This window comes from Candidatus Eisenbacteria bacterium (assembly GCA_016235265.1).
In the GTDB taxonomy this organism is placed as follows: Bacteria; Eisenbacteria; RBG-16-71-46; order RBG-16-71-46; family JACRLI01; genus JACRLI01.
The window spans coordinates 1-46496 of the sequence record JACRLI010000014.1 but is presented as its reverse complement, the minus strand read 5'-3'; the positions used below and the strand labels follow the sequence as shown (position 1 = coordinate 46496).

38 protein-coding genes are annotated in these 46496 nt (G+C 70.8%); 27 read left to right on the top strand and 11 right to left on the bottom strand.

All coding sequences use genetic code 11. The annotated features are described in order from the left end of the window. Positions 1–80 precede the first annotated feature (80 nt). Positions 81–839, top strand: coding sequence for an SRPBCC domain-containing protein (locus HZB25_06755; protein MBI5836924.1), 759 nt, complete (start codon positions 81–83; stop codon positions 837–839). A 146-nt stretch (positions 840–985) separates the two neighbouring features. On the opposite strand, the gene HZB25_06750 is transcribed toward HZB25_06755, so the two are convergent. After that, positions 986–3613, bottom strand: a complete 2628-nt coding sequence (locus HZB25_06750) for a SpoIIE family protein phosphatase (GenBank protein MBI5836923.1) — start codon at positions 3611–3613, stop codon at positions 986–988. Between the two features lie 301 nt (positions 3614–3914). Here HZB25_06750 and HZB25_06745 point away from each other — a divergent pair, with 301 nt between their 5' ends. From HZB25_06745 to HZB25_06730, 4 genes are all read left to right on the top strand, one after another. Beyond that, positions 3915–4424 (top strand): DUF4149 domain-containing protein, encoded by a 510-nt coding sequence (locus HZB25_06745; protein MBI5836922.1) that lies wholly within the window; start codon positions 3915–3917, stop codon positions 4422–4424. Positions 4425–4436: 12 nt separating this feature from the next. Further along, the gene (locus tag HZB25_06740; protein ID MBI5836921.1) at positions 4437–5381 is read left to right on the top strand and encodes a hypothetical protein; all 945 of its coding nucleotides are present in this window, start codon (positions 4437–4439) and stop codon (positions 5379–5381) included. Then, positions 5366–6274, top strand: coding sequence for a hypothetical protein (locus HZB25_06735; protein MBI5836920.1), 909 nt, complete (start codon positions 5366–5368; stop codon positions 6272–6274). Before HZB25_06740 ends, HZB25_06735 begins: the two co-directional genes overlap by 16 nt. 98 nt (positions 6275–6372) lie before the next feature. Beyond that, positions 6373–7185, top strand: coding sequence for an arylamine N-acetyltransferase (locus HZB25_06730; GenBank protein MBI5836919.1), 813 nt, complete (start codon positions 6373–6375; stop codon positions 7183–7185). Positions 7186–7244: 59 nt separating this feature from the next. Here HZB25_06730 and HZB25_06725 read toward each other — a convergent pair whose 3' ends face one another. Then, the gene (locus tag HZB25_06725) at positions 7245–8111 is read right to left on the bottom strand and encodes a hydroxymethylbilane synthase (GenBank protein MBI5836918.1); all 867 of its coding nucleotides are present in this window, start codon (positions 8109–8111) and stop codon (positions 7245–7247) included. A 10-nt stretch (positions 8112–8121) separates the two neighbouring features. Further along, the gene (locus HZB25_06720) at positions 8122–8784 is read right to left on the bottom strand and encodes a hypothetical protein (protein ID MBI5836917.1); all 663 of its coding nucleotides are present in this window, start codon (positions 8782–8784) and stop codon (positions 8122–8124) included. 236 nt (positions 8785–9020) lie between these two features. On the opposite strand from HZB25_06720, the gene HZB25_06715 reads away from it, so the two are divergent. From HZB25_06715 to HZB25_06675, 9 genes are all read left to right on the top strand, one after another. Further along, positions 9021–10952: a hypothetical protein gene (locus tag HZB25_06715; GenBank protein MBI5836916.1), complete on the top strand. Its 1932-nt coding sequence runs from the start codon at positions 9021–9023 to the stop codon at positions 10950–10952. A 112-nt stretch (positions 10953–11064) separates the two neighbouring features. Next, positions 11065–12024: an ATP-binding cassette domain-containing protein gene (locus HZB25_06710; GenBank protein MBI5836915.1), complete on the top strand. Its 960-nt coding sequence runs from the start codon at positions 11065–11067 to the stop codon at positions 12022–12024. Next, a complete protein-coding gene (locus tag HZB25_06705; protein MBI5836914.1) occupies positions 12021–13304 on the top strand; it encodes an ABC transporter permease in 1284 nt (427 codons plus the stop codon). The genes HZB25_06710 and HZB25_06705 overlap by 4 nt, the downstream gene beginning before the upstream one ends. 76 nt (positions 13305–13380) lie before the next feature. Beyond that, the gene (locus HZB25_06700) at positions 13381–14766 is read left to right on the top strand and encodes a tryptophanase (GenBank protein MBI5836913.1); all 1386 of its coding nucleotides are present in this window, start codon (positions 13381–13383) and stop codon (positions 14764–14766) included. A gap of 93 nt (positions 14767–14859) precedes the next feature. Beyond that, a complete protein-coding gene (locus HZB25_06695) occupies positions 14860–15351 on the top strand; it encodes a DinB family protein (protein MBI5836912.1) in 492 nt (163 codons plus the stop codon). 52 nt (positions 15352–15403) lie between these two features. Beyond that, a complete protein-coding gene (locus tag HZB25_06690) occupies positions 15404–15919 on the top strand; it encodes a hypothetical protein (protein MBI5836911.1) in 516 nt (171 codons plus the stop codon). Between the two features lie 114 nt (positions 15920–16033). Further along, positions 16034–16639, top strand: coding sequence for a DUF1579 domain-containing protein (locus HZB25_06685; protein MBI5836910.1), 606 nt, complete (start codon positions 16034–16036; stop codon positions 16637–16639). Between the two features lie 169 nt (positions 16640–16808). Beyond that, entirely contained in the window at positions 16809–18110 is a 1302-nt protein-coding gene (locus tag HZB25_06680; GenBank protein ID MBI5836909.1) for an outer membrane protein transport protein, read from the top strand. Then, complete coding sequence (locus HZB25_06675; protein MBI5836908.1) at positions 18107–19432, top strand: hypothetical protein; 1326 nt, start codon at positions 18107–18109, stop codon at positions 19430–19432. Before HZB25_06680 ends, HZB25_06675 begins: the two co-directional genes overlap by 4 nt. An 83-nt stretch (positions 19433–19515) precedes the next feature. Here the strand turns inward: HZB25_06675 and pcm are convergent, their stop codons facing one another. Next, positions 19516–20124: a protein-L-isoaspartate O-methyltransferase gene (gene pcm / locus HZB25_06670; GenBank protein MBI5836907.1), complete on the bottom strand. Its 609-nt coding sequence runs from the start codon at positions 20122–20124 to the stop codon at positions 19516–19518. 141 nt (positions 20125–20265) lie between these two features. Here pcm and HZB25_06665 point away from each other — a divergent pair, with 141 nt between their 5' ends. The 3 genes from HZB25_06665 (at position 20266) to HZB25_06655 (ending at position 23331) form a co-directional block, all read left to right on the top strand. Beyond that, the gene (locus tag HZB25_06665) at positions 20266–21579 is read left to right on the top strand and encodes a nodulation protein NfeD (GenBank protein ID MBI5836906.1); all 1314 of its coding nucleotides are present in this window, start codon (positions 20266–20268) and stop codon (positions 21577–21579) included. A gap of 214 nt (positions 21580–21793) precedes the next feature. Next, a complete protein-coding gene (locus HZB25_06660; GenBank protein MBI5836905.1) occupies positions 21794–22576 on the top strand; it encodes a slipin family protein in 783 nt (260 codons plus the stop codon). 26 nt (positions 22577–22602) lie between these two features. Beyond that, positions 22603–23331 carry an SRPBCC family protein gene (locus HZB25_06655; GenBank protein ID MBI5836904.1) on the top strand — a complete coding sequence of 243 codons (729 nt, stop codon included), beginning with the start codon at positions 22603–22605 and terminating at the stop codon, positions 23329–23331. 92 nt (positions 23332–23423) lie between these two features. Here HZB25_06655 and HZB25_06650 read toward each other — a convergent pair whose 3' ends face one another. The 3 genes from HZB25_06650 to HZB25_06640 all read right to left on the bottom strand — a co-directional run bounded on the left by HZB25_06650 (position 23424) and on the right by HZB25_06640 (position 27140). Next, positions 23424–24323: a hypothetical protein gene (locus HZB25_06650; protein MBI5836903.1), complete on the bottom strand. Its 900-nt coding sequence runs from the start codon at positions 24321–24323 to the stop codon at positions 23424–23426. Between the two features lie 46 nt (positions 24324–24369). Further along, on the bottom strand, positions 24370–25845 hold the full coding sequence (locus tag HZB25_06645) for an MBOAT family protein (GenBank protein MBI5836902.1): 1476 nt from the start codon (positions 25843–25845) through the stop codon (positions 24370–24372). Between the two features lie 260 nt (positions 25846–26105). Further along, the gene (locus HZB25_06640) at positions 26106–27140 is read right to left on the bottom strand and encodes a zinc-binding dehydrogenase (GenBank protein ID MBI5836901.1); all 1035 of its coding nucleotides are present in this window, start codon (positions 27138–27140) and stop codon (positions 26106–26108) included. Between the two features lie 195 nt (positions 27141–27335). On the opposite strand from HZB25_06640, the gene HZB25_06635 reads away from it, so the two are divergent. The 8 genes from HZB25_06635 (at position 27336) to HZB25_06600 (ending at position 37831) form a co-directional block, all read left to right on the top strand. Then, positions 27336–28181: a hypothetical protein gene (locus HZB25_06635; protein ID MBI5836900.1), complete on the top strand. Its 846-nt coding sequence runs from the start codon at positions 27336–27338 to the stop codon at positions 28179–28181. A 656-nt stretch (positions 28182–28837) separates the two neighbouring features. Next, entirely contained in the window at positions 28838–30106 is a 1269-nt protein-coding gene (locus HZB25_06630) for an MFS transporter (protein MBI5836899.1), read from the top strand. 2 nt (positions 30107–30108) lie between these two features. Then, a complete protein-coding gene (locus HZB25_06625; protein MBI5836898.1) occupies positions 30109–31791 on the top strand; it encodes an electron transfer flavoprotein-ubiquinone oxidoreductase in 1683 nt (560 codons plus the stop codon). A 114-nt stretch (positions 31792–31905) separates the two neighbouring features. Further along, a complete protein-coding gene (locus tag HZB25_06620) occupies positions 31906–32709 on the top strand; it encodes a prohibitin family protein (protein MBI5836897.1) in 804 nt (267 codons plus the stop codon). 208 nt (positions 32710–32917) lie between these two features. Continuing rightward, entirely contained in the window at positions 32918–34033 is a 1116-nt protein-coding gene (locus tag HZB25_06615) for a sensor histidine kinase (protein ID MBI5836896.1), read from the top strand. Positions 34034–34038: 5 nt separating this feature from the next. Beyond that, the gene (locus HZB25_06610) at positions 34039–34839 is read left to right on the top strand and encodes a hypothetical protein (protein MBI5836895.1); all 801 of its coding nucleotides are present in this window, start codon (positions 34039–34041) and stop codon (positions 34837–34839) included. After that, complete coding sequence (locus HZB25_06605) at positions 34836–37055, top strand: TonB-dependent receptor (GenBank protein ID MBI5836894.1); 2220 nt, start codon at positions 34836–34838, stop codon at positions 37053–37055. Before HZB25_06610 ends, HZB25_06605 begins: the two co-directional genes overlap by 4 nt. 8 nt (positions 37056–37063) lie before the next feature. After that, positions 37064–37831, top strand: a complete 768-nt coding sequence (locus HZB25_06600) for a response regulator transcription factor (GenBank protein MBI5836893.1) — start codon at positions 37064–37066, stop codon at positions 37829–37831. A 147-nt stretch (positions 37832–37978) separates the two neighbouring features. Here the strand turns inward: HZB25_06600 and HZB25_06595 are convergent, their stop codons facing one another. Further along, entirely contained in the window at positions 37979–38533 is a 555-nt protein-coding gene (locus HZB25_06595) for an HDIG domain-containing protein (GenBank protein MBI5836892.1), read from the bottom strand. A 78-nt stretch (positions 38534–38611) separates the two neighbouring features. Further along, on the bottom strand, positions 38612–39394 hold the full coding sequence (locus tag HZB25_06590) for a methyltransferase domain-containing protein (GenBank protein MBI5836891.1): 783 nt from the start codon (positions 39392–39394) through the stop codon (positions 38612–38614). A 117-nt stretch (positions 39395–39511) separates the two neighbouring features. On the opposite strand from HZB25_06590, the gene moeB reads away from it, so the two are divergent. Next, a complete protein-coding gene (gene moeB / locus HZB25_06585) occupies positions 39512–40732 on the top strand; it encodes a molybdopterin-synthase adenylyltransferase MoeB (GenBank protein MBI5836890.1) in 1221 nt (406 codons plus the stop codon). A gap of 94 nt (positions 40733–40826) precedes the next feature. After that, a complete protein-coding gene (locus HZB25_06580) occupies positions 40827–41318 on the top strand; it encodes a hypothetical protein (protein MBI5836889.1) in 492 nt (163 codons plus the stop codon). Between the two features lie 96 nt (positions 41319–41414). Here HZB25_06580 and HZB25_06575 read toward each other — a convergent pair whose 3' ends face one another. Both HZB25_06575 and HZB25_06570 read right to left on the bottom strand, forming a co-directional pair. Then, positions 41415–46052, bottom strand: a complete 4638-nt coding sequence (locus HZB25_06575) for a T9SS type A sorting domain-containing protein (GenBank protein MBI5836888.1) — start codon at positions 46050–46052, stop codon at positions 41415–41417. Positions 46053–46295: 243 nt separating this feature from the next. Continuing rightward, positions 46296–46496 (bottom strand): transposase (locus HZB25_06570; GenBank protein MBI5836887.1); only part of this gene is annotated, 201 nt, incomplete at its 5' end.

The following is a 46496-nucleotide window of genomic DNA, read 5'->3' as shown; positions in this document are numbered from 1 at the left end:
TTTGCTCCTCTCCCCTCACCCGATTTTCCTGACATAGCGGGTTTGCATCCTGCCTGACAACTTCGGGCGGAGTTGAGAGCGTGGCCTTCGAGCCGGATGCGGAGGGCACCAGTGTGCACCTGGTGCATTCGGGCTGGGGCGATTCGGAGGATTGGGAGCAGGCCCGCTCCTGGCACGACATCGCCTGGTCCGAGGTGCTCGAAGCCCTCAAGCGGGTGCTCGAGCAGCAGACCGAGGCGCAGCTGGCGCTGGAGGCGGCGGCCGAGGGGGACCTCGAGGAGGGCATGGACCTCGAGCTGGACCTGGGCTTTGACGACATGCGCCTGCCGCCGCCGTCCCGACCCGATCCCCGGCCGCCCGCGAGGCCCGCGGCGCCGAGGGCCGCCGCGCCCGCCGTGGCGCGCCCCGAGCCCCCCGTCGTGAAGCCGGTGGCGACCCCGAAGCCCGCGCCCGCGAAGGCCGCCGGGCCCGCCCGCAAGCCCGCATCGAAGCCGGCACCGAAGCCCGCCCGGAAGCCTGTGAAGAGGTCCGCGGCCAGCGCCGCCAGACCCGGGCCCGCCACCGGGGCGTCCCGGAAGAAGAAACCCTCCGCGAAGAAGTCTTCCCCGAAGAAGTCCGCGCCGAAGAAGAAGGCCACCGCGAAGCAGGCCGTGCCCAAGCCGAAGCATCGTGCGAAGGCCGCGCCTCGATTGACCTCAAGGAAGGGGGCTACACAGATGGCGAAGAAGAAGGCTGCCAAGAAGAAGGTCGCGAAGAAGAAGGTCGCCAAGAAGAAGGTCGCGAAGAAGGCTGCCAAGAAGAAGGTCGCCAAGAAAAAAGCCCGCAAGGCCAAGAAGTAGGCGAACCACTCTTCGGCGCGACTTCTTCTCTGAGAGCGCGGGGGCGGCCAGGCGGCCGTCCCCGCTGCTTTTCCGCGGCGCGGTCCGGCGCCGGCACCGCTCGATCCGGCCGCCGCGCGCCCCCCGACAGGCCGGCCCCCGGCGCCCTACTTCACCCGCAGCACCATGGCGGTCAGGTCGTCGCTCGGGCCGCGCGCGCCCTCGAAGGCGCGCACGTCGGCCACCAGGCTCGAGAGGATGTCGGCGGCGGAACCGCCCTTGCCGCGCCTCAGCACCGCTTCGGCCCGCTCGTCGCCGTACAGTTCCTCCCCCTCGCCCTGGGCCTCGTTGACGCCGTCGGTGTAGAGCGCCAGCACGTCGCCCGGGGCCAGCGCCACGCGGCCCTCCTCGTAGACGGCGTCCCCCATCACTCCCAGCACGAATCCGCCGGTCTCGAGGCGCTCCACGCTCCCATCGCCCCGCAGCAGGATCGGCGCCGGGTGGCCGGCATTCACGTACTCCAGCGTGAGCGAGGCGGGATCCAGCACGCCCAGGAACAGGGTCACGAACTTCCCGGTCTCCACGCTGCTCTCCAGCAGGCGGTTCACGCCGCCCACGATCTCGGCCGACGAGGCGTGCGCGGCCGCGTGCGCCTGCAGCGCGGCCTTCACGTTGCTCATCAGGAGGGCGGCGCCCACCCCCTTGCCGGACACGTCGGCCACGCAGAAGCCGATCCGGCCCTCCGCCACCTCCAGGAAGTCGAAGTAGTCGCCGCCCACCTGGAGGCTCATGGCGTTGGCGGCGGCCACGTCCAGTCGCGGCCACGCCGGAGGACCGGCGGGCAGCAGCCGGGCCTGGATGCGCCGTGCCAGCTCCAGCTCGCGGCGGAGGTGCTCGCGCTCCACCACCGCGCGCTGGCCCTCCTCCAGGCCCGCTGCCATGCGGTTGAACGCTCCCGCCAGCTCCCCCAGCTCATCCTCCGAGGGCACCGTGACCCGGGCGGTGAAGTCACCCTGCTGCACGCGGGCCGTGGCGGCTCCCAGGTTGGCCACCCCCCGGGTGATGAAGCCGGCGGTGCGTGAGCCGTACATCATCGCCACCAGCATCACGATCAGGAACAGGGCGCCCACCACCCACAGCGCGATGAGGAACGCGAAGGACACCGTGCTGGTGCCCCCGCCCTTGAGGCCGGCCGTCTCCCAGAAGTCCACCCGCGCCAGCAGCACCGCCGAACCCCGTCGCCAGGAGTGCCGGTCCCAGTTGTCGCACGGCAGGTCCGAGCCGGGAACGGGCTCCTTCGAGAGCAGCAGGCGATTGCCCAGGCCGGCGAAGCGCCCGCCCCCCACCGAGATGACTCCCAGGCTGCGGGTGAGCGAATCGGTGAGCGCGGCCGCCCGCCGGCGCTCCAGGGAGTCCGCCCAGGCGGCCGGCGGGATCGCCGCCCGCGTGCCGGGGCGCCGCTGCGCCCGCACATCCCGGCGTGAATCGCGGGCGGCGTCCACGCCCGCCTTGAATCCCTCCTGGGCGGATTGTGCGACCCCCACGCGCGTGCCGCGGTCGGAGACACTCACGCGGGTGCTGCCTGAAGTCATCGAGGGCGCGCCCCACAGGATTGGATCGCAGCGCATCTGCCGCCCGAACGCGGTGAGCCTCGCGGTGTCCACGGGTTCGTAGGTGACCAGCGCCAGCGAGTCCCCGCCGCGCGGCCACACCGCGGTTTCGGCCCAGTGGAACCCGCCGGCCCGCAGCACCAGGCCGCGCACCACCTGCCCGCTGTCGTTCACCGGCGCCGACGCGGGAGTGAACAGGGAATCGGGGCCGCCCACGGCGCCCGCCACCCACCACCCGGCGGGGCCGCGCTCCAACGCCATCGCGGACACTCCCTGCCCGCGGAACAGTGCGGCCCTGCCCCGCAGGCGGGCCGCCAGTTCCGTCCCGGATGCCGGAACCGCGCCCGCCTGCTGCGCGCGCATCCACGCCCCCGTCGCGGAATGGGCCTGCAGCTCCTCGGCGAGCGCCCGCGCCCGGAACTCCCCGGAGCGCACCCAGGCGGAGATGCCCACGAAGATCACCGCCAGCACCGCCGGGGTGATGGCGAACAACCCGAAGGCCACCACCAGCTTGGTGCGGATGGAAGAGCGCCGGATCCAGCGGCGCAGCAGCTCGGCCGCGCCGCGCACCGCGGCCAGCAACAGCCAGGCCTGCATCAGGCTGTAGAGCGCTCCCGTCACCACGCGCACCGCCCCGGCGGGAGACCCCGCGGGCGGGCGCGTCACCAGGCCGCCGTCATCCCCGGTGCTCATCACCAGCAGGCCGGGACCGGACATCTGCGTGCCCACCCCCAGCAGCGCCGGAACGGCATAGGCGGCCACGCACGTCAGCAGCAGCAGGCCCAGCGCGGCGGAGCGCCGCGCGCGCACCCAGGGGGTGAGCGAGCCGCGCGCGAAGAAGCCCAGGAGCAGACCCGTCCACGCTCCCGCGCCCGGGTTGGCGAATCCCACGAGACCGGTGAACAACATCCAGAAGGGCCGGTAGAAGCCCGCGAGGCGTCCGCCGAGGAGCTGGCCCGCGGGCCGCCGGCGCGCGCGGAAGAGCGCCCACACCGCTGCCGCGGAGAGGGCTGCCCGCAGCAGTCCCAGCAGGGGGAACGCGGGCAACGCCACGGTGAGCGCGGTGCCCGCGAGCGAGAGCAGCAGCAGCGGAGTGAGCCGCACGTCGCGGGTGCGGTCCTCCGCCGGCGGCTGGGGCTTGCCCAGCAGCAGCGTCGCGGGTTTCGGGCTCGGGCGTCGAGTCATGGTCGGTCCCCGTGGATCCGGCTTCCGTACGGGCATCAGGGGTGCGGCGCGGCGGGCGGCCGTGGCGGCGCACGGGACGAAGCCGGGATTGTACGGGGGAACGTCCTTCATGGGTACCCACCACCGACCTTCGCTGCCGGCGGCCCCCTGCCGCGCGTCGCCGGCGGCCCGGCCGGCAGCCCCGTCTTGACGCTCCCCGCACGCGCACCTACCTTGGACTCACCATGAAACCATCCCCAGCCTCATCCCCACCCCCAGCCCCCGGTCCGAAACCCGGGCCCGACGGGCGCGTTCCGCGGCCATGACCGCCCGCGAGCGCTTCGGCCTGTTGCTCACCACGGTGTCCCTGGTCCTGTGGGCGGGGGGCCTGGCCGTCCTCGGCGCACTGGTGGCCCCACGGGTGTTCCTGCACTCGGGGCTGGCGCGCGCCGACGCGGCCGCGGTGATGGCCCCCGTCTTCCTGGGCTTCGACCGGTGGGTGCAGCTGCTCATGGCGATCCTGATCGCCGGCGAGTTCCTGCGCCTGGGCGCCGGCGCCCGCCCGCGCGCATTGATCAACCTGAACGTGGCCCTGCTGGTCGTGCTGCTGGCCGCGGGGGCCGCGTCCACGCTGGGCACCAATCCGCAGATTGACCAGCTTCGCCGCGCCGGCGCGCACCGCGGGGAGGGACCCACCGGCGCGCGGCTCGAACAGATGCACGGCATGTCCGAGCGGCTCGGCCGGGCCCAGGCGATGCTGGCGCTCCTCGCGCTGGGACTGGCGTGGATTCCCTCGCGGCCGGTCCGGGCGCCCCGCGACGCCGGAAACTAGTCGGGCCCTCCCATGATCGCCGCGCTGATCCTCGCCCCGCTGCTGTGCTTCGCCGACGCCGACACCCATTTCGTGCCCGTGCGACTGCATCAGCCCGGGATCGTGCGCGGTCCGCGCGGGCGCGGCGTGGCGGTTCCGCTGTCGCCGGGGCAGGCCGCGGCGCAGGCTGGAAGCGTGGCTGCGGACTCCGCCGCCGGAAGAGCCACGCCGCGCCCGGCCGCGCGGAGCGTCACCTCCTGGAGCCTTCCCTGCCCCGGCGACACGCTCACCGTCCGCTACGAGCGGGACGCCTCGCGCGAGTCGGTGTTCCTGCGCGGGCTTGCGGCGGGCGCGGCGACGACGCGGCACGCCTCGGCCTCCGCGTTTGAATCCGTGTCCCCCGACACCGCCTGGATGGGCGCCGACATCAACGGGGACGGCCAGCCGGACGTGGTGCTGCGCCATGCGGTGCGCGAGCGGCCGCTCACCGGGCAGTGGATCGAGGCGCTGGGGCTCTCGAAGGGCCGGATTCGCTGCTGGCTCACGCGCACCCCGAGCCTCGTTCCCAAGAGTCTGTTCGCGATGCGCAAGGGGGAAGGGCCGCTGGTGTTCGCCGTGGAGCCGCACGCGGAGGGCTGGCCGGAGCAGCGCCTCGACCCTCCCGCGCGCGAGCGGCTCCTGGAGGTCCGGGATTCCATGGTTACGGATGTGAGCCGGCGACACGCCGGGTGGTTCGCGCCGCGCGAGACCGCCGCCGCGCTGCGGCTGCAGTCCCTGGAGCAGCGCGGCGAGGCGGGCACCGAGTGGGCGGATGCGCTGCTCGCCCGCACCTGGTGCCTGCTTACCATGGGCCGCGCCACGGAGGCCCGGGTGCTCTACGAGGGCCGCCTGGCCCGCGCGCGGGCGGCCGGGCCTGAGTTGCGCGACTACCTCGAGGCGAGGCGGCGGGAACTGGAGCAGGAATGGGGCGGAAACTGACGGCCGCGCCGGGACTCGCCCCGGTGGTCGCCTCCGTCCTGCTGCTGGCGTGCATGCCCGGCTGCGGCCGGGGCCCCGCGCAGCGAAGCCCCGGCGGGGAGGATTCCACGTCGGCCTTCGCGGTCAGCTTTCCCCGGGTGCACCTGTTCCCGGCCGGCGCGGAGACCCTGCGGGTGGAGATCCACTACCTGGGTGTTGCGCCGTCCCCCACCACTGCGCCCCCGGCCAACGGGGTCACCGTGACGCTGGGCCGCGGCCGCCCGCTCACGCTGCAGGGCGACCTCGACAGCCAGGAGTGGTGGTCGTGCGTGGACTCGCTCTCGGGGCGCGACCTCAACGGCGACGGCGCCGTGGAGGCGGTGCTGGCCCGCAGCAACGGCGGCGGGTGCGCCACGTGCCGCAGCGTGACCGTGGTTTCCGTCCAGCGGGGGGCGCCCCGGGTAATCTCGCCGGACGCGGAGCCCGACCTGGTGCCGGTCGAACTGCGCCGCCTGCGCAACGACGGGCGCTACCAGCTGCTGATGCTGGACAACTCCTGGGAGGAGGCGCACGGGTTTTCCGCCGCCGACTCCCCCCGGCCGTTGCGGGTGTGGGCCTGGACCGGGCGCGCCTACGCGGACTCGACGCCCGCGTTCCGGGCCTTCGTGCGCGCGCGGATGCACGCGGCACGGGAGGAGGCGTGCTCGCTGGAAGGCTCGTCCCTGGAGGGGCGCTGGCTGGGCAGGCTGGCGGAATACGTGCTCGACGCCGAGCCCATCGGCGAGGGACGCGCGGCGCTGGACACGCTGCGCGCGCATCTCGCCGCGCACCCACCGGTCACGCCGGGGCTGGCCGCGACCGCCACGGAGGTGGAGGTGGCGCTGGCCAACCGGCTGCGGCGCAGGACGCCGTAGGCGCAAGTCCCCCGGGGGCATCCCTGCGCGCGGATCGCCGCGCGCGAGCCGGCGCGCGGCATTGACTCACCGGCTGCGCCGTGGTGACATCCGCCGACATGAACCCGCCGCAGATCCAACGCTATCTTGCCCTGCTGGAGACTCCCCCGCAGCCGCCGTCCCTGCCGGCCCTGGCCGCGCTGGTGCGCGCGCAGCTCACGCACGTGCCATTCGAGAACCTCTCCAAGGTGCACCGCTGGCAGCGCACGGGGCTCACCGGCATTCCCGACCTCGGCACGTACCTGGACGGGATCGATCACCACCACTTCGGCGGCACCTGTTACGCGAACAACTACCACTTCTACTCGTTGCTCGCGGCCCTGGGCCACGACGTCCGGCTGTGCGGCGCGGACATGAGCCGTCCCGACGTTCACGTCGTGATTCTCGCGCGGGTGGACGGCCGGGAGTACCTGGTGGATTCCGGGTATGGCGCCCCGTTCCTGGAGCCCCTGCCGCGCGATCTGGACCACGATCACGTGGTGCCGATGGGGCGCGACCGCTACGTGCTCCACCCGCAGGACGCGGCAGGCCGCTCGCGCATGGAGTTGGTGCGCGACGGAGAGCCGCGACACGGCTACCTGGTCAAGCCGGAGGCGCGGGACATCCGGGAATTCGACGCCGTGGTGCTGGATTCCTTCCGCCCCGACGCCACCTTCCTCAACGCGCTGATGATGGTCCGCTGCCATCCCGGGCGCACCGTGGCCATCCGCAATCTCGAGTTGCTGGAGTCCACAGAAGGAACGGGAACGGCGCGCACGCTGAGGGACCACGAGGAACTGGTGCGCGCGATCGAAGAGCACTTCGGGATCGATGGGGGGATCGCGCGAGAGGTGCTGAAGCGGCTGGGGAAGCTCAGGGACGTGTTCGAGTAGGATTGCGCTGCGAGGAACGTGTCCGGCCGGGAGCCCGGCAGGAACCACCTGCCTGGACCTCACCCCGCCAGTCTGCCCGCCAGCGCCGCCCCCATCCCTTCCAGCCGCTGCGCCGGGCGAGCCTCCGTGCCTTCCACCACCCTTCCCTCGACTTCCATCCGCCCGCGCAGGCGGACTTCCATGTCGCGCACCACGCCGTAGGCGGCGGCGTCCGGGGAGCCGGCGGCGCGCGCGGCGCGCTGGAACTCGCGCTCGGCCAGCACGCACCAGCGCGCGGCGGAGTCGTCGATGCCGTTCAGCAGCCGCTGCAGGTCCTGCTCCCCGGCGTGGATCTCGACCGCCGCGGCGGCCTGGCCGGCGGCGGGCAGGCCGGCGTCCAGTTTCAGGATCTCCCCCACCCGGCCGCGCAGGCCCATCCGCAGCATCGGCGCGTAGGCCACGATCACGCCGTCCAGTTCGCCCCGCTCCACCCTCGCCAGGCGGTCCATGAGCGGGCCCTCGACGCGCACCACTTCCAGGTCGGCGCGGTGCGCGCGCACCGTCCACGCGCGGGCGGGGCTGTCCACGGCGATCCGCGCCCCGGACTCGAGCTCGCGGAACTCCAGGCCGCCGTGCGACACCAGGCACTCGCGCGGGTCCTCGCGCCGCGGGATCGCGGCCAGGCGCACGCCGGCCGGAGTGTCGTCGGGCAGGTCGCGGGCGGCGTGGACGAGAATCTCCACGTCGCCGCGCAGGAGCGCGGCGCGCATTTCGGCGGTGGGGCCGGTGTCGTGCTCGGGGAGTCTCTCGAAGGACTCGTCCGGGTGGGCGGGGAGATCCACGAGCTGGATCTCGAGGTCCGGGTCCAGCGTTCGGATGGCCCCGGCCAGGATGCGGCCCCGCGCTCGCGCCGCGGGACGCGGACGGGTGGCGAGGCGCAGGATCAACGGCGGCTCCTCACTTCGGCAGCGCCCACGACGCCTCGCACCGCGAGCGCACCTCCTCGAAGCGCTCGCGCGCGGGCCCGTGCCGGCCCTGGCGCAACAGTCCGGGCACCTCCGACTTCATCACTTGCTCCGCCAGCTCGTGCCGGAATTCCTCGCCCGGGATGCGCAGCGCCACTCCGGAGCGCGGCTCCGCCAGCCACTCGGCCAGCACGCCGAACTCGTGACCCAGCGCCTCGGCCACCGCCACCAGCGCCGCGTGGTCCAGCGCCGGCGTGGAGCGGTCGGCGTGCAGCGCCACCTGCAGCGGGCCGCGCTCGAACACCCGCGGCACCAGGAAGGTGGAATCCAACGGCTCGTCGGCGCGGTTCACCCACAGTCCCAGGTCGCGGGCGTCCTCGCACACGCGGTGCTGCTGCGCGGGGTCGGCGTCCATGGCGAACACGAGGGCAGCCTCCTCCAGGTCCTCCAGGCGATACTCGCGCGGCACCCAGCGCAGGCGCGCCTCCTCGCCGGCTCGCCGCAGGCGCTCCTCGGCCTGCGGCGCCACCAGCGTGACGCGCGCGCCCGCGTGCAACAGCGACTCCACCAGGTCCCCGGCGCCGTGCGCCGAGCCCACCACCACCACCCGGGCGCCCAGAAGGTCCAGGAAGACGGGGTAATAGATCGAATTCATGGTCGCGGGTGTCTCCTCTCGCGGCTCATTCTGACAGCGCCGCGGACCGGGCGCAATGAAGGGCCCCGCCGGACGCCGATACGACGGCGCCGGACGCCGGCGCCACGCCAACACAACGGCCCCGCCACGCCGGCGCGGCGCCGACGCAACCCGCGCCACGGGCCGGCCTCTCCGCTATACTCGCCCTCGCCCGCCGCCGCGTGGCGGCCCGCCACCCACCCCCGGAGAACCGGTCCATGAAGCCCACTCCCGCCACCGCTCCGGACGTCCAGCCGTTGCGGGCGGCGCGGCGCCTGGCGCAGCTCCTCCCCTTCGCCGCGGCGGTACTCACCGGACTGCTGGCCTTCCGGGTGCTCCGCGGCCTGGGCGAATCGGACGCGGCCGCGGTGCTGGCGCGCTCGCTGCCCGCCGCGGCGGCGGCGGCCCTGGCGCACCTCCCTGCCGGCCCGCTGGCGATCGCACTGGGTGCGCTGCCCCTGGCGGTGTGGCTGGCGTGCGCCTGGTGGGCCGCGCGGGTGCCCGGTGTGAGCCGGGAGCGCGCCCGCATGCTGGTGGGCTGGGCGTGGGGCGCCTCCGTGCTCGCGGGAGCGTGGGCGCTGCTGGCGGGGGTGTCCGGGCCCAAGCCCGGGCTGGCCGCGCTGGGCTACTGCATCTCCTGGCCGGCGCTGGGCTCGCTGGGCGCGGCCCTGGTGCTGCGGCGCGCGCGGGCGCTGGAGTTCGCGGCGTGGATCTCCGGGGCGGCGCTGCTGCTGCTGCTCGCGCGCGCGCTGCCGCTGGGCTGGGCGGGGCAGAACAGCTGGACCTGGTGGCCGATGTTGCCCTCGCGCCCGCCCGGGGCATTGGCCTCCGGGGCCGCGTGGGTGACGGGAGCGTGGCTGTGGATGCTGGCGCTCTCGCGGGTCGAGTCGAGGACGCCGCGCCGCTGGGCCACCGCGGGCCTGCTGCTGGTGCCGCTGATGCTCGCGCGCGGCGTGGCCCAGTTCGAACACTACGGCCCGGAGCGCGCGCCGGCGGCGCTGGCCAGCGAGATCAACACCAGTTACTTCCAGGCCGGCGCGCAGGTGGAGGACCCGGCCGCGTTCCTGCGCGGTTTCGCGGTGCTCACCGACGGCATGCCGATGCACGCCGCCACGCATCCGGCGGGCTGGCCGCTGCTCTTCCACGCGGCCACGCGGGCCGGCGCCACGCCGGCCGGGGCCACGGCCGCCGAGGCGGTGGCGCGGGCATCAGGCGCCGACCGCGAGACCGCCGACCGCCTGGCCGCCGACGTGGCCCGGCGGGCGCTGTCCCCCGCGGAATCCAACGGGCTGTGGCTGCTGGTGGGCCTGGTGGCCCTGATGCTGGCGGCCATTCCTGCAGGCGTGTACTTCGTGGCCCGCGACCATGAGTCCCCGCGGGTGGCCTTCCGCGCCGCGGGCCTGGCCGCCGTGTGCGCCGCGCCGCTGCTGTTCTTCCCCGACGTGGACGTGGCCTACCCGGCGCTGGCGCTGCTGGCCGCCGGCTCGTGGGTGCGCTCGGAGGGCGCCGCGCGCCGGGCCTGGGCGCTGTTGAGCGGCGCCTGCGTGGGGCTGCTCGCCGCGTTCTCCGCCGGCAACCTGGCGCTGCTGGTGCTGCTGGCGCTGCAGGCGGTGCTGTCGTGGAAGCGCCGCAAGGCCACCCGGCGCGGAGAACTGGCCCGCGGCCTGGCGCTGCTGGCGCCGCTCGTGGTGCTGTGGCTCGGGGCCGAGGCTGCGGGGCACCATCCCGTCACGGTTCTCCAGGCGGTGCTGGGCCACCACCGCGACACGCTGGCGCACCGCGGGTGGGCGCTGTGGGCGCTGCTCAACCCGCTGGACTTCCTGGTGTTGCTGGGGCTGCCGGCGGCGGCGTGGATGCTGCGCGCGGTGCCGTGGTGGCACCACCCGGAGGCGGCGCGCAAGATGCGCATGGACCCCGGCACGGCGGTGCTGGCAGCCGTGCTGGGCACGCTGCTGCTGCTGGATGTCTCCGGCGCCACCAAGGGCGAGGCCGGCCGGCTGTGGATGTCCTACATGCCGCTGCTGGTGGCCGGGGGCGCCTCGCTGTGGCGCGAGCGGCGGCGCTCGGAGTGGGCGTGGCTGACCGGCATGTGCCTGGCGCTGCTGGTGGCACTCAAGGGATTCTACGTGTTCGTGTGGCTGTACTCGTGACTGCGGCTTCGAGCAATGGCGCTTGTGAGCCCCCCGGGGCCCGTGCGATCCCGCGGGATCCTGTGCCTGGACCGACGAGGCGGCACCCCATCTTCCCTTTCCGGGAGACCGCATGCTGGTAGTCCGTGAAGTGTCGAAGGTCTTCGGCGAGCGCGCGGTGGTGGACCGGGTGAGCTTCGAGGTCCACTCGGGCGAGATCTTCGCCCTGCTGGGCCCCAACGGCGCCGGGAAGACCACGCTGATGCGCATGATCACCGACATCCTGAAGCCGGATGCCGGGACCATCACGCTGGACGGCGCCGCGCCGGCCGGGCGGCGCGCGGGCCTGCTGGCCTACCTGCCCGAGGAGCGCGGGCTGTACCGCAAGGTGAAGAGCCTGGACGCGCTGGCCTATTTCGGCGAGCTCAAGGGCCTGGCCCCGCGCGAGTCCCGCCGCGCCGCGCAGGCGATGCTGGAGCGCGTGGAGCTGGCCGGGTGGGCCCGCAAGCCGGTGCAGGCGCTCTCCAAGGGCATGCAGCAGAAACTGCAGCTGTGCACCGCGCTCATCGGCGAGCCGCGGCTGCTGGTGCTGGACGAGCCGTTCTCCGGGCTCGACCCGCTGAATGTGCAGCTCTTCGAGGAGCTGCTGGCCGAGCGCCGCGCCGCGGGCGCGGCGGTGCTGCTGTCCACGCACCAGATGAACAAGGTGGAGCAGTTGTGCGACCGGGCGCTGATGATTCACGAGGGGCGCACGGTGCTGCACGGGCCGGTGCGCGAGATCCGCCGGCGCTTCGCCGGCCACGCGGTGCGCGTGCGCGCCGGGGCGCTGCCGGAGCGCATCGCCGGGGTGAGCCGCACGGAAGCTTCCAATGGAGAAGTGAACCTGGTGCTGGAGCCGGGCGCGGATCCCCAGGACGTGCTGCGCTCGCTGGTGGAGGCCGACGTGCGCGTGGAGAGCTTCGCGCTGGCCTCGCTGCCGCTGGAGGACATCTTCGTGAAGGTGGTGCGCGAGGGTGCGCCCGCGGGCGGCGCCGACGGCCCGTCCGGGCACGGCGCGACGCCGCTCCCGGGCGGCACGGGGGTCGCGCCATGAAGCTGTCCTGGGCCCGCGCGCTCACCGTGGCGCGGCGCGAGTTCCGGGTCACGGTCTCGCGCAAGAGCTTCATCCTGTCCATCGTGGGCGTGCCGCTGTACTTCGCATTCGTGTTCTGGGCCTCGGCGATGGCGCCGCTTGGCGCTCGCGGCCGGGCGGCGGAGAACTTCCGCTCGCTGGGAGTGGTGGATTCCTCGGGGCAATTCCCGGGCGCGTCCCGGGAGATCCGGATGTCGGTGGCCGCAAACCCGTTCGCGGGAGACAGGGCCCGCCGCGCGCACCGCGCCGAGGTGCGCTTCTACCCCGACCTCACCGCGGCGCAATCCGCGCTGCGCGAGAACGAGGTGAGCGAGGTGCTGGTGGTGCCGGCGGACTACCTGGAGCGCGGCCGGGTGCGTCTCTACGGCCACTCCGACGGCTTCGGCGCGTCCGCCAGCGAGCGCGCGGTGCGCGCCTGGCTGGCCCGCGGGCTGCTGGAGGGCCGCGTGGACTCGCTCCGCGCGGAACGCGCGCTCAAGCCGGCGGCGGAGATCGCCAGCTACGCGCGGAACCGCCAGGGCCGCTTCGAGCTGCGCGACGACCGGCGCCGGATCGCCGACCTGGTGATCCCCATCGGGCTGGGGATGCTGCTGGCCATCTGCATCATGTCCGGCGGCCAGTACCTGCTGCAGGGCCTGGCGGAGGAGAAGGAGTCGCGCATCCTCGAGTCCATGCTGTGCTCGGTGAGCCCGGAGGAACTCCTGGCGGGCAAGCTGATCGGCCTGGGCGGCGCCGGCCTGACGCTGGTGGCCGCGTGGATGGGCATGGCCGGCGTGGGCGCCGGCGCGGCCGCCGCGGTGCTGCCGCTGCACTTCTCCGCGGGCATGTTGCTGGCGGCCGTGGCGTACTTCGTGCTCGGCTACCTGATGTTCGCCAGCATGATGGCCGGAGTGGGCGCGGTGGCCGGCAGCGCCCGCGAGGCGCAGCAGATCTCGGTGATGTTCGTGGTCTCCATGATGTTCCCGTTCTTCGTGCTGACCACGCTCCTCGAGAGCCCGGACTCGGCGCTGGCGGTGGGGCTTTCCCTGTTCCCCACCAGCGCCCCGCTGGCTATGATGCTCCGGATGGCCTCTCCCGTTTCGTCCGTTCCCGCATGGCAGGTGGGCCTCTCGCTGGCCCTACTGGCCCTGGGCGCCTGGCTGGCGCTGCGGGTGTCGGCGCGGATCTTCCGGATCGGGATGCTGGCCTACGGCAAGACCCCGAACCTGGCGGAGGTGATCCGCTGGGCGCGCACGCGTTGAGGTGAGGTGACGCGCCGGCGCGACGCCCGGGCCGGCCTGGAGGCCGGCCCGGGCGCGACGGCGCCCTGGAGGAACGATGGATTTCCCGGCGGAGCCCTTCCGCATCAAGATGATCGAGCGCGTGAAGCGCACCACGCGCGAGGAACGCGAGCGCCTGATCCGCGAGGCGGGGTACAACATCTTCGCCATCCCGGCCGATTCCATCTACGTGGACCTGCTCACCGACAGCGGCACCTCGGCCATGAGCGACCAGCAGTGGGCGGGGCTGATGCTGGGCGACGAGTCCTACGCGGGCAGCCGCAACTTCTACCGCTTCGAGCAGGCCGTCCGGGACCTCACCGGATACAAGCACGTGATCCCCACGCACCAGGGGCGCATGGCGGAGCACCTGCTGTTCGCCTCGGTGCTCTCCCCCGGCCTGAGCGTGCCCAACAACATCCACTTCGACACCACCCGCGCCAACGTGCAGCAGCGCGGCGCCGAGGCCGTGGACCTGGTGGGCGCCGACGGGCTGAACCCCACGCTGGAGAAGCCCTTCAAGGGCAACATGGACCTGGACCGGCTGGACCAGTACCTGGCCGCCAACCGCGCCCGCGTGCCGCTGGTGATGATCACCGTCACCAACAACTCCGGCGGCGGCCAGCCGGTGTCCATGGAGAACATCCGCGGCGCCCGCGAGATCACGAAGCGGCACGGCGTGCCGCTGTTCTTCGACGCCTGCCGCTTCGCCGAGAACAGCTGGTTCATCCGCGAGCGGGAGGCCGGCTACGCCGGCACCAGCGTGCGGGACATCGCGAAGGAGATGTTCTCGCTCGGCGACGGCTGCACCATGAGCGCCAAGAAGGACGCGCTGGTGAACATCGGCGGCTTCCTGGCCCTGAACAACGACGAATGGACGGAGAAGATCACCAACCACCTGATCCTGGTGGAGGGTTTCCCGACGTACGGCGGCCTGGCGGGCCGCGACCTGGAGGCCATCGCGCGCGGGCTGGAGGAGGTGACCGACGAGGACTACCTGGCGTTCCGCATCGGCCAGGTGCGCTTCCTCGGAGAACTGCTCACGCAGGCGGGCGTGCCCATCGTGCGCCCCACCGGCGGGCACGCGGTGTACATCGACGCCAAGGTGTTCCTGCCGCACGTGCCGCAGAGCGAGTTCCCGGGCCAGTCGCTGGTCGTGGAGTTGTACCGCCAGCACGGCGTGCGCGCCGTGGAGGTGGGCAGCCTGATGTTCGCCGAGAAGGACCCCCGGACCGGCGTGGTGAAGTACCCGGCCCTGGAGCTGGTGCGGCTGGCGATCCCGCGGCGGGTCTACACCACCATGCACATGAAGTACGTGGCGGACGCGGTCATCGACCTGTTCACCCGGCGCGAGGAACTGGCCGGGCTGCGCATCGTGCACGAAGCGCCGGTGCTGCGGCACTTCACCGCGCGGCTCGAGCCCATCGTGCCGGCGCTGCGGTAACCCGGGCAGGATTGCCTGGCCTTTCCGGGGGCGCCCGCAAGTCACCGGCGCGACCCCCACGACGTCCGACCCGGCCGCGGGAAGGGAAACCGGATGGCTTCGCGCGAGATCGAACTGTTGCTGGAGAACCTGGACCGCGCCTACGAGCGCGTGTCGTGGCACGGGCCCAACCTGCGCGGCTCGCTGCGCGGGCTCACGCCCGGGGCGGCCGCGTGGCGTCCCGCGCCCGGCCGGCACAACGCCTGGGAGATCCTGGTGCACTGCGCCTACTGGAAGTACGTCGTGCGCCGCCGGATCCTGGGCGAGAAGCGCGGCTCCTTCCCGCTGAAGGGCTCGAACTGGTTCGCGCGTCCCGCTTCGCCGCGCGAAGCCACCGCGGCGGCGCTGAGAGCGGACCTCGAGCTGCTCGAAGCCGCGCACCGCTCCCTGCGCGCGGCCATCGCGGAGTTCCCCGCCCGCGATCTCCCGAAGCCGGTGAGGGGCAGCCGTGGGGTGACCCACACCATGCGCATCGCGGGCATCGCCGCCCACGACCTCTACCACGCCGGACAGATCCAGCTGCTCAAGCGCCTTCGGAAACGCTGACCGGCCGCGTCGGCATCGCCCCCAACCCTGGCCGCCGCACCGAGGAGGAATCATGCGTTCCCCGCTCCCACTCCTGCTGCCCGCCACCGGCCTGGCCCTCGTCATCCTGGGCGCCCCGGCCGGCGCCGCGATCCGCAAGGGCGCCGCGGTGGAGGTCTCCCACACGGCGACCATCCACGCCGCCCCATCCCGCGTATGGGCCCGGCTGTGCAGTGCCGAGGGCCTGGGAGCCCTGGGCGGGCTGGTGCCCCGGACCGGCTCGGCGCCGATGGCCCGCGTCGGCGACCACCTGTCGGGCGTGCTCGCCCACTGGAACGACCCCGGCACGCTGGTGTGCACGTGCTTCAAGGCCGGCCGCGAACTGCGCGCCTCGTGGGAGCCCGACAACGGATCCTACCTGTGCCGGGTGCGCGTGGTGGTGGAGGCCGCGGGAACCGGCTCGCGCGTGACGCTCACCGACACCTACACCGACGACCAGGCCGCCACCGTGGACAAGACCGCCCGGGAGAGCGACGCCGAGATGGCCTCGCGGCTGGCCAGCTTCAAGGCCATGGCCGAGAAGCCCTGAAGCTCCGAGACGATTCACCCACCGGGGGGGCCCCGGAAGCACGCAGGCCGCCGCGCGGGCACCCCGGTCCCTTGCACCATCCCGACACCCAACGAACCATGGAGGAAACCGACCATGAACCGATTCACCCGTGCCAGCCTGGCCTGCTTCGGGGCCGCCCTCGTGGCCGCGGCGCTGTCCGCCGCGACCGTCCGCGCCGAGGAGCCCGCCAAGCCGGGCGCCGCGCCGGATGCGGCCGCCATGGCCTTCCCGAAGCCGACCCCCGAGCACGCCCTGCTGAAGGCGGAGTTGGGCACCTGGGACGCCGACATCGAGATGGCCATGGCCCCCGGCCAGCCGGCGGAGCACAGCAAGGGAGTGCGCACCTGCACCATGCGCGGCGAGCTGTGGTTGGTGGAGGACATGGCCAGCACCATGATGGGGCTGCCCTTCCAGGGCCTCGGCGTGACCGGCTACGACACCGCGAAGGGCAGGTTCGTGTGCGTCTGGGTGGACGCCATGGGCACCTACGTGACCAACATGGAGGGCAGCTACGACAAGGCCTCCGCCGCGCTCACCTTCTGGGCGGAATCCCCCGGTCCCGACGGCAAGATGATGAAGTGGCGCAGCGTGACGCAGAGCCCGGACGCGAACACGCGCGTGTGGACCGCGTACATGCCCACCCCGGACGGCAAGGAGTTCCCGGGGATGAAGATCACCTACAAGCGCCGCAAGGCCTGATCCGCGGGCGGGTGCGCGGTGGGGCGACGACGCCCCGCCGTGCACCCGAAAGCGGGACCGCACCCCCCGTGGTCTCTCCGAGGACTCTCCGAGAATCCCCCGAGCATCCTCCGAGGATCTTCCGAAAATCCGCTTGCGCTCCGTTCACCCCGGGAGCAATCTCTTCGCCATGCTGACGAAAGCGTTGCGGGCCGCCGCACCCCCGCTGCTCGTCCTGGCGACACTCCTCGGCGCCGCCACCGCCCATGCGGCCGCGTTCGCCCTGTTCGAGCAGGGAGCGGCGGCCATCGGGCGCGGCGGCGCGTTCGCCGCGGGAGTGGACGACCCCAGCGCGCTGTTCTACAACCCCGCCGCGCTGGCCGGGCTCGACGGCACTCAACTCCTGCTCAGCCCCAGCCTGATCCTGTTCGACGACTCCTTCTCCGGCGTGGACCCCTACCCGGGCTACGGCGTGGAAGAGAGCACCGCCCAGAAGGCCTTCCCGCTGCCCTCGTTCTATTTGAGCCGCGGAATCACGAGAGGGGTGACCGCCGCGGTGGGCCTGACCGTGCCGTTCGGGCTGCAGACCGACTGGACCAACAGCCGCACGTTCAGCGGGCGCTTCGTCGCGTGGAACTCGCGCATCGAGCAGATTGACGCCTCCGCCGGGCTGGCCGCGGAAGTGGCGCCCCGGTTCCGCCTGGGCGCCTCGCTCAACATGACCTGGTCGAAGATCCTGCTGGAACGGGCGGTGGCCGCGCCCCTGCCGGGCACCGACGTCGCGCCCGAGGTGGGCAAGGTGGGCCTGGAGAGCGGGCGGGAGACGGCGCTGGGCGGCACGTTCGGCGCGCAGTGGGTGCCCAGCGACCGGGTCAGCCTGGGCGGCACACTGCGCACCGGCACCTCGAACGAGTTCGTCACCCCCGCGCGGTTCACCTACTACCCGTTCACCACCGGCAACCACGCCGCGGACTCCACCATCGCCGCCACGCTGCCGCATGACCAGGACGCCACCGTGAAGGTTCGCTTCCCGCTGATGCTGCTGGCCGGCCTGCAGGTGAAGCTCACGCCGGAGCTGGCGGCGGAGCTGGACGTGAACTGGACCCGCTGGAGCGCCTTCGACACCATCACCCTGGCGCTCTCCCGCAACCCGGAGCGCAGCGTGGTGGCGCCGCAGGCCTTCCACAACGCCGCCGCGGTGCGCCTGGGGCTGGAGTACCGGTTGGACGAGTACATCCTGCGCGCGGGGGCCTACTACGACGCCACGCCGCAGCCCGAGTGGGCCATGAGCCCGCTGATCTCGGATACCGACCGTATCGGCCTGACCGCCGGCGCCGGATTCCGCGCCGACAGCGGCCTCTCCGCCGACATCTACGCACTGCTGGTGATGTTCCGGAACCGCTCCACGGAGTTCGGCAACCTGAACCACTTCGACGGCACGTACAAGCCGCGCGCCTTCATCTTTGGCGCCTCGCTGGGGAAGAAGTGGTGAGGCCGGCCCGCACCCTGGCCGCCGCGGCCCTGCTGCTGGCCGCGGCCGCATGCTTCCCGGGCTGCTCGCGCGTGAGCCACCCGGTGGCCCCGTGCGGCTGCCCCGGCACCGCCAACTTCGCGGGCTACGTGGCGGTGGGCAACAGTCTCACCGCCGGCTACCAGTCCGGAGGGCTGGTGGACGCCCACCAGGACGCGGCCTACCCGGTGCTGCTGGCGCGCCAGTTCGGGCTGACCCGCTTCCCGCACCCGCGCGTCTCGGCCCCGGGCTTCCCGGCACTGCTGTTCATGGACTGGGACCATCCGGCGGGCGGGCTGCCCTTCAGCGTGCACCCGCATGCGGGCCTGGGCACGCTGGAGAACCCGGAGGAGGCGCCCTACAGCAACCTGGGCGTTCCGGGTGCCCGGGTGGCGCACTTCTTCGTCAACGACACCACCCCCATGTTCCCGCTGCTGCTGGGCGGGCGCGGCACCATGTGGGAGCAGCTCAAGGCGAGCCGGCCGGGATTTGTGACCTTCTGGCTGGGCAACAACGACGCGCTGGAAGCGCTGCTCCAGGGCACGCCGGCGGCGCTGACCCCGCTGGACCAGTTCCGCGCTTCCTACACCGCCGCGGTGGACTCGATTCTCTCCACCGGAGCGAAGCTGGCGGTGGGCAACATCCCCGACATCCTGGACACGCCCTACGCCACCACCGTGCCGCCGTACGCGTTCGACGCGGTGTCCGGCCGGCCGATCCTGGTCTTCGGGCAGCGCATCCCATTCATCGGCCAGCGCGACGGCGGCGCCCCGGGTCCCCTGGACCCGCGCTCCCTGGTCACGCTCGAGGCGCTGCAGTACCTGCTCCGCGGCGACGGCATCCCCACGTTCGCCGGAGGCACGGGCAAGCCGCTTCCCGACCACACCGTGCTCACGCCGCTGGAAGTGGACGCCATCCTGACCCGCACGCGCATGTTCAACCAGGCCATCAACGAGGTCTGCGGCGTGCGCCACATCCCGATCATGGACGCCAACGCGCTGTACCGCCGCATCCGGGTGGAGGGCTACTCGCTGGGCGGGGTCACGTACACGTCGCAGTACGTGCAGGGCGGGATCATGAGCCTGGACGGGGTCCACCCGGGCGACCTGGGGCAGGCAATCATCGCCAACGAGTTCGTCGCCGTGATCAACACCGCGTACGGCTCGGCGCTGCGGCCGGTGAATCTCGCGCCGTTCCTGCATGCGGCGCCGCAGGTGAACGCCACGGCGGGCTCCCCGCTCGCGGGACTGGCCCACGCCACGCAGGGCATCGACTGGGGGCGGGTGCGGCGGTACGGGTTCTAGGCCGCGCGCGGCGTCTCCCTGCCGGACCCCGGCCCTTCCGGCCCCACGATCCCGCCCCGGCCGGTCGACCCCTCCCCGGCCGCTCAGTCCCTCCCCGGGAACTTCAGCGGCACGAACTTCACGGCCGTGAGGTGCACGCGGCCGTAGCCGTCCCCGGTGCGCATCACCTTGACCAGCACCTGGTCGTTCACATCGCCCAGGGGGGCCACCAGGCGGCCGCCGTCGCGCATCTGGCGCAGCAGCGCGGGCGGTACGTCCGGTGCCGCGGCGGCCACCGCCACGGCGTCGAACGGGGCATGCTCGCCCCACCCCAGCGTGCCGTCCCCCGCGCGTACCTCGATGTCCTTGCAGCCCAGCCGCGCGAGCCGCGCCTGCGAGGTGGCCGCCAGTTCCGGGTCAAGCTCCACCGCCCACACCACGCAGCCCATCCTCGCCAGCACCGCGGCCTGGTAACCGGTGCCGGAGCCCACGTCCAGCACGTGCGCGCCGGCTCTCAACTCGAGCGCCTGGCAGGTGAGGGCCACGATGTAGGGCTGGGAGAGGGTCTCGTCCTCGCCCACCGGCAGGGCGCGGTCCTGGTAGGCGGCGTAGCGCAGGGGCGGCGGCAGGAATTCGTGGCGGGGCACCTCGCCCATGGCGTCCAGCACCCGCTCGTCGCGGATGTCGCGGGAGCGCAGCTGGGTCCGGACCATCTCGCGCCGCAGGCGCTCGAAGGAGCCGGGGATCTCCGGTCCGCCCACGTGGGGCCGGCGCCAGCCGAAGGGGTTGAAGGGAGTCACGGGTTGATTATACCACCCGGTGCTATACTGGGTTTTCGAGGGGGTGCCATGCTCATGACACGGAATCGCAGGGTCCGCCGCCGTTTCCCGATCGTGCTGGGGCTGTCCTTCTGCCTGCTGGCCGCCGGCCTGCTCGCCGGGGGTGGCTGGAGCGGGCCCCCGATGGTGCAGGTGGTGCCGCTGCAGGGCACCGTGAACCCGGCCTCCGCCGAGCTGCTGGTGACCGCCATCCACCAGGCCGAGCGCGCGCAGCGCGAGGCGATCATCATCGAGATCGACACTCCCGGCGGCCTCGACACCGCCATGCGCGACATGGTCAAGGCCATCCTCTCCTCCAGCGTGCCGGTGGTCGCCTACGTGGCGCCCACCGGGGCCCGCTCGGCCTCGGCCGGGGTGTTCGTGATGGCCGCGGCGCACGTGGTGGCCATGTCGCCCGGCACCAACCTGGGCGCGGCGCACCCGGTGGGCCTGGGCGGGGCGGTGGCCGACTCGGTGCTGGCCGGCAAGGTGACCAACGACGCCGCGGCCTACATCCGCTCGCTGGCCCGCCAGCGCGGGCGCAACGTGGAATGGTACGAGGACGCGGTGCGCCGCAGCGTCTCGGCCACCGAGACCGAGGCCATGGACAAGAAACTGATCGACCTGGTGGCCCGCGACCAGGCCGACCTGCTGGCCAAGCTGGACGGCCGCAAGGTGAACGTCCTGGGCCAGGACGTGACGCTCCACACCCGGGGCGCGATCGCGGTGAAGACCCCCGTCTCGCTGCGGATCAAGATCCTCAACGCCCTGTCGGACCCCAACATCGCCTACCTGTTGCTCACCCTGGGCTTCTACGGCATCCTGTTCGAGCTGATGCACCCGGGCTCCATCCTGCCGGGAGTGATGGGCGGCCTGGCGCTGCTGCTGGGCTTCTTCGCCCTGCAGACGCTGCCGGTGAACTACGTCGGCGTGCTCCTGATCCTCTTCGCCATGCTGTTGTTCATCCTCGACGTGAAGGCCCCCACCCACGGGGCGCTCACCGTGGGCGGGGTGATCGCGTTCGTGATGGGCTCGATCATGCTGGTGCGGGGCCAGGGCTCCGGGCTGCACGTGGCGGGGGGAATGGTGGCGCTGATGACGGCCCTGACGGTGGTGTTCTTCACCTGGATCGTGGGCGCGGCGGTGCGATCCCGGAAGCGGCCGGTGGTCACCGGCCGGCAGGGCATGGTGGGCGAAACCGGGGTCGTGGAACTGGCCTGCTCACCTGTCGGAAGTGTATTTGTCCATGGGACTTACTGGGCGGCTGAAGGCGCGGAGGAACTGCCGGTCGGCACCCGTGTAAAGGTGGTGGCGGTGAAGGGCTTGACCTTGAAGGTGGAAAGGGCCTAGCCTAGCTGCGTTCGATCAGGGCGCGCCCGCGACCCTATAATTCGCGACTTCTCATGACCTGCGCCGGCCGGCCGGAAGGCCGGAAGCTCCCGGAGGGGAGTTTCCGCGTGGGTCCAAGGCAGGATTCCGAAGGAACGGGACTCCGACAGCTCCTCCCCTTGCCGCGCTTCCGCGGTGTCCCGACGGCCCTCCACGCACGGATCGAGGCGAACCCATGGTTCCCGTTTCCCTGTTCTTCTTCTTCCTGGTCATCGTCCTGGCGGTGTCGCTGATCTCCAGCTCCCTCAAGGTGCTGCGGGAGTACGAGCGCGCGGTGGTCTTCCGCCTGGGCCGGCTGATCGGCGAGAAGGGCCCGGGCCTGATCATCCTGATCCCGGTCATCGACAAGATGGTCAAGGTGAGCCTCCGGACGGTCGCCATGGACGTGCCGCCGCAGGACATCATCACCAAGGACAACGTCTCGGTCAAGGTGAACGCGGTGATCTACTTCCGCGTCATCGACTCCAACAAGGCCATCACCGACGTCGAGAACTACCTGTACGCCACCTCGCAGATGGCGCAGACCACGCTGCGCAGCGTGCTGGGCCAGTCCGACCTGGACGAGCTCCTGAGCGCGCGCGACCAGATCAACCAGAACCTGCAGCTGATCATCGACCGTCACACCGAGCCGTGGGGCATCAAGGTCAACAACGTGGAAGTGAAGAACGTGGACCTGCCCCAGGAGATGCAGCGCGCCATCGCCCGCCAGGCCGAGGCCGAGCGTGAGCGGCGTGCCAAGATCATCAACGCCGAAGGCGAGCTGCAGGCCTCCCAGAAGCTGGCCGAGGCCGCGCAGGTGATGGGCGCGAGCCCGATCACCCTGCAGCTGCGATTCCTCCAGACGCTGGCAGAGGTGGCTTCGGAGAAGAACTCCACCACCATTTTCCCGATCCCCATCGACCTGTTCACGCCGTTCATCAAGAAGATGAACGCCGAGCTGGACGCGCCGAAGGCATAGGACCGGGCCCGAAAGGGAACACGGGCATGAGTCACATGGAATTCCTGGCGGGCATCCTCCGGGGGCGGCGGATCGCCGCGGCGCTGTGCGCGCTGCTGGCGCTCCTCGCGCTGGCCTCCTGGAACCTCCCCGCGCGCGCCGCCGAGGCGGCCGCCACGCAGGCCAGCGCCGAGGCCGACGCCACCGCCGAGGCCGGCGAGGCCACCGACGTCGGCGAGTCGGTGGGCACGCCGGATCTGCAGAGCGTTCCCTCCGAGAAGGCCGACGTCCACTCCAGCATCTACATCCCGGTGCGGCCCGACGCGGTGTGGGCGGTGCTGACCGACTACGACCACCTGAGGGAGTTCATCCCCGGCATGCTGGAGAGCCGCCTGCTGGAGGACCACGGCCTGGTGAAGCTCATCGAGCAGGTGGGACAGGGCTCGTGGCTGTTCGTGGGCAAGAAGGCCCGGGTGGTGCTGGAGGTGGAGGAGCGCAAGGGCCAGAAGCTGGACTTCCACGTGGTGGACGGCGACTTCAACCTGTTCGACGGCGCCTGGGAGCTGTTCCCGCGCCAGGGCGGCCACGCCACGCTGCTCACCTACCGGCTCACCGCGCGCCCCAGGTTCTTCGCGCCCGGATTCGTGGTCAAGCACGTCCTGCGGCGCGACGTGCCGCAGCGCCTGGCGGCGATCCGCGACCGCGTGGTGAACCTGAACCTGCCGATCGCGGGCGGGAGCAGCGCGCCGGGGAGCCCGACGGGGGCGGCGAAGTAACCGGGAGGAATCGGCCCGGTCCGGCCGGGTGAACCAGGCGCGCCCGGCCAGCCCGGGCGACGAAGAGGTGGGGCAGGCAGGGAATGCCTGCCCTATCTTGTTTCCAGCACCTTCCCGTAGGCCGGTGCCCGGCCGCCCCACACCTCTCCCACCAGCACCTCCATCGCCTTCGGCTTGAAGTGGTAGGGATCGGAGTAGTTGGTGCTGTCTCGGGACAGCACGTTGGGGAAGTCGAAGTCGTAGACCGGGGCGAGCGTGGGGAGCTCCCTCAGGTACGCCGCCCGCTGCCCCTCCAGCTTGAAGTCTCCCACCCGCCGCTGCAGGTCCACGTGCGAGGGGAAACTCACGAAGACCAGGCGGATCCCCTTGCGCCGGCAGTGCTCGGCGATGCGAGCCAGGTCCTTTTCGAATGCGTCCGGGTGGGCGAAGTTCTTGTAGTTCTTGGCGGCGACGATCGCGAGCTGGCGCCGCCAGAACTCCTCGCGGCTCATCTTGGGCCAGCGGCTCTTGGGATCCTTCCCGGTCCACGCGGACATGACGCTCTCCCGCAAGCCCCGGAACACCGTCGGGTCGACGAAGTACCGGAAGGGATTCCCGACCATGGCGTGGAAGTCCACCGTCCGGTCCAGCTCGGAATACCGGTTGTACATGTCGAAGTTCAGGCCGATGTAGACGTTCTGCAGCTTCACCAGCGAGTCGGCGAACCAGAACGTCCGGACGATCTCGGCCAGCGAACACGCGTCGAAGGCGAAGTTGTAATACCGGGCCCCGGAGACCTTGCGGATGACTTCAGGGTTGATCCCGTTCATCCGGGAGTCCCCCAGCAGGATGTTCGCCTGCGGGTCCCGGCGGAACTCGATCATCTTCCACAGCACGGGGTGGTACTGCTCCGCGGTGCGCTGCTTGGCCACCCGTGGCACCAGGTTCGAGAGCCCGAAGAAGTTGTAGGGGTCCACCAGCACCATCACCAGCGCGTACGCCAGGAAGGGCACGGCAAAGACCACCAGCCGGGTCAGCAGCGCGCGGACTTCGCCGGCCTCAGAACTGGAAGTAGACAAAGGTGTGGGACTGGTTGTAGTTGCCGAAGACCAGGATCGCGAGGACCACCGCATAGTAGACCGCCCAACGGAACGCTGTCGGCCGGGTCGCCAGCCACTCCCGGACACTGCCCCTTCTCTGCATGAGGTGTGTCGCGAAGAGCACCGCCACCGAGGCCATGGTGTAGAAGAAGGGCAGCGCCAGCTGCCCCAGCATCACCCGCATCCTGAATTCGTGCGCGGTGGTGATGTGGCGCAGCGACTCTCCCACGCCGGTGAACATGCTGCCGAGCATGTAGAACGCATCCGGGGCGGTCCTCGCGCCGAAGAAGACCACGGCAAGGGAGACCAGCATGAAGTTGAACCCCACCAGCGCCAGCTTGCCGCCGGGCAGTTCCGGGAAGCGCAGGGCGACCGGCCACACCCGCGCCAGGAACTTCACCAGCAGCTGCTCGATGATGACCCAGACCCCGAACCACGCGCCGAACATGACAAACGTCCATTGCGCCCCGTGCCACAGGCCGCTCACCAGGAAGGTGATCGCGATGTTGAGCATCCAGCGGGGCAGGGGCACCCGGCCGCCTCCCAGCGGGAAGTACAGGTAGTCCCGGAACCAGGTGGACAGCGAGATGTGCCAGCGCTGCCAGAATTCCGCGAGGCTCTTGGCGAGGAACGGCCGGTCGAAGTTCGTCATCAGCCGGATCCCCATGACCTGTCCCGCGCCGATGGCGATGTCGGAGTATCCGGAGAAATCGGAGTACACCTGCACCGAGAAACAGGCGGCCGCCACCCACAGCGAGATGCCGTCGTAGTCCCGGGGGCTGGCGAAGACCGGGGATGCGAGCGAGGCCAGCCGGTCGGCGATGACCACCTTCTTGAACATTCCCCACACCATGAGCTGCAGTCCGCGGGTCACCCGCAGGCGGTCGAAATGCTGGTGGGCGTGCAGTTGCGGCAGGAGGTTCCCCGGCCGCTCGATGGGGCCGGCCACCAGCTGCGGATAGAACATCACGTACAGCGCGTAGATCCCGAGGTGCCGCTCCGCCGGGTACTTCCCCCGGTACACGTCAATGGTGTAGCTCATCGCCTGGAAGGTGTGAAACGAGAGCCCCAGGGGCAGGAGGATGTTCAGGTACGGAATCGGGTTCCGGCCCCCCAGGTGCTGCGCCAGGGAGTCCAGGTTGGCGTTGAGGAAGTTGTAGTACTTGAAGATGGCCAGCACCCCGCAGTTGGCCAGGATGCTGGCGATCAGGAACCACTTCTTCCGGCGCCCGGTGCTCCCCTCGATGGCGATCCCTGCGACATAGTCCACCGCGATGGTGAAGAACAGGATCAGGATGTAGACGGGCACGAAGGCCATGTAGAAGTAGCAGCTGGCCACGAACAGCAGCAGCCAGCGGACCTTGTGCGGCAGGGCGAAGAACAGGGTCGTGACGATGGCGAAGTAGAAGAGGAACTGAACGGAATTGAAAAGCATGACACCGCCCGGTCACTGGATCACGATGCAGGACGGGATGCCCGGGCGGCGCAAGGGCCGGGCACCGGGGGCCGTGAATCGGCCGGGATGCCCTCGCGGGACCCCGTCGGACGCTGGAAAGTACGAGCCGTAATTATACACGAGTCCGTCCGCCGGCCCAATCACCGATTCTCCGTCCCCTCCCGCCGCGCCTCCCCTGGCCCTTCGCCGGGGCCGGCCCGCGGGAACAGGCGGGGAATGGTCCGCGACGCGCGCACCGGCTACCCCCCGATCTCCAGCACCACCTTCCCGAACCCCTCCCGCCCCTCCAGCCGCCGGTGCGCATCCGCCGCCCGCGCCAGCGGGAACTCGCTGTCAATCACCGCGCGCAGCGAGCCGTCGCCCAGGAACTTCATCACTTCGATCAGCTCCGCCTTGCTGCCCATGTAGCTGCCCAGCACCGCGAGGTGCCGGGTGAACAGGTGTGCCGTGGAGATGCCCGCCGTCGGGCCCACGGTGTTGCCGCAGGTCACCAGGCGGCCGTTGCGCGCCAGGCTCAGCACGCTCTTCTCGAACACCTCGCCACCCACGTGCTCGATCACCACGTCCACACCGGCCTTGGCCGTCAGGCGCATCACTTCCTCGCGGAAGTCCGCGGCCCGGTAGTCGATGCACTCGTCCGCGCCCAGCTCGCGGGCGCGCGCGGCCTTCTCCGGCGAGCTGACCGTGGTGAGCACGCGGCAGCGGAAGAGCTTCGCGATCTGGATGGCGGCCATGCCCACGCCCGAGCCGGCGGCCTGCACCAGCACCGTCTCGCCCACACGCACCCTGGCGCGGCCCACCAGCATGTGCCACGCGGTGAGGAACACCAGCCCCGCGGCCGCGCCCTCGGCGAAGCTCATGCGATCGGGCAGCGGCAGCACGTTGGCCGCGGGCAGCACAAGGCTCTCGCAGTACGTGCCCGGGTGGCGGTTGCCCAGCACCGAGTAGCGGCGGCACAGGTTGTCACGCCCGGAGAGGCAGTCCAGGCACGCGCCGCACGAGAGCCCCGGAGAGACCACCACGCGCTGCCCCACCGAGATCCCCGCCACGTCCGCCCCCACCTCCGCCACCACGCCGGCCCCGTCGGCGCCGGGGATGTGGGGGAAGCTGAGCTTCAGCGACGGGTGACCGTTGCGGGTGAACAGATCGAGGCGGTTCAACGCGGCGGCCTTGAGATCCACGCGGACCGCGCCGGGCCCGACGGCGGGCACCGGCAGCCGACCGGGCACCAGCACCTCCGGGCCGCCATGGCCGTGCATGACGGCGGCATTCATGGTTGCGGGCATTCGGCATTCCTCCTAGTGCCCGCAGGGTACGGGATCGGGGCCTTGGTTTCCACGTCCACGGAAGCGTAGCGGCATCTCTCGCGGGGGGCCTTGCGGAACCCGCGCCATGGGAGCACCATCCAAGAGTAGTGCCGCCACGTGACTCCCGCCGTCCCCCAACCCTTGCCGCGAGAGGTACCTCCGATGGTCTGTGGTTCCCGCCCCAGGGGCATGCTCTCCATGCTCGTGCTGCTGCTGGTGACCTTGTCCTTCTGCACTCCCGGCGCGCGGGCCGCCGACCCCGCGAGCCCGGCACCGGCCCCCCACGAATTCGACCCCAAGGGCTCGGACCCGAAGGCGCTCGACGTGGTGGACCAGGCGATGCATGCCCTGGGCATGCCCGGCTCGTGGCGCTCCGCCCGCTACATCGAGTTCAGCTTCGGCCAGGCCCGCGGCGACAGCCTGCTCGGCCCGCCCCGCCGTCACTGCTGGGACACCTGGACCAACCGCTATCGCCTGGAGGGCACGGCCCGCGCCGTCGGGAAGAGGTACGTGATCCTCTTCACAGACGTGAACGACCCGAAGACCGCGAAGGTGTGGCTCGAGGGGCAATTGCAGACCGAGGACACCACCGTGACCAAGTTCGCCACCTCCGGCCACGGCGCGTTCATCAACGACACCTACTGGCTGCTGATGCCCTACAAGATGAAGGACCCCGGCGTGCACCTGGGCTGGGCCGGCATGCAGCACGACAGCGCCAGCGGCAGGGAACTGGAAACCGTGGAGCTGTCCTTCGACAACGTGGGCCTCACCCCGAAGGACCACTACATGGTGAGCCTCGACCCCGCGACCCACATGGTGGTCAAGTGGAAGTACATCAATGGCGCGAACCCGTCGCAGACCATGGTCACCCGGTGGCAGGACTGGAAGGACGTGGGCCCCCTGAAGCTCTCCGAACGCCGCCCCATCGAAGGCGCCCCAATCTCGATCGTGTTCCGCGACGTGACCGTTTCGTCCGAAGTGAAGGAAGCCGCGTTCACGACCCCCTGACGCACGGCGTGGCCGGAGGCGCAGTCTGGCATGCTGCCTCTGCCGGGCGGCTCGCGATCGCCGATGGATCCAGCGAAAGGAAGAGCACCGAAAACGCGGCGCGCCAGTGAGGGATCCCACTGGCGCGCCGCGTTGAGGGGGTTGTCCTGCGGCTCGGACGCAGGGCCCCTGTGCCCGCCATCGGCGGGATTCGAGTCTGCAGTCAGTCCGGGGGCGGACCCCCGGCGTCTTCCGGCTACCCGCGACCGGATCTCCGTCCGGTTTCGAGTTCCCTTATCTGCACGAGGCGGGCCAACATCCCGGCATGCGCGCGCAGCGTGCTAGCGCGCGCTCCCGCAAGCGGGGCGCGCGCGTTCCCATTTCCGGCGACCCCGGCCGGCGGCGCGCGGGGTGGCAGCGTGCAACGCGGGACGGTGCGGAATGCAATGCCGGTGCCCGAACGGTGCCCCTCCGGAGTCCTGCGGATCCGGCCCCAAACCCGCCCCGCGTGCCCCCACCGGGCCGACGCGACCGCCGCAAATGGCTCCCCCCCTTTCCATTGCGCGTCCCCGCCCCTACAATGACCGCGGTCGCAACGGTGCTTGGTCCGCCCGGGCGCCCGGCCGCGCGCCCCAGGGGCGGCGGATCGCCGGGACCGGGCCGCGTGGAGGGTGTGCTTGAAGCGTTCGACGCTGCCCATCGTCTTCCTGATCATTTTCCTGGACATGCTGGGCTTCGGGCTCATCATTCCCATCCTGCCCGCCTACATCGGCTGGTTCGGCGCCGGCCCGCTGGCCTACGGCGTGGTGCTGGCCAGTTACTCGCTGATGCAGCTCATCTTCAGCCCGCTGTGGGGGCGCCTCTCTGACCGCATCGGCCGCCGCCCGGTGGTGCTCATCAGCGTGGTGGGCTCGGTGCTGGGTTTCACGCTCATGGGCGTGGCGCGCACCTTTCTCATGTTGCTCCTCTCGCGCGTGATCACCGGGATCATGAACTCCAATATCGCGGCGGCGCAGTCGATCATCGCCGACATCACCCCGCCGCGGGACCGCGCCAAGCGCATGGGTCTGACCGGGGTGGCCTTCGGCCTGGGCTTCGTGTTCGGCCCGGCACTGGGCGGCATCCTGAGCCGGTTCAGCTCCTGGGGGCCCGGCTTCCTGGTGCGCGCGGGCGAGGCGCTGGTGGGCGGCAGCGCGCAGCGGCTGGACTTCGGAGCGCCGGCCATGTTCGCCGCGATGCTCTCGGTGGTGAGCCTGGTGCTTGCGGCCACCCTGCTGCCCGAGACCAACCCCGAGCACCTCCGGAGCACGGCGCGCTCCGCCGGCCCGCGCGCGTGGCTGGCCGCGGTGTCCCGCCGCGACGTCGGCGTGCTCATCGTGCTGTTCTTCTTCTCCACCCTGGCGCAATCCATCAGCACCAGCATGATCCCGCTGTTCCTCAAGGAGCACAGCGCCCAGTACGGCTTCCGACCCGACCGCGTGGCGGAGAACACCGGCTACCTGATGGCCTTCGTCGGGGTGATGGTGGCGATCACGCAGGGCGGGATCATCCGGCCGCTCCTGAAGGTGCTGCGCGAACCGTGGCTCATCGTGGCCGGGATGCTGCTGATGGCGATCTCGCTGGTGTGGCTGCCGTATTCACCCTCGATTCCCATCCTGATGGGCTCGCTGCTGTTCCTGGCGGTGGGCAGCGGCATCGGCACGCCCTCGCTCACCAGCCTCATCTCGCGCCGCACCGACGCCGCCATGCAGGGCGTGGTGCTGGGCGCGGCGCAGTCCATGAGCAGTTTCGCGCGCTTCCTGGGGCCGTTGTGGGGGGGCGTCACGCATGAGCGACTGGGCCACGCGGCGCCCTACGTCTCCGGCGGAATCTTCATGGTCCTGGCGTTCATCATCAGCCTGACGGCGCTCCGGCCGGCCGCCGTGCCGGTCCACGCGGAGGAATAGACATGCCACCCGAGAGGGAATCGCTCGAGTTCGACGCGCTGTTCGTGGGCGCGGGGCCCGCGGGGCTGGCCGGGGCCATCCACCTGGCGCAGCTGGCGGCGGGCCACAACGAGGCCGCCGGCGCGGGCGGGAAGAAGCTGCCCGAGCTGAACATCGCGGTGATCGAAAAGGGCGCGGAGGTGGGCTCGCACGGCCTCTCCGGCGCGGTGATGGACCCGCGCGGCCTGGACGAGCTGCTCCCCGACTGGCGTGCGCGCGGCTGCCCCGTGGAAAGCCCGGTCACCTCCGACGACGTGATGCTGCTCACCGCCGGCGGCCAGTTCCGCCTGCCGGTGGTGCCCGCGCCGCTGCAGAACCACGGCAACTCCGTGGTGTCGCTGGGCAACCTGGTGCGCTGGATGGCAGTACAGGCCGAGGAACTGGGCGTGAACGTGTTTCCCGGCTTCCCGGCCCGGGAGCCGCTGCTGGAATCGGGGAAGCTCCTGGGCGTGCGCTGCGCCGACACCGGGCTCAACAGGTCCGGCCAGCCCAAGGGCGGCCACCAGCCCGGCGCGGACCTGCTGGCGCGGGCCACGGTGCTGTGCGAGGGACCGCGCGGGACGGTCACCAAGATCCTGGACCGCGAGCTGGGGCTCACCAGGGGCCGCGACCCGATGGTGTACTCCACCGGGGTGAAGGAAGTCTGGGAGATGCCCGCGGGTCGGGCTCCCGCCGGTCGCGTGGTGCACACCATGGGCTGGCCGCTGCCCGCCGACACCTTCGGCGGCGGCTTTCTCTACGGCATGAGCGGCGACCGCTGGGCGGTGGGCATGGTCACCGGGCTCGACTACGGCAACCCCAACACCAGCCCGCACGTGATGCTGCAGATGCTCAAGACGCACCCGTTCATCCGCCCGCTGCTCGAGGGCGGGAAGATGGTCAGCTACGGCGCCAAGGCGATTCCGGAGGGCGGCCTGTTCTCGATCCCGAAGCTGGCCTTCCCCGGCGGGCTGATCTGCGGCGACTCGGCCTCGATGCTGAACGGGATGCGCCTCAAGGGCATCCACCTGGCCATCAAGTCCGGCATGCTGGCCGCGGAGACGATCTTCGAGGCGCTGCTCGAGGATGATTTCGGCGAGCCGGTCCTGGCCGGCTACGAGCGCCGCTTCCGCGACAGCTGGGCATACCGCGAATTGCACGGGGTGCGCAACTTCCACGCCGGCTTCCAGGGCGGCTTCTGGGCCGGGCTGTTGAGCTCCGGCATCCAGATGTTCACCGGCGGCGGCTTCGGCGACACTCATGTGAGGCACGCGGGGCACGAGCGGATGAGGAAGCTCGCGGACTATGGCCCCGGCGGCCCGCCGAATTTCGAATTCAGGCCCGACGGCGCGCTCACCTTCGACCGGCTCACCGACGTGTTCCACTCGGGCACCACGCACGAGGAGGACCAGCCCTGCCACCTGGTGGTGCGCGACACTGAAATCTGCGCCACCCGGTGCCGCGAGGAGTACGGCAACCCGTGCCAGCACTTCTGCCCCGCGCAGGTGTACGAGATGGAGGAGAGCGCCACGGGCGGGCGGCTGGAGCTCAAGATCAACGCGTCCAATTGCGTCCACTGCAAGACGTGCGACATCATGGACCCGTACCAGATCATCGACTGGACCACGCCGGAGGGCGGCGGCGGCCCGGATTACAAGAACCTCTAAAGGAGGTATGGGATGATCTTCTGGCTGGTGGTCATCATTCTCGTGGCGCTGGTGCCGTTGGTGTTCCGCTTCGGCATACAGCGGCGCGGCCCGCACGGGCCGGTGGAGGTCGGAATGAGGGGTCCGGGCACGGGTCCGCTGTACGGTCTGCTGGGTGTCGTGGCGGTGATCCTGCTGCTGTCCAACCTGTTCACGGTGGTGCCCGCGGGCAATGTGGGGGTGCTGGACACCTTCGGAATCGTCTCCGGGCGCGCGCTGCCGGCGGGCATCAACATGAAGAACCCGTTCGCGCGCTGCATCAAGATGCCGATCAAGACGCAGGAGCTGAAGGAGACCATGGACGTGCCCTCCAAGGAGGGCCTGAGCGTGCAACTGGAAGCCAGCGTGCTGTTCCACCTCGACCCCACCAAGGCGCCGGAGATCTACAAGACCGTGGGGCGCAACTACGTGGAGGTGCTGTTGGAGCCGCAGTTCCGATCGGTCACCCGCGGCGTCACCTCCCTGTACGAGGCCAAGGCCCTGTACACCTCGGTGCGCGAGGAACTGGCGATGCTGGTGACCAAGGACCTGGGGCTGGTGGTGGGCCCGCGGGGCATCCTCATCGAGAACACGCCCCTGCGCAAGGTCACCCTACCGCAGGGCCTGATGGCCTCGATCGAGGAGAAGCTCCGGGCCGAGCAGGAGAGCCAGCGGATGCAGTTCGTGCTCACCAAGGAGAAGCAGGAGGCCGAGCGCAAGCGCATCGAGGCGCAGGGCATCTCCGACTTCCAGACCATCGTGACCCGCGGCATCAGCGACAACCTGCTCCGCTGGAAGGGCATCGAGGCCACCCTGGAGATCGCCAAGAGCACCAACGCCAAGGTGGTGATCGTGGGCAGCGGCAAGGACGGCCTGCCGATCATCATGGACACGAAGTAGCGAGGCCGCAGGTTCCCCGCGCGGCGCTTCCGGACCGGCGCCGCGCGGATGGGCGGGAGTGCTCCGGGTACCCTGGGGGCACGCCACGGCGTGCCCCCTTCACTTGCCCCGCGCTTCGCGCCCCCGCCCGCACCGTTCATCCCGCCCAAACGACCATTCATCCGCTCCGGCGTTTCCCGACAGGGCCCGGATGCGTATTCTCCTCATCATGACGAACGCAGACCCGATGACCCGGCCCGCGCCCCGCCCCCGCGTCCTGCGGGGCCTGGTTCGCCTCGCGTGGCAACAGCCGCTCTACGCCATTCCGTTCGCGATCTTCTTCGGGACCATGTTCGCGCGGGGCTGGAGCGGTTTCCTGCTGAGCTACAAGGTCTCGCTGGTCCTTTCCTACACCATCGGCCTGGGAGTGTGGGCCGCGGGGACGACGGTGGTGCGCCGCCTGTTCCGGTCCCGTCCGGACTGCGACGCCCCCATCTGGCAGGTTGCGGCAGCCTACACCGCCGGCTCCCTGCTCGGTGCCTACGCCGGCGGAGTGATCGTGCAGATGGCGGTGCTCCCCGGCTTCCTGGGCGGCACGCGGGAGCTGGTGGTCATGGGGCTGTACACGGTGCTGTTCTGCGCCCTGTTCATGGCCATCAGCTACGCGCGGGTGTTCCACCTCCGCGCCGTGGAACGGGCGCGGGCGGTGGAGACCATCCGCGCGGAGCTGGCGCAGGCCGAACTGCGGGCGCTGCGGGCGCAGGTGAACCCCCACTTCCTGTTCAACACCCTGAACTCCATCGCGGCGCTGATCCCGGAGAACCCGAAGGCCGCCGAGGAGACCACCACGCTGCTGGCCGAGGTCTTCCGCTTCTCGCTCTCCGCTTCCGGACGCGAGCACACGGCCCTGGGAGAGGAACTGGCCTTCCTGCGCGCGTGCCTGCGGATCGAGAGCACCCGGCTCGGGGCGCGATTGAACGTGAGGGAGGAGATCGAGCCCGGCCTGGACACCCTCCCGGTGCCCAGCCTGCTGCTCCAGCCGCTGGTGGAGAACGCCGTCCGCCATGGGGTCGCCGCCACTCCTCGCGGCGGCACGGTGCGCATCGCGGCCCGTCGCGAGGGCGCGCTGCTGCACATCGAGATCGCGGACGACGGCCCCGGCATGGAGAGCGCCCCGGCGGACTCCGCAGACGGCTTCGGCCTGCGCTCGGTCCGCGAGCGACTGCTCGCGCTCGGCCCGCCGCACTCCCTGGAAATCGACACACGACCCGGCTCCGGCACGCGCGTGCGCGTGACGCTGCCCTGCGAACCGGCCGCCACCACCGCCCCACCACCGAAGGAGTGACACCCATGCCACCGACCCGACTCATCCCCGCCGCCCTGCTGGCGGTCCTGGCGCTGGTCGCCCCGGCCGGGCCTGCGCGCGCCGATGCCATCGCCACCGCATGGCGCGACCTGCAGGCGGGCGTGAACCGCGCGGACGTGGCGCTCATGGAGCGCGCGCGGGGCACGTTCGAAGCGCTGTCGCTCGCCGACGCGGCGTCGGCCGACCTGCACGCGTGCGTGGCGCTGGCCGACTGGCGCATGGCGCCGGTGCTCAGCCGCGCGGACGCCACGCGCAAGAAGTCCCGTCCGTTCGTCGAGGATGGCCTCGCGCAGTGCGACGCGGCCCTGAAACTCGATCCGAAGCACGCCGAGGCGCTGGCGCTGAAGGCCTCGCTGCAGGGCCTCATGATGGGCTTCGAGCCCGCCGCGGTGATGCAACTGGGCCCGGCCAGCGACGCCAACCTGAAGCGCGCCCTGGAGCTCGCGCCGGCCGACCCGCGCGTGTGGCTGCTGCAGGGCATCATGACGCTCAACCGCCCGGCGTTCTTCGGCGGCGGGGCGGACAAGGCGATGCCCGAGTTCCGGAAGGCCGTGGAGCTGTTCGCCGCGCGCCCCGCCGACACCTCGGCCGCGACGTGGGGGCGGGACGACGCGCTACTGTGGGCCGGCCGGGCGGCCACGCAGTTGAAGCAGGCGGACGTCGCACGGGAGTACTACCGCCAGGCCCTGAAGGTAAATCCCTCGAATGGCTGGGCCCACAGGCTGCTCGCGGACCTGGAGCCGGGCGCTGCCGCAGGGACCCCCACCCGGAAGGACACGCCGTGAAGCTGCACACGCTCCTGCTGGTCGCCGTCGCCGTGGGCCTGGCGCTGCTGGCGTGGGCTGCCGAGGCGGCACTGGCTGTCGGCGTGACCGGGAAGGTGCTCGATCCGGCGGGCCGGCCGGTCCCGCTGGCCGCCGTGAGCGTTCCGGCGGCACGAGTGGGCACGGTGACCGACGAGGGCGGGGAGTTCGCCCTGGACCTCCCGGCCGGCCCGGCGAAACTCGTGATCCAGCGCATCGGTTACGAGCGGATCGAGCTGAGCCTGACCGTGGCCGCGGGCATGGCGCCACTCTCGGTAAAGCTGGGCGAGGTAAGCGTGCCGCTCGCGGAGATCACCGTGACCACCTCCTCCTTCGGCAAGACCGGCAAGGGCGAGGGCGCGGTACTGAGCCGCATGGAGGTGATGACCACGCCGGGCGGGGCGGCCGACATCTTCCAGTCCCTGCGGGCGCTGCCGGGGATCAACGCGCCCGCGGAAGGGGCGGCGCTGTACGTGCGCGGCGGCGACCCGCGCGAGACGCTGGTGCGCCTCGACGGCAGCGATATCGGCCACCCCTACCACTACGAAGGCGCCTCGGGAGGCCTGTTCACCGCGCTGGACACCTACATGCTCAAGAGCGCGTTCTTCTCCAGCGGGGGCTTCTCCGCACGCTACGGAGGGGCGCTGTCCGGGGTGCTGGACATCGAGAGCCAGGACGACCTGGAGCGGCGCACGGTGTCGGTGGGCGCCAACATGGCCGGGTTCTCGGCGGCCGGCAGCTGGGCGTTCGTTCCGGATCGGCTTTCGCTGGTGGCCACCGCGCGCGTCACCTTCCCGGAACTCCTGTACAAGATCTACGGCGGGCCCCACGAGTACCAGACCGCGCCCAGCAGCCGCGACATCGCGGCGCGGCTGATCTGCCGCTACTCCCCCACGGGCAAGGCCGCCCTGACCTACCTGGGAGGCCACGACGGCGTGGGGGTGCAGGCCCACTACCTGAACTTCGAGGGCACCTACGACAACGTCTCCAGCAACCGCTACGCCGCGCTGCAGGTCAAGGACGTGATCGCCGGGAAGGTCTCGGTGCGGGCGCAGGGCGCGCTGCAGGACTTCCGCACCGACTGGTCGTTCGGCCCGGTGGGCGCGGGCCTGCGCGAGCGCGGCGCGCAGGCTTCGCTGGACGCGCTGTGGCCGCTCGGGCCCGACCATGAACTGGCCTTCGGAGGCGTGCTGCGTCGCCCGGACGCGGAGATCACCGGCCGATTCCCGGCCGACAGCACCGACTTCCAGCCCGGCTCCCCCACGCGCGAGTATGCCACCCGCGTGCGCGTGGACTATCCCGGCTTCTACGCCGAGGACAAGGTGCACCTGGGAGGGCCGCTCTACGCCACGGTGGGTGCGCGGTTCGACCACGTCTCCAGCCCGTCCACATGGACCGCCGACCCGCGCGCCGCGCTGGCGTGGCGCGTGGACGACCACCAGACGGTGCGCGTGGCCACGGGGCGCTATCACCAGCTGCCGGATCCCCGCTACCAGGATCCCGCGTACGGCTACCCGGGCCTGGGGCCGCTGTCGGCCACGCACGTCATCGCCGGATACGAATGGAAGTCCGAGCACACCAACGTGCGCCTGGAGGGCTACGCCAAGAGCTACCGCGACCTGGTGATCACCTCGCCCACGACGTTCTACGCCAACGGCGGGCACGGTCGCGCCCGGGGCGTGGATGTCTTCGTGCAGGGCTCGCGCGCGGCGCTGTCCGGGTGGGTGTCGTACGGCTACCTGGACGCGAAGCGGCTGGAGCTGGACGCGAAGACCGAGATGCCGGCCTCCGCGGGGGTGAAGCACTCGCTCACCCTGGTGGGGCAGTACCGGCTCTCGTCCTCGACCGAGGTGGGGGTGAAGTTCAACGTCACCAGCGGGCGGCCCTACACGCCGGTGGCCGGCGCGGTGTACGATACCGTGCGCCACAACTGGCGGCCGCTCTACGGCGACCACAACTCGGGGCTGCTCCCGCCGTACAACCGGCTGGACGTGCGCCTGACGCGGCTGTTCAAGATCGGCAGGGTGTTCGGATTGCCGGCCAGCAGCGTGTGCGCCACCTACATCGAGGCGCTGAACGTGCTCGGCAGACGGAACGTCCTGGACTACTACTACAATCAGGACTACACCCGGACCTACGTGGAGGAGTCCTACTTCAGCCGCCGCTTCCTCGTGGGCGGCGTGTCGCTGAGCTGGTGAGGAGGACGGTGGAACTTGCCCCGCTGCGCGTGCTGATCGTGGACGACGAGCCGCTGGCCCGCGCGCGCGCCCGGCGCATGCTGGGAGAGGCCGGCGGCGTGGAGATCGTCGGCGAGGCCGGATCCGCCGCGGAAGCCCGTCCGCTGGTGGAATCCACGCGCCCCGACGTGATGCTCCTCGACATCCAGATGCCCGGCGGCGACGGGTTCGAGCTGCTGCGCTCCCTGGGGGTGCGCCCCGCGGTGGTGTTCGTCACCGCGTTCGACCACTACGCGGTTCGCGCGTTCGAGGAGAACGCCGTGGACTACCTGCTGAAGCCGTTTCGCGCGGAGCGCCTGGCGGAGGCGCTGCGGCGGGCCCGGGCCGACCTGGGCCGGCCCGCGGAACTGGAGCGCCGGCTCACCGCGCTGCTGGAGGGGCTGCGCCGGCCCGCCGCCGACACCTGCCTGGAGCGGTTCACGGTGCGGGTGGCCACGCGCCAGGTGATCCTGGCTGCTGCCGCGATCCGGTGGTTCGGCGCGGAGGACAAGCTGGTGTTCGCGGCCACGGAGTGCGGCCGGCACTACGTGAACTTCACCCTGGACCAGCTGGAGCGGCGGCTCGACCCGAAGCGGTTCACGCGGGTGCACCGCGGCGCGATCGTCAACCTGGATCACGTCGCGGCGCTGCGCCCGGGGTTCGCGGGCACCTGGCGGATCGAGCTCAAGGGCGGGGGCGACGAGGTGCCGGTCAGCCGCCAGCGGGCGAAGGCGTTGCGGGAGCGGCTGGGGGCCTGAGGGCGCGGCAGCGCGGCGGGCGGGATTCGACGCGAAGAGCCCCTCGGCGCACGAGGCGGGATTCGGCGCGAAGGGCCCGGCGGCGCACGCGGCGGGATTCGACGCGCGGCGCCCACCCGAGCGGGTCCGCGAGGGCGGGCTCCGGCATCAAAGCCCCAGTTCCCCGGCGTTCGCCGAGAGCGCCTCGAGCACCGCCTGGATGTGCGCGTCCATTTCCACGCCCAGCTCCTCGGCGCCCCTGAAGATCTCCTCCCGGTTCACCGCCCGCGCGAACGCCTTGTCCTTGAACTTCTTCTTCACCGAGGACACCTTCACGTCCGCCACCTTCTTCGACGGCTGCACGTAGGCGCAGGCGGTCAGGAACCCGCACAGTTCGTCCACCGCGTACAGCACCCGGGCCATGTCGGTCTCGCGCGGCGCCTGGCCGGCGTGGCCCAGGATGGCGGTCACCATCTCCGCGGGATAGCCGCGCGAGCGCAGCACTTCCGCGCCCTTGCACGGGTGATCGGGCAGCTCGGGGTGCTTCTCGTAGTCGAAGTCGTGGAGCAGGCCGGTCACGCCCCACTCGTCCACCGGCGCCCCGCGCTGCGCGGCGTAGTGGCGCATGGCGGCTTCCACGCAGTAGCCGTGGCGGCGCAGGCTCTCGCCCTGGGTCCACTCGTGCAGCAGCGCCAGGGCCTCTTCGCGGGACGGGTAGGGCATCGGGGTTCCTCCAGGATCGGGGTTCTCGAAGGGCCGCCGCGGCGGGACGGATGGCGCGCGGCATCCCCCGCGGGCCGTTCACTTCTTCCGCGCGGCCAGGCCCACGCGGGGCATGTCGAAGTACACGTCGTCGGGCTCCACCCGGATGCGCAGGGCCTCGCGCACGCGGGGCGGGGAGTCCACCATCAGGTCGCGCAGCCGGCCCACCACCGAGGCGTCACAGTGGGCGCGCGCGGCCCACTCGCCCATGGATCGGCCGCGGACGGCGTCGTAGATGGGATCGCGCACCTCCAGCACCTCCAACCCGGCGCCCTCGCACATCGCGCGCCACTCCGCGGAGGAGTAACAGCGCACGTGGGTGGGATCGTGCAGCCGCTCCAGCGCGTCAATGTACTCGTCGGTCTCCCGGTGGCCCGGGGCCACGTTATCCACCACCGCCAGCCGCCCGCCCGGCGTGAGCACCCGGGCCGCCTCGCGCAGCGCGGCGCGGATGTCCAGAAAGTGGTGCGGCGCGATGCGGCTCACCACGCGCTCGAACGAGGCGTCGGCGAAGGGCAGCTGCCCGGCGTCGCCGGCCACGAAGCGCAGGTACCCCAGGCCTCTCTCCGAGGCCATGCGGCGGCCCTCGCGCATCATGGACAGCGTCAGGTCCAGGCCCACCACCGCGCTGGCGCCCCCGGGCATGGCCATCGCCGAGTGCCCGGTACCGGTGGCCAGATCCAGCACCCAGTCACCCACCTGGACATCGGCCAGCTCCAGCAGGTCCCGCAGCGTGGCGCCGTGCGCATGCACCGCGCTGGCCGCGTAGCCGGGTGCGGTGGAGGCGAACTGGCGCTGGATGTCGGCCCGCCGGATGGGCACGGGGCACTCTCCCTGGGTGGATCTGCGACCGCCCGGCCGGCGCGCAACCGCGCAGCGGCCCGTGGAGCCCAGGCGGCACTGAGATTTCCTTCGATACTATGATAAAATCCCGGGGTCATGTCCACCGACCCCACGCTTCCGCCGCTGCTGCCCGGGGAGACCCGCCGCTACAGCCGTCACCTGATCCTCCCCGAGGTCTCGGAGGAGGGCCAGCGCCGGCTCAAGGCCGCCCGCGTGCTGCTGGTGGGCGCCGGCGGGCTGGGCTCGCCGCTGGCGCTGTACCTGGCCGCCGCCGGCGTGGGCACGCTGGGAGTGGTGGACTCCGACGCCGTGGACGAAACCAACCTGCACCGCCAGGTGCTGCACGGCGACGCCGACGTGGGCTCGCCCAAGACCGAGTCCGCGAGCCGCGCCATCCTGCGCGCGAACCCCCACGTGCGCGTGGAGACCCACGAGACGCGCCTCACCTCCGCCAACGCCCTGGAGATCCTCGCGCCCTACGACGTGGTGGCCGATGGCAGCGACAACTTCCCCACGCGCTACCTGGTCAACGACGCCTGCGTGCTGCTCGGCAAGCCCGACGTGTACGGGAGCGTCCACCGCTTCGAGGGCCAGGTCAGCGTGTTCGCGGCCCCGGGCGGCCCATGCTACCGCTGCCTCTACCCCGAACCGCCGCCCCCGGGCCTGGTCCCCAGCTGTGCCGAGGCCGGCGTGCTGGGCGTGCTGCCCGGCACGGTGGGCCTGCTGCAGGCCACCGAGGTGATGAAGTGGCTGCTGGGCATCGGCGAGCCGCTGGTGGGCCGGTTGCTGCTTTACGACGCGCTGGCGGTGGGCTTCCGGGAACTGAAGCTGGCGAAGGACCCGCTCTGCCCGGTGTGTGGCGAGCAGCCTACGATCCGTGAGCTGGTGGACTACGACGCGTTTTGCGGTGGCACGGGCGGAGGCGCGCTGGAGGGATTCGCCGCGGCGGCGTCCGGCGCGGCCCCTGCAGTTCACCACGCCGGCGCGCTCGACGCCCACGACCCCTCGATCACGCCCCGCGAGCTGCAGCAGCGGCTCGATCAGGACGAGGATCTTCTGCTGCTGGACGTGCGCGAGCCCTTCGAGCACCGCATCGGCACGCTGCCCGGCGCGCTTTGCATCCCGCTGCAGCAGCTCCCGTCGCGCCTCTCCGAGATCGACCGGGCGCGCACCGTGGTGGTCTACTGTCACCACGGCCTGCGCAGCGCGGCGGCGGTCCGGTTCCTGCGCGACGCGGGCTTTCCCAGCGCCCTGAACCTGAGCGGCGGCATTGATGTGTGGGCGGTGACGGTGGACCCGGGGATGGCGCGGTACTAACCGCTTGGCCCCACGACGCAGGAGACCATGACCCGCCGGCGCGTGGCGAGCCGGCGGAAGGCCGCGATGCCCCGCTCCGCCCCCCACGCACGCCATCACGCGGCTGCTGCAGGCCGCGCGCGGCGGTGACGATGCCGCCCGGGAGCAGTTGTTCCAGGCCATGTACGCGGAACTCCACGGCATCGCCCGCCAGCACATGAGCCACGAGCGGCCGCCATGTCTCGTCCAGGGTGTACTTCTACCGGGTGGAGCTGGACGGGCAGTAGGTCACCCGGAAGGTTTCGCTGGTGAGATATGGAACGACACTGTCAAGGGGTCAGGGACGGCCGCTCTCCTGGTGGGGGTGGCCGTCATTCTCCTCCTGGTACGTATTCGTGGACGAGATGGACGGAGAAGGCCGGGCGCTTCCACGACGAGGCACGCGAGTGTTCACGGGTTGTGCCGACGCCCCGGCCAGAGCTGCATGACTGTGATGCGCCCGGAGGGTTCACTCTCGCCGCTGGAGCGCTCGCTGGGCACCACGTTCGAGTTGAACCTGGTGGGCGAAGTCGTCAACCCCCCTGCGGCGTGCCGAAGGTGCTGCTGAGAGGTAGATCCAACGCGTCTTCGGAGTATCGCGGCGACGGCCGCTCCCCACTACGGGGAGCGGCCGTCTTCGGCAATTGCCTGCGGTCGTTCCAGGCTACTGTAGGATCATGAGCTTCTTCTGATCCCGGAACGAACCCGCCTGCATGCGGTAGAAGTAGACTCCTGTGGAAGCCAGGCCGCCATCCTCCGTTCTGCGGTCCCAGCTCGCCAGCCAGTTGCCCGGCTGGTACCGGCCATCCACGAGTCGTCTCACCAGCCGCCCGGCGACGTCGAAGATCTCAATGCGGACGCGGCTGGCCTGCGGCACGTCGAAGCGGACAGCCGTTGTCCGGCTGAAGGGGTTCGGACGATTCTGGCCGAGGGCAAAGCGAACCGGAGCCTCCAGGGTCGGCCCCCGGCGCCGATGCAGCGAGCCGATCACGGACGTGTAGACGCCGCGGGTTACGAGGAAGAAGTCTCGGACCAACCCCGTGCCGAGCGCCGGGGCCGGGTAGCCGAGTGTGAGAGTGTCGCCGCTCACAAGCGTGGTGGCGGCCGAGTCCACGCCGGCCAGCGCCCCCAACTGGTCACCCAGGCGGGAGTGCTTGGCGCTCGATGGGCTCAGGATGCGGGCCGAGAGGTCCGTCTGCGGCACCACCCTCCCGATGAACCTCACGCCGTGCGTACCCACGAAGATGAGCCGCAAGTGCCCGTGGCTCAGCGAGTCGACCAGGAAGTCGTCGGCGTTTTCCCGCGGGTAGTCGCGGACGGCCGTGCGCCAGCCACCTTGGCCGTCCGGGGCCTCGATCTTGATCCCGTCGGAAGCGAGCAGATCACCATCGATCGAGGCGGGGCTGGCTCCCTTGACGATTCGGACCTTCCCCTTGATGGCCCCGTTGATGGTGAAGAAGCCGCCGTCGCCGCCAGTGAGGGCAGACTGCCGATTCGCCTGTCGGCCCTCGGCCTTGCCCAGCCTCTCGGGCACTCCAGCGGCGCCGAGGTCAACCAGGAGCGTGTCCCCGGGCTGACCGAGGTAGCCTGAACCACTTCCGTTTACCCGGGCGGTCAGGTCCTCGCCTGTGGGTTTCATTACCGAAACGGCGGCCACCTTCGAGCCCAGGAACGCACGCCCGGGGGTCAGATAGGCCTTCGTGCCCACCGGGTGGTCCAGGAGCACGAGTTTCGCCAGGCCAAGAGCCGTCTCCTCCGACTCGTTCTCCCGGATGCGCAGCTGGTAGTATCCTCCCGACCCACTGGCCGGCGCCCGCAGACGGAGGATGTCCCCCGAGAGAGCTCCGCTCACGGACCGACCCAGGATCGTGTTCTCGAGCTCCCAGCCAGCGTCGGTGCGAGTGTCCACGTATGGGCAGCCGGGGTCGCCGCCCCCTTCACCACCGCCTTCGCCACCGCCGCAGGACGTGAGGCCGCTGTGGATGCAGAAGGGATTGCCGAAGAGCGTGTCCACGACCGTGAGCCCGGGATCCCGGTAGTAGACAAGGATGAACTGGGCGTGACCCTGGGCCAGGCTTTCCGGTGGCGTCCAGTGAAAGAGCGTGTCGCAGAGGCCGATGGCTGTCGTGTCCCTGACCAGCATCGGCCAGCTCGTCGGATCCGAGGTGGAACTCGTGCCGATGTAGAGGCGACACTTCGTGGCCCCGACCTCGTTCGGCCCGGCGTTCCACACGCCGAGGCTCTCCGTACCCGCAGCCCAGCTCGCGGCGGTCAGCGGCAGCGGGAAGCTCGCGGGGTTTCTCCGTACGAGCTTGAAGACGCTGCTGAGGGAGACCAGTGAGTCGCTGTTCCAGAACCGGTAGACCAGCCCCACCTGCCCAAAGGCCGGAGTGCACGGCGTCGGACACCATATCCTGCTCGTCGCCGTCCCTGCGATGCTGGCATCGACCACCTCGGGCCAATTCGGGATCGAGGTCGTGCTCGCGCGGCCCAAGTAGAGCTCGATTCTCCTGAGCCCCGTCGTATCGCAGCCAGGCGCGCTCCACGTGAGCGAAGTACAGGTCCCGGTCGCCAATACACCTCCGCTCGTGGGCGAGGTCACCGCCACGCACGCGTTGATGGCAAACGTCGTGTCGCTTCGTCCGATCCCGAGTGCCCCGGGCTCGCTGGGGAACCCAAAGAGCGCATCCAGCTTGTAGTCTGTCGCGGCAGGGAATGTACCCGGCACGTGCCATGTGAAGCTTCCGGCACTGGCGGGGATGGCGCTCGCGATCATCGTCGTGTCCCCCATGACCGGGCTCTGGCTCCGGCGAACCCGAAGCCAGACCTTCTCGAGGTCTCCGTGGCCCGGTGACCAGGCTGCGGCGACCGCTCCCCGCTGCTGGAAGGACCCCCCACTCGGCGCGGTCACGACACGGGCTCGATGATGCCCGAGGTGAGACGCAAAGAGGAGGGAGTCGCTCGCGCAGCGCTGTCCGTCTCCGTCGAAGTCGGCGCACCCCGGGCCGCTGCACGGGGAGGTGGTGGCGCCCACCACGCTCGCGTCGGCCGAATCCACCGCATCCGAGGCCGCCGCCGTCAGGTCCGGTGAGTGCATCCTGATGTGGATGCCTTCTGCCACGATCGTATCGGTGCCTTGCACGAGATTGTAGACCGATTCCCCGCAGCCGGACGCCTGCCGACTCACCACCCGCGCTCGTCTCTCTGTGGACGAATACGCGGCTGAGAGAGACACGCCCAGCGTGTCCTCCTGGTCCCAGAACCGCATGGGGGTCGTTTCTGAGATGGTGCCTGTGCGGACCGCCTTGATCCGGAATCCGCCCGGGGGCGAAGCCACCCGGCTGTCCACGTGGGCGTTGACCAGGAGCGTATCGCCGTCGCCCCCCGGACAGGGCCTCACCAGGGCCGGCACAGTTAGGCTGTCGAATATGATCGCGAAGGGCTGGGACTCACTCTGCCCCGTTGCGGGGCGGGGGTTGCGCACCGTCAGCAGGTGGTACCCCGGGCTCGCTGCGAGCTGTGCTGCCGGGAGGCTCGCGGTCAGCTGGGTCGAGCTGACCACCGTCGTCGGAATAAGCTGTCCGTCCAACGCTGCCCAGGAGCAGTCGCAGAAGTCGGTTCCACTGAACTGGACCGTCATGCTGGTTCCGCCGGCGAGCGCGGCGTGGGACGAGCTTGAGACAAGGGAAGGACCGTCGGGCGACAGCTGCGAGGCTGCACATCGGAAGATATTGTACTGAGACTCCTCGCCCGCAGCGAGGCTGACACCGATCACGCGAGGCGTTGTGGTCTGGACAGTGAACCCTCCAGAGCTCCGTGATTCCACCGACAGCCCACATCCAGCCATCCACACGTCGTAGGTTCCGGCGGTTAAGTCGTCGAATGTGAAGCTTCCACTGACTCCGGTTGTGTCCATCCGGATAACGGTGCCGGCTTGGATGAGGGCGACCTCGACATCCTCCCACCCGCTGCCATCTGCCGAATGAACCACAGAGCCAGTGACCGCGGCCGCGTTGGTGATGGTTAGAAGCTGGGTGGGCGTGTTGTACCCACGTGCCGGTGCGTACACCTTCACCAATCGTGTACCAATGTTGGCAACGTCATGTGGTGACAGCGCCACGCGCAGGTGAACAGAGCTCACGAATTCCGTTGCCCGCGCGGAATCAGCCACAAGAACCTGACTGCACGACGTGAAGTTCTGGCCGGTGATCTCAAGGGTCAGGCTGGTGTCCGCCACCGGCTTGCGCGTGGGCCAGATCGCTTCCAGGATTGGCTGCAGCGTCGGTAGCCTGCGCGTGAAGTTGTTGCCCTCTGAGCTGGTCGCCGATGCGGAGAGCCCGATCGTGATCGCGGTGTCCCCGAGGGCGGTCTGCGACGCTCCACCAGACCCAGCCGTCGCATGGATCGAGGTGCTGTTTCTTACCTGGTACGTCCCTCGGGCAGGGCACGTGAAGCGATACATCCCGCTTGCATCGGTGGTGACCGTACCGACTTGCGATCCGTAGAGCGAGACCGGCAGGGCAACCCCGGCCGCAGCCGCGGTGTCGTTTGCCGTCGCCATGGACCAGTCGCAGTCGTCCATGACTCTTCCGGTGATTACGCCGTTTGTGTCGGCCAGGGCAATGGCCTGAATCCAGTTCCACATGTGCGGCGTCGAACCGGTCTTGCCTTCCCACTGACCGATAAACCACGCTGCCGAAGGGCTGCCCTCTGGGGCTAGGGGATCGAGCGCGATCCCGGAGTAGTCGCGGAAGTTGGACGGCGTGCCCGGCCATGCCGTGCCGCGCTTCACGCAGGCGGCCGGGGCGAAGCGGCCCCATCCCGCCGCCTTCGCGGTCAGGTATGCGCTCGGGTACTCATTCGACGGCCCGACCCCATCGAAACCCAGGTAGACGTTGCCTGAATCGTCCGCCACGCAACTGGGCATGATGTAGTCGTGCAATGAGTCGCTGTAGGTCGCCGAGTCGACCATCGTGGCCGTCGCCAGGTCGGCTGCAACCTGCACGCGGGCATACCGGATCCCGACGCGCTGTCCCGCGGTCGCGTACTCGAGCAGCACCGGCCACGCTGCCGTGACACATCGGTTTCTCGAGTACAGCGTTTGAAGTTGGCCGACCTGCTCCCCGATTCCGTTATAGGCCCTGAAGAGTTCTCCACCGGCGATAGAGACGGTTGCCCCGCAGCTGACACTCAGCCGGTGTTCGGTCAGGTTGTCCCACGTACCAGACAGGCAGACCACGCTGACGGTTGCGTCATTTTGTCTTACGAAGTACAGGGTGGAGTCTTGCGTCGTGTTGCACACCGGGAATCCGTCAACCTGAACCGCAGACAGGGTCAGCGTCCCTGCGTAGGCCGCTGCCTTGTCCGCGAAGAGGGGGGAGGCCAGCCTGGTAATCGCCAGCTTGTCTGCCGAGATTCCAAGACGCGGCCTGTCGTCGCAGTAGTTATCGCAGGTATCGGTTCGAATGTAGGTGAACCACCCCGTCGTATCCGCAGTTGGGATGGAGTCCCGCGAAATCGAGGCTCCTCTCAGAATTCCGTGAGCTCATAGCACGATTTTCGCCCATGGGTTGTCTGGCAGCGAGCAGCGCTGGAAGATCTTGATCTTGAAGTACTCGGCGTCGCGGTAGCCGCGGGCCTGGAAGCGCAGCGCCGCGATCTTGCTGTTGATGGATTCGACCAGGCCCAGGGGCACCGCGTGCTGGCTGCCAGCGATCACCGCATCGAGGTGCTGGGCGAGTCGCAG

Coding starts and splice junctions, on each gene's coding strand:
- HZB25_06635 (MBI5836900.1), top strand. CDS start 27,336: ATGGTCTGTGGTTCCCGCCCCAGGGGCATGCTCTCCATGCTCGTGCTG.
- HZB25_06705 (MBI5836914.1), top strand. CDS start 12,021: ATGAAGCTGTCCTGGGCCCGCGCGCTCACCGTGGCGCGGCGCGAGTTC.
- HZB25_06720 (MBI5836917.1), bottom strand. CDS start 8,784: ATGAATTCGATCTATTACCCCGTCTTCCTGGACCTTCTGGGCGCCCGG.
- HZB25_06625 (MBI5836898.1), top strand. CDS start 30,109: ATGCCACCCGAGAGGGAATCGCTCGAGTTCGACGCGCTGTTCGTGGGC.
- HZB25_06595 (MBI5836892.1), bottom strand. CDS start 38,533: ATGCCCTACCCGTCCCGCGAAGAGGCCCTGGCGCTGCTGCACGAGTGG.
- HZB25_06700 (MBI5836913.1), top strand. CDS start 13,381: ATGGATTTCCCGGCGGAGCCCTTCCGCATCAAGATGATCGAGCGCGTG.
- HZB25_06685 (MBI5836910.1), top strand. CDS start 16,034: ATGAACCGATTCACCCGTGCCAGCCTGGCCTGCTTCGGGGCCGCCCTC.
- HZB25_06730 (MBI5836919.1), top strand. CDS start 6,373: ATGAACCCGCCGCAGATCCAACGCTATCTTGCCCTGCTGGAGACTCCC.
- HZB25_06745 (MBI5836922.1), top strand. CDS start 3,915: ATGACCGCCCGCGAGCGCTTCGGCCTGTTGCTCACCACGGTGTCCCTG.
- HZB25_06715 (MBI5836916.1), top strand. CDS start 9,021: ATGAAGCCCACTCCCGCCACCGCTCCGGACGTCCAGCCGTTGCGGGCG.
- HZB25_06695 (MBI5836912.1), top strand. CDS start 14,860: ATGGCTTCGCGCGAGATCGAACTGTTGCTGGAGAACCTGGACCGCGCC.
- HZB25_06645 (MBI5836902.1), bottom strand. CDS start 25,845: ATGCTTTTCAATTCCGTTCAGTTCCTCTTCTACTTCGCCATCGTCACG.
- moeB (MBI5836890.1), top strand. CDS start 39,512: ATGTCCACCGACCCCACGCTTCCGCCGCTGCTGCCCGGGGAGACCCGC.
- HZB25_06750 (MBI5836923.1), bottom strand. CDS start 3,613: ATGACTCGACGCCCGAGCCCGAAACCCGCGACGCTGCTGCTGGGCAAG.
- HZB25_06710 (MBI5836915.1), top strand. CDS start 11,065: ATGCTGGTAGTCCGTGAAGTGTCGAAGGTCTTCGGCGAGCGCGCGGTG.
- HZB25_06735 (MBI5836920.1), top strand. CDS start 5,366: ATGGGGCGGAAACTGACGGCCGCGCCGGGACTCGCCCCGGTGGTCGCC.
- HZB25_06620 (MBI5836897.1), top strand. CDS start 31,906: ATGAGGGGTCCGGGCACGGGTCCGCTGTACGGTCTGCTGGGTGTCGTG.
- HZB25_06640 (MBI5836901.1), bottom strand. CDS start 27,140: ATGAATGCCGCCGTCATGCACGGCCATGGCGGCCCGGAGGTGCTGGTG.
- HZB25_06660 (MBI5836905.1), top strand. CDS start 21,794: ATGGTTCCCGTTTCCCTGTTCTTCTTCTTCCTGGTCATCGTCCTGGCG.
- HZB25_06740 (MBI5836921.1), top strand. CDS start 4,437: ATGATCGCCGCGCTGATCCTCGCCCCGCTGCTGTGCTTCGCCGACGCC.
- HZB25_06655 (MBI5836904.1), top strand. CDS start 22,603: ATGAGTCACATGGAATTCCTGGCGGGCATCCTCCGGGGGCGGCGGATC.
- HZB25_06680 (MBI5836909.1), top strand. CDS start 16,809: ATGCTGACGAAAGCGTTGCGGGCCGCCGCACCCCCGCTGCTCGTCCTG.
- HZB25_06665 (MBI5836906.1), top strand. CDS start 20,266: ATGACACGGAATCGCAGGGTCCGCCGCCGTTTCCCGATCGTGCTGGGG.
- pcm (MBI5836907.1), bottom strand. CDS start 20,124: ATGGTCCGGACCCAGCTGCGCTCCCGCGACATCCGCGACGAGCGGGTG.
- HZB25_06610 (MBI5836895.1), top strand. CDS start 34,039: ATGCCACCGACCCGACTCATCCCCGCCGCCCTGCTGGCGGTCCTGGCG.
- HZB25_06615 (MBI5836896.1), top strand. CDS start 32,918: ATGACGAACGCAGACCCGATGACCCGGCCCGCGCCCCGCCCCCGCGTC.
- HZB25_06690 (MBI5836911.1), top strand. CDS start 15,404: ATGCGTTCCCCGCTCCCACTCCTGCTGCCCGCCACCGGCCTGGCCCTC.